Here is a 53,522-nt window from a genome sequence, read left to right on the forward strand (position 1 = left end):
CCAGGGTGCGATCCTCATCGTTCATGTGCAGGCTGTCCTTGCGCAGGATCGGGATCACGTCGAACTGGAAGGCCACGCCGAGCTGGCTGAGGATGTCGCCGATCTGGGGCGAGCCGATCTTGTAGTCCGACTTGTCGTCGAAGTAGATCTTGTCGATGGTGCCGCCGGTGGTGACGATGGTCAGATGCTGCATGGTCGGGAGTCGCCAGGGTGGGGAGGCAAGCATTTTAGCCGTTACCGGCCCCGGGGGCATCCCGAGGATGGCCCCTATCGAGGATTTAATGCGGCCCCAGCAGCAGCGCCGTATCGGTGGCATCGGCGGCCGACAGGCGCGATAGGCCGTGCGACACGAAGCGTCGCAGCGCCGCACCAGTGCGGGCATGGCCGTGCGGTGCCGACCAAGTGTCGTGCCGCGCCAGAAGGGCTGCGGCCGTGGTGCGGGCGAGGGTGAGAGCCAGCCCTCGGGCACCGGCCTCCATGGTATCGCGCTGACTGGCGTGGGCTTGCAGAAAGGCGACAGCATCGTGCAGGGCACGATGGATGGCCTGACGTGCCTGCGCATCGATACTGTCGGCCAGCCAGCCCTCGATGGCGATGCACAGGGCGCCGATGTTGTCGCCGGCCAGTGCGCGCAGGCTGTCGAGTGAGAGCACATTGGTCGTGCCTTCCCAGATCGCATAGACCTGCGCATCGCGCAGCAACTGAGGCAGGCCGGTGTCCTCGATGTAGCCGGCGCCACCGAAACATTCCAGCGCCTCCGAGCACAGCTTCACGGCCATCTTGCCGGTCCACAGCTTCGCCAGCGGCGTCAGCAGGCGCAGCAAGGCGGCTTCGTGCGGTTGTGCGGCGCCGTGCTCCACGCGCCCGAGCAGGTGCGCCACTTCGAAGGTGAGGGCGAGGGCGCCTTCGAACTCCGCCTGCATGTCGGCCAGCGTCTGTGCGTGCAGCGGCTGGTCGATCAGGCGCTTGCCAAAGGCCTGGCGGCGGCTAGCGTAGTCGCGAGCCAGCGACAGCGCGCGCGCCATGCTGGCGGTGGCGCCGACGGCGTTCCACGTGCGCGTGACGTTGAGCATCGGCGCGACTTGGCGCACGCCGTTCGACAACTCGCCGAGCGGCCACGCCGGCAAGCCGTCCAGATGGATTTCCGCCGTGGGCAGTTCGTGCGTGCCGAGCTTGTCCTTCAGCCGGTCGATGATCAGCTCAGGCTTACGGTGCTCGCCATCCATCGTCTCTACGTAGAACAGCGCTAGCGCGCTGGGGCCGGGCCCAGCGCCCTCCGGGCGCGCAAGCCCGAGCGCCATTTCGCCGACCACGGCCGAGCTGAACCACTTGCGGCCGTAGAGGCGCCACTGGCCGGAGGCGTCCTGTCGTGCCACGGTTTCCGTGTTGCCGACATCCGAGCCGCCAGCGTTCTCAGTCATCCATTGGCCGCTCAGCCAGAACGTGGACGCATCGCGACTCAGCAGATGTGGCAGCGCGCGTTCGATCAGCGCTTTATTGCCTGATGCTTTGAGCGCCGTCGCGGCGCCGTCTGTCATGGCGAGCGGGCAGCTGTAGAACTCGCTGGCCACGTGATAGAGATAAACGCGTGCGAATTCTTCCAGTCGCGCGTGCTCGTGCACCTCATGGCCGGCCGCGAGCACGGCGTGTTGCGTGGTGATGTGCGGGCCTTCCAGCCATGCGTCGGTGAGTTCGATGCGGTCGACGCGGTTGCCCCATGCGTCCCATTGCGTGAGCACAGGCTTACGGCGCGCGCTTCGGCTCGCGCGCAGCCATTCCATGACGGCGTAATCGCCCAAGGCCCGCAGATCAGGCTCGATGGTGGCGAGTCGCGCCGGCGGCAGCGCGCGGCGAAGCATGGCGCGCAGCAGGGGATCTTCACGATACGGATGAGCGAGCTGCGGCGGATCTTGCAGAAATCCCATGATCGGCTCTCGACGGATCGGTGTCGTCGAGTATAGGCCGCGCATGTGGCAGGCGTGTCATGGCCGCATCGACGGTAATCGATGCGGCCATGGGGCCATCAATGGGCGTGCGTGCGCTCGCTGTCCAGGTGCGCCATCTGTGCGGCCGCGTAGCGCGCGCCAGCGGCGGCGTTCTTCGGCACGGCGGCTTCGATGGTGGCGAGGTCATCGGCGGTCAGCGCTACGTCGAGCGAACCCAGCGCTTCATGCAGGCGGTCGCGGCGGCGTGCGCCAACTAGCGGCACGATGTCCTTGCCCTGGGCCGCGACCCAGGCGATGGCGAGCTGAGCGACGGACACGTTCTTCTCCGCGGCGATCTGGCGTAGTGCTTCGACCAGCGTGAGGTTGTGATCGATGTTGTCGCCTTGGAAGCGCGGGCTGTGCGTGCGGAAATCACCGGCGCCCGTTTTGCTCTTGTCCCAGTGGCCGCTGATCAGCCCGCGCGACAGCACGCCGTACGCGGTGATGCCTATGCCCAGTTCGCGGCAGGTCTGCAGGATGCTGTCCTCGATGCCGCGCGAGATCAGCGAGTACTCGATCTGCAGGTCGGAGATGGGATGCACGGCTGCAGCGCGTCGGATGGTTTCCGAACCCACTTCGGACAAGCCGATATGCCGCACGTAACCGGCTTTCACCAGATCGGCGATCGCGCCGATGGTGTCTTCGATCGGGACATTGGGGTCGAGACGGGCAGGGCGATAGACGTCGATGTATTCCACACCGAGGCGTTGCAGCGTGTACGAGAGGAAGTTCTTCACTGCGGCGGGGCGGGCGTCGTAGCCCACCCAGTCGCCGGCCGGGCCGCGCAGCGCGCCGAACTTCACACTGATGAGCGTCTTGTCGCGCGGCACCTGTTTCAGCGCCTCGCCGATGAGCATCTCGTTGTGGCCCATGCCGTAGAAGTCACCGGTGTCGAGCAGGTCGATGCCAGCATCGAGCGCGGCATGGATGGTGGCGATGCTTTCGGCGCGATCCGACGGGCCGTACATGCCCGACATGCCCATGCAGCCGAGGCCGAGAGCGGAAACGCGGGGGCCGGTGGCGCCAAGCTGACGGTATTGCATGGTGCGATTCTCCGAAGATGGTAGGGATCGGTATGGCGCGCAGTATGGCGCCAGGGCCGGTGTACGATAATCCGGCCCTATCATTACAGCCCGTGCCGGAATCAGCACAATGGAAGAGTCTGGCCTCTCCGATATCGAAGCGTTCCTGGCGGTGGCGCGTGCCCGCGGTTTTCGCGGCGCTGCGTTGCAGGGGAGTGTTTCGGCTTCCGCACTGAGTGCGGCCTTGCGGCGGCTCGAAGCGCGCCTGGGTGTACGCCTGCTCAACCGCACCACCCGTAGCGTCACGCCGACGGAGGCCGGCCAGCGGCTGCTCGATCGGCTTGCACCGCTGGTCGGTGAGATAGGCAGTGCGCTGGACAGCATCAATGCTTACCGCGACAGCCCGACAGGCACGTTGCGCCTCAACGTGCCTTCCATCATGGCGCGCGACATCCTTCCGTCCATCGCAGCGCGTTTTCTCTTGGCGCATCCGGGCATCACGCTGGATGTGGTCACCGATGATGCCTTCGTCGACATGCTTGCGGCGGGCTGCGATGCCGGCATCCGTTACGAAGAGCGCGTGGAACGAGACATGATCGCCATGCCCATCGGGCCGCGCGTGCAGCGTTTTGTGGCAGCCGCATCGCCCGCGTACCTCGAGCGCCGCGGACGTCCCGAGCGGCCGCAGGATCTGGTGAATCACGCGTGCATCCGGCATCGCTTCCCCAGCGGCGGTGTTGCGGTGTGGGAGTTCGAACGCAGAGGCAAAACGGTGCGCATCCGACCGGATGGTCCGCTGCTGGCCTCCACTGTCGAGATGGAATTGGAGGCCGCCATGGCGGGCCTCGGCATCATCCATACCTTCGAGGAATTCCTGCAGCCGGCACTGGCGACCGGTGCGCTGGTGCCGGTGCTGGAAGACTGGTGCCAAAGCTTCAGTGGACCGTTGCTCTACTACCCAAGCCGAACCCATATGCCGGCGCCGCTGCGCGCCTTCGTCGATTTCATTAAGGACGAAGGCGCGCAGCGAGGGGACGGTGAAGTGCGCCGGACAAAGTGATCAGGGCTTGTGGAACTTGTAGATGAAGCGATCGGTGTGTCCCTTGAGGGATGCGTCGAAAATCGGCTTGGTATGGTCGTCGGCAGGATTGAGCAGTGCGTCGCTCTCGCCGTCGAACTGAAAGCCTGCGGCGGTGAGTTCGCTCTTTACCGCCGCGGGGTCGATGCGATGCAGGTCATCCGTTTTCGAAATGCCCGTGCCTGCCGCTGCGGCGTGGTCGAGCACGATGAGCGTGCCGCCGGGCTTCAGTGCGTCGAACAATTGCTTATCGAGCGTGGCCATGTCCGGCTTGCCCATAAAGGGATCGTGCAAGTCGTGGTAGTTCTGCGAGGTCCAGATGACGTCCACCGGTTCGGGCAGTTTCAGTGCACTGTCCGGCTCGACGAGCACGGTGACGTTGGGATACGCCTCTGTTCCCGCAAAACTGCGCACGCTTTCCAATCCTTTTGGCGCCTTCTTGTCCATCTCGGAGGGCTGCAACGCATAGACCTTGCCCTTGGGGCCGACCATGCGACTGAACAGGCGTGTGTAATAGCCCTTGCCCGGCATCAGATCGACCACGACGTCGCCGGGCTTGATACCGGTGAAGCCGAGCACGGCGGCGGGATGGCGCTGGTCATCGAGTGCGCGATCGTCTGCGGGACGGTTCTTGTCGGCAATGGCGAGCCCGACGAAGCTGGGTAGTGGGTGCGTGGGTGGGGCGGCCGTTGCGGCGGTGACGGTAAGCAGGGTAGAGAGCACGAGCAGACAGACGCGTTTCATAGCATTCCTCAGTGCACGTAGTTGAGGGCAATGGCTGGTGTGATGGACGAAGACGTGCGATTGCCCGAGGGAATGATGCGCACGCCCAGCAGCAGGCCGATGTTTGGCGTCCAACTGTATTCCACGGCGGGCGCGAAGCCGATGTAACGATTCGACTTGGCGCCTGGAGTCACATCCGGCGGGAAGGGATCGCTATTCGCATATTCCTGCCCGTTCACACGCGTGCTGTTGTTGTGGTTGTAGAGCAGGTCCAGCGCCAATACCCAGCGGCGCGTGAGGCTGTATTCCAGTGATGCGTCAGCGGAAACGTTGTCACCTGGGCGGGCGTTACCGCGAAAGTTTGCGTCAGTGCCGTAGACGCTTACGCCTTGCACGTCCGTGCTCGATGAAAACGACGCCGACACGTTGAAGCGGATACGCAGGATGCGGCCGTTCGGCATCCACAGGTAAGTCTGCGTGTTGAGGCCGATGGTCGTTGTGTAGACGCCGCTACCCAGGCCATTGGCGGGTCGGTTGCCAAGGCGATCGTATGCACCGGTCGGGAAGGTTTCCTGGATCTGGATGGCGACGGTTGGCAGCCAGCTGCCTTCGTGAAATTGCCGCAGGCGATATTGCGCCTGCACGGTGATGTCGCCCACTTGCACGCCGCTGCTGTTCGAGGCGTTGCTGACACGGTTGTAGCCGAACACCGGAATCACACCCATGGTGAAGCGATCGGCGACGCCGTAGTTGAGGTAGGTGCGTGAGCCGAAGCTGTCGGAACCACGGCTGGCGACGTCGTAGAGGTAGGGCTCGGCGAGCAAGTGGCCCGGCGGCAGCGTCTCGGCCGAGTTGGCCATCATGGGGCCGGTCCACCAGGCGTTGTCGCGGGTCTGCGGCAGTTCGGCCGAGGATTCGTCCTGGGCGTACGCCCGTTGGCAAGCACCCAGCAGGCACAACAGCCATGCCAGGCAAAGCGCGAAAAAGCGCGGGTCGATCAGCGGTGCGGGTAGGTGTCGCTTCATGGTTGCGGGCTCGATCGGACGAGCGCAAGCTAAGCCCGCAAGTGGTTGGCGGAAATAGCCACTTTGAAGCAATTTCATATATCCACTTCGGAGCCGCGCCATGCAGCGCATTCCCGCCGGATTTCTGCCGCCCGTTGCCATGGATGTGGGCAGCGACATGCCCATGTACCAACAGCTGTCGGAGTGGTTTCGCCGATCCATCAGCAGTGGCCAATTGCGTCCGGGGCAGCGCGTGCCGTCCACGCGTAGCCTCGCGCATGAGTTGGGCATCTCCCGCATTCCGGTTCTGGGCGCGTACGAGCAATTGCAGTCCGAAGGGTTCCTGGAAACCTTCACCGGTGCGGGCACGTGCGTGGCGCGGGCGATCCCTGCCGACATGACGATGGAGCGGGCTAAGCGAGCGAGCTTTCTGTCGGCGTCGCCGCCGGGCGGTTCCCGTCGCACATCCCGGCGAGCGGTGCTGATGCGGTCGCCCGAGGCGACATGGTTGGCCAACATGGGGGCGTTTCGCGTGGGTCTTCCGGCGCTGGATGCATTCCCCTTTGCGCTGTGGTCCAAGTTGGTCAGTCGCCACGCGCGGCATCTGTCGATGGAGGCGATGGGCTATGGCGATCCCATGGGACATCTGCCGCTGCGCGAAGCCATTGCCGAATATCTGGGCGCCGCGCGCGCCGTGCGATGCGATGCCTCGCAGGTCTTGATCACCACGGGTGCGCAGCAAGCGCTGCAGATCTGCGCGCACGTGCTGCTCGATCCGGGCGAGCGTGTGTGGATGGAAGACCCAGGGTATCCCGGTGCACATCAGGCCTTGCGCACGGCTGGCGCGGAACTCGTGCCGGTGCCGGTGGACGCGGAAGGCATCGACGTGGCGCATGGTGCACGTGTCGGTGCGGATGCGCGCGCGGTGTACATCTCGCCGTCGCATCAGTTTCCGCTGGGTATGGCGATGAGCGCATCGCGGCGCATGCAACTGCTGCGCTGGGCGGCCAGCAACGATGCGTGGATTATCGAGGACGACTACGACAGCGAGTACCGCTTTGGCAGTCGCCCGTTGTCGTCGTTACAGGGCACGGATACGCACGCACGAGTGATTTACATCGGCACCTTCAGCAAGGTGATGTTTCCTGCGCTGCGGCTCGGCTACATCGTGGTGCCGCCTGACCTGGTGCCCGACTTCCATGCCGGGCGCGACGCGATCGATACGTTCTCGTCGATGCTTTATCAGTCGGCCATGACGGAGTTCATCCGCGAAGGCCATTTCGCGCGCCATATCCGCAGCATGCGCACCTTGTACATGGAACGTCGCGTGGCGGTACACGAGGCCATTCGCCGATACCTTGGCGACCGGTTGGAAGTGATCGGCACCGAAGCAGGCATGCAACTGGCGGGCTTGCTGCCGCCGGGCGTGGACGACGTGGCGGTGTCGCGCCGGGCGGCCAGCATGGGTGTGTCAGTGCGACCGCTGACACCGTGCTACATCGTGCCGCCGGAACGTGGCGGCTTGATCCTTGGTTATGGCGGCGCGAGCTTGGCGGACATCGATGATGGCGTGCGCAAGCTCAGCCTGTGTCTGTGAGTGCGGGCGCTGGGCGTCGCAGGCGACGCCCAGCATCGTCGTGCAGGCTCAGGGCGCAGCCTTGTTCTTCGTTGCCGACTCGGTCTTCGGCGTTGCGTTCTTTACGTAGCGGTCGAACCAGGTGAGCATTTCGTACACCTCTTGCTCGTTCGACTCCATCGCGGTGTACCAGTGCGGCTCATGCGGCAGCATCACCAATCGCGTGGTGCCGCCCAGGCCGCGAATGGCCTGGAACAGCTTCTGCGACTGAATCGGCTCGGTGCCCGGGTTGGCGTCGTCCATGCCGTGCATGATGAGCAGGGGCGTCTTGATTTTGTCGGCCTGGAAGAAGGTGGATGCCTTCTCGTACACGGTCGGTGCCTGCCACAGTGATCGGCGTTCGCTCTGGAAGCCGAAGGGCGTCAGCGTCTTGTTGTAGGCGCCGCTGGTGGCTGCTCCGGCGCGGAACAGGTCGGTATACGCCAGCAGGTTGGCCGTCATCAGTGCACCATGGCTGTGGCCAGTGACGCCGACGCGATTGCGGTCAACCACACCGAGCTCAACGGCTTTGTCCACCGCCGCCTGCGCATCCATCACCAACTGCTCCACATACGTGTCGTAGGCCGTGCGCGGATCGCCAACGATGGGGAATGACGCGTTGTCGATCACCGCGTAGCCCGACAACAGCAGCAGGCGATATCCACGCAGCACGTCGAATTTCTGCTGGGAGCCGCTGATCTGGCCAGCCTGGCTGGGATCGGCAAAGTCCTGGGGGTAGGCGTACAAGATCGCCGGCAGACGCGTGCCTTCCTTGTAGCCCGGCGGCGTGTACAGCGTGAACGAGAGCTCCACGTCGTCCTTGCGCTTGTAGGTCACCAGCCGCTTGCCGATACCGCGCACTTGCGGTGTCGGATCGGGGATGTGCGTGATGGCTTCCGCATGAGAGGCGAACGCTGCCTCGCCTGCCTGCGGGTTGCCCGCCGAAGCACCCAGCGTGTACATGAACAGATTGGGCGGCTCGGTCGGCGACTGCCGGGCGGTGATAAAGCGGTCGCCACCGGTGAGCACGGTCAGCGGACGCTCGTAAGTGTCCGTGCCGCTGCGGAACAGGCGCTCGGTCTGCCCGCTGGACAGGTTGTAACGATCGAGGAAGGGGCGATCTCCCTTGGGCGTGCCGCCGGGACCGGAGAGGTACACCGCGTCGCCATCCTGACGCACCACGTTCGCGCCGTTGGGCAAGGTCTGGCCCAGCAACGTACCGGGATTCTTGTAGATCTCGTTGGCCGAGTAATCCCAGATAGTGCGTGCCGGCGTGGATGGATGGGCCACATCGATACGGCTGATGTGGATCCACTGGCGGTTGGCGTCTTGCTCGTACACGAATGGCTCGTTGCCCTGGGCGAGCCAGCGCATACCGCTGAAGCGCTGGTCAGTACGGGCCACTTCCTGTGGCTTGCCACTGAAGGGCGCGCTCCACATCAGCACCTTGTCACGCTTGGGTACGTTGACCTTCCAGTCGCCCTGATCGAGCGCTTCTGGCCAGATCAGCGTGGCTGGTGCGTTCGCACGCCATTCGAATTCACGCGGACCAACAGGCACGCCGCGTACCGGCACGCGGTCGGCCACGGGCAACGAGGCAATGGACGAGGATTGCCCCGTTTGCACGTCGAGCACCGTGACATCGCGTGCAAAGCGCTCATAGGTGGTGACGTAGGAGTACGGCCGCTTCAATGTCTCGACCAGTACGTGCTCGCCATCGGGCGCGCCCGCGACACCGGCGATCACGCCCGGCTTTCCGACCGGATGCACCTTGCCGCTGGCGGCGTCGACGACAGCGAGCTGGGCCATCGCGTAGTAATCGAACAGCGCTTCGTCGTCCGTGCTGGAGAGTGTGTCGCGCGCCTCGTAGGTGCTGCTCTCACCCTTGCCCTCGATCGACTGCTTGATCTCCGGCCCGGCGTCAGCACCTGCCTTGGGGGCCGGCCCGAGGTTGGCTGGCACCTGTTTCACCAGCAACGAGTCGCTGCCGTGCAGCCACTGCACGCTGTCGTCCATCATCGGATTGAGCGAAACACCGTCCACGCGACGGGTCTGGCCAGTGAGTGCGTCGCCCAGCCATAGTTCAGTGCCCTGGTCGGTGGTGTTGGTGAAGGCGAAACGATGCCCATCGGGCGACCACAGCGGCGCGCCGGGGCACGCGTTGGCTGGCAATGCCACCGGCGTTTGTTGGTGGCTGGCCACGTCTTCCAGCGTGAAATTCTTCAGGCAGGCGCGTATGCCGTAACCGCTCGAGGCGTCATGCCGACTATGGTTGCGTGGTTCGATGCGAAGGCCGGCGAGCTTCACGTAAGGCTCGGCGACGCGGTCGATCGAGGGATACTGCGACTGCTCGACCAGCAGCATGCGTTCGCGCGTGGGGTCGAGCATGGGAATCGCCGGCAAAGGCGCGTGCATCACGCCAAGCAGCGGCTCGGGCGGCTTGTCATAGCGAGCCAGCGTGATGGAAGGGAGCAGGGCCAACAGGCCGGCAACCAGGGGCAACCTCTTGCCGAGGGTGGCAGTACGCATCGAACGGTCTCCTTGTGTGAGAGCCTGTTCCATGTCTCCCCGGCCCAGGCTCTTTGCCGCCTGACCTTACCGTCCCGCCCTGTTCTGGCATCCCTGCTGAAAGTCACGCTTCCGAAAAAACTTTCGGTGGCGGGTGGCTCGCTCTCAGGTGCGCGACGCCATGCGCTTGCGGCGCACGCCCAATCCGAGCGTGCCGATGAGCGTCAGTGTGAGAAGGATCTCGATCCACGCCAGCCAGCGCTCACCCGGCGCGCTCCAGGCTTCGCTTACGCCGTGGCAGAAGTAGAACAGGCTGAGAATGCCCACCCACAGCAGTGCGCGTCGCACGTCGCGGATCGCGAGCAGCGGCAACAGCAGTGGCACCACGGTGATGCCGAGTAGCAGCGCCGTCGACATGATCTGCGAGGGAAACAGCCAGCCATGCCACAGCAGTTGCAGCACGGTGAGCGCGGCCCACGCCACCAGCCCCACGCGATAGTTCGTGGCGACGGAAGCCGTCATGCGCTGGTGCCCAGCCGTTTGGCGACGTCTGCGAGGCGGCGTCCCAGCGCACGAGCCAATTCGCGTTCGTGCTCGCTGATGGCGTTGTCGCCCTTGGCGCCTGCGACATGGCTGGCACCATAAGGTGTGCCGCCGCTTTGCGTGGCGGTAAGCGCAGGCTCGGTGTAGGGCAGACCCACCAGTAGCATGCCGTGATGGAGCAGGGGCAGGGCCATGGTGAGCAGGGTGGATTCCTGGCCGCCATGCATGGTGCTGGTGGCGGTGAATACGGCGGCAGGCTTGCCGGCGAGTACACCGCTGGCCCATTCCGCGCCGGTGGAATCGAGGAAGTACTTGAGCGGCGCAGCCATGTTGCCGAATCGGGTCGGACTGCCCATGGCCAGCCCAGCGCATTCGGCGAGATCCTCGCGCGTCACGTAGGGCGCGCCTTCCTCCGGTTCGGGCGGTTGCGCAAGCTCGGTGACGGGTGCCACGGGCGGCACTTGGCGAAGGCGGGCGCGCATGCCTGGGACTTCCTCCACGCCGCGCGCGATCAGTCGCGCGAGCTGGGCGGTGTGGCCGGTGCGGCTGTAGTAGAGGACCAGGATGTCGTGGCTCATGGTTTGGGTATAGGTGTCTGATCGGCTAGTGTAGCGGGCGATCAAGCCCGAGTTGCCGCCATGTTCACGCATCCAGTATGCGGTGCGGCGTCACCATAGGGCGTTTGACGTGGAAAGGAGTCACCATGGCCATGGCCTTGCGTTTCGATCGCGACCGCTTTCACAGCTTCCGCCGGTTTGTCTGGCAGCGGTTCATCGATGACAAGTGCTTCGAGACGGCTGGCGCGTTGTCCTACACCACGCTGGTATCGCTGGTGCCGCTCATCGTGGCCTCGCTGGCGATTTTTGCGGCGTTTCCGGCCTTTGCCGATGCACGCGGCATGCTGATCGATTTCGTGTTCAAGAGCTTTGTGCCCGCGGCCGGTGTGCGCGTGCAGGAGTACCTGGACGGCTTCGCCGACAATGCCAGCAAGCTCACCGGCATCAGCGTGCTGGTGATGTTCTTCAGCGCGCTATCGATGATGGTGAGCATTGAGGACCGCATGAATCGCATCTGGCGCGTGCAGCGCCAGCGCGGTTGGATCTCGCGTCTGTTGCTGTACTGGGCAGCGCTTACGTTGGGGCCGGTGCTGGTCGTGGGTGGCATCGCGCTGGCCTCGTTTGCGACCGCGCTGCCGCTGCTCAACGATGCCGCGAGCACGCTCAACCTGAAAGAGCGGCTGGTGGGCGTGCTGCCGTTCGTCGTGACCTTTCTCACCCTCATGCTGATCTACATGGTGGTGCCCAATCGCCGGGTGTATTGGCGCAATGCCGCCATCGGTGCGTTCATGGGGGCCATCCTGTTTGAAATTGCACGCTGGGGATTCGCGCGCTTCATCCATCATGCGCACACCTACCAGCAGATCTACGGCGCCATCGCGGCGCTGCCGATCTTCCTGTTGTGGATCTACATGTCCTGGGTGATCGTGATTCTCTGCGCGTCGGTGGCGGCATCCCTCTCCGCTTTCGATTACCTGCCGCCGGCCGATTACCTGCCGGAAGATGCCTCACTGCTCGGCCTGCTCGTGGTGCTGGGGCACTTCATCAACGCCCAGCGAGAAGGGGGCAAGGTCACTCCGGACAGCGTGCGCGCGGAAGAGCCGCGGTTGCATCGCGCGGCGATCGTCGACTACTTCGGCGATCTTCAACGCGCCGAGCTGATCCAGGGCGAAGTAGGCAGCGGGTGGATGCTGGCGCGCAGCCTCGACAGCACCGACCTGATGCGCGTATACGCCCATTGCTCTTACAGGGTGCCGTTGCATCCAGCGGAGGAGGCGCGCGTGCACGACCTGCGCCTGCCGACAGCGTTGCTGTCGCTGCTCGATGAAGCCGCAAAATCACTCTGCCACAATCTTCACAAGACGCTGGACGTTGCCTATCCGCTGGGCGCGCCGGCATCGACACTGTCCAAGGAAATAACGCAATGAAGTTGCTGAAGCCGCTGGCCGTCGTGGGTTTTGCGCTCGCTTTTGCCGGCGCGGCGCACGCCGCTATGCCCGAGCAGCCGTCGATCAAGCTGACCACGCTCGACGGAAAGCCGTACGACCTGGCGTCGCAGCGTGGCAAGTGGGTGATCGTCAATTACTGGGCCACGTGGTGCGTACCATGCATCAAGGAGATGCCGGACATCTCGACGTTCGTCACTGCGCACAAGGACAAGGTGAGCGCCATCGGTCTGGCCTACGACGACAGCGATGTCGCCGACATCAAGGCCTTCCTGGTCAAACACCCGGTGAGCTATCCCGTGGCGCAGGTGACACTCGACAAACCCCTGAAGGATTTCGATGAACCCCGTGGTCTGCCGACGACCTGGCTGATCAACCCAGACGGCAAGGTCGCCAAGCGTTTCGTCGGCACCGTCAACGAGGCCTCGCTGGGCGAGGCCATCGGCTTGGGTAAGTAACCATGGCGGCCGCTCGCTTCTTCGTCAGCGGCAGGGTGCAGGGCGTGTTCTATCGCGCCAGCGCCCGCGAGCAGGCGTTGATGCTGGGCCTGTCCGGTTACGCGACAAACCTGCAGGACGGTCGTGTCGAGGTGCTGGCCGTCGGCACACCATCGTCCATCGATGCGTTGGAGCGCTGGTTGTGGAAAGGCCCGTCGGTAGCTCGCGTCGATCAGGTGCTGCGCGAGGACTGCGATGCGCCCGAGGTCGACGGCTTCCGCACTCGCTGAGTTATTCCGTGCTCGATGGCGCCGGCTCACGGACTGGGGTGGAAGCCTCGTGTTCCTGAAGGAACGGGTGCGGTATCGACAAGACAAAGCCTTGCGCGAAGTCGATACCCAGCCGGTGTACCGCTGCCAGCAGTTCCGGCGTGCCCACGCATTCGGCGATGGTGCGCTTGCCAGTGACGTGGCCGATGTTGTTGATCGCCTCGACCATGGCGAAATCGATGGGATCGTCGATCATGTCCGTGACGAAGCTGCCTTCGATCTTTACGAAGTCGACGGGCAGATGCTTCAGATACGTGAAGGACGACATGCCGGCACCGAAGTCGTCCAATGAAAAGCTGCAGCCCAGCGCGCGCATGTCGTGGATAAAGGCGGTCGCGCGCGAAAGACTGGAAATGGCCGCGGTCTCGGTGATCTCGAAGCAGATCGACGAGGGTGCGATGGCAAACTCGGCGAACTGCTGGCGCAGGAACACGGCCAGGCCGTCCTCGCTGAGTGAGGTGCCGGACAGGTTGATCGTGCATAGAGACGGCACGTCGGCTGCGTTACGGTCAAGCGCATTGCGCAGCGCGGAAAAGGCCGATTGCACTACCCAGCGATCGATCGACGGCATGAGGCCGTAGCGCTCGGCCGCTGGGATGAAGGCGCGCGGTGGCACTATCTGGCCATCCTCGCCCACCATGCGCACCAACAGCTCCACATGATGATGTTGCATCGGTTGGCGCAAGTCGACGATGTCTTGTGCGTAGATGCGCAACCGGTTGTTCGCTAGCGCCGCCTGGATGCGGCTCACCCAACACATCTCGGTTTGACGCACGAGGACTTCGTCGTCGTCGAGATGGTAGGTCTGTACGCGATTGCGGCCTTTTTCCTTGGCCAGGTGGCAGGCGGCATCCGCCGCGCCGAGGATGTCCTCGCGAGCGAGCCGCTGATCTGTGTTCAGGCTGACCAACCCAATGCTGGCGCTAGTGGCGAAGCCGCGCTCGCCGAACGCGAAGTGCAGATCACCAATGGCGGCACGCAGATCTTCCGCGACGGTCAAGGCGTCGTCCTGCGCGCAGTCCTCCAGTAGCACCACAAATTCGTCGCCACCCAGGCGCGCCACCGCATCCGTGGCTCGCACTCGACGCAGAAACAGGGCACTGATCTGGCGGAGAAGTTCATCGCCAGCCGCATGGCTGCAAGTGTCGTTGACGACCTTGAACTGATCCAGGTCGAGGTAGAGCACGGTGAAGGGGCGGGCATTGTTCTCGGCCGAGGTCATGGCCCGGGCCAGTCGTCGCTCGAACTCGCGTCGGTTGATCAAGCCAGTGAGCACGTCGTGGCTGGCTTGGTAGCTCAACTGCGCGGCGTGTTCGCGATCGCTGCTGACGTCGCGCATGACCAGCACCACGCCATCCATGTTGCCGGCGCGGTCGCGGATGGGTGTAGCGGTCAGGTCGATGGCCGTCGAAGGCCCTTCGGTGGACGCCAACACCAGCTTGTCGTCGTGGTTCCAGTCCGCATGTCCCGCTAGTACCTGCATGACCGGATCGTCGATGGACCGACCACTGCTCTCGGCTACGAACTGGCAGACGGCGCTGACCGGCAGGCCACGCGCCCGTTCTGTAGTCCAGTGAGTGAGGCGTTCAGCGCTAGGATTGAGATAGTCGATGCGTCCTCGCGCGTCGGTCGTGATCACGGCGTCGCCAATGGATTGCAGCGTAACCTCGGCGCGCTCCTTGGCCGCGAACAGCATGGCGTCGGCCCGTCGCCGTTCGGTGATCTCGGTGACGGAACCTGCCATGCGCCGGGATGTGCCGGCTGCATCGCGGGAAGATGCGCCGCGCGCATGGAACCAGCGCGCGTTGCCGTCCTGGTGGGGGATGCGGAACTCTACGTCCAACGGCGCATGGCGCCACACATGCGCGGTCACTGCGCGCATCACTTGGCGCCGGTCCTGCGGGTGAAGGCATAGGAAGATCGAGGCGCCCGCGCCGTTGCTCGCGAGCCCCAGCATCTGCCGCAGGCGGGGCGAAAGATAAACATGTCCGGTCATGCGGTCCCAGTCCCACAGGCCGTCGTTACTGCCGGCCACGGCAAGCTGGAAACGGTCTTCGCTGGCGCGGAGCTCGTTAACGGCTCGGGCGCGGTCGTCGAGCAGGCGGCGTGCGCGCTGGGCGGCGATCAGCACCATGGTTGCGGCGACCAGGCAGAACCACGCGCGCAGCAGGTTCGCGGTTTCGCGCGAGGCGTTGCCGAGCGCATCGGAGAAAGCGTACTCCAGCGGCGTCAGGCGTTCGTCGATGGTGCGCAAGTGCAGGCTCGTCGCATCGATCCATGTCGGGGTGTGGTCGCCCTGGTGGATGCGCGCGTGCACATCGGCACCCAGTGCAACCAGTTCGTCGATGGAGTGGTCGGCCTCGACCCATACCGCGACGGCGTTGCGGATGCTGCCGACGTTGTGGAAGTAGCGATACAGGCGCGCCATGCCGGGGATGTCCGCCTTGTCGATGCCGCCACGACGGAATCCGGCGGTCACGATCGCCATGTCGGGATGGACGCGGTCGAGTTCGACGCGCGCGCGGTGATCACCCAGCGGCACGGCGATGGCGTCGAGGAATTGCTGGTAATCCGACTCTTTGCTGCTCGTCACGTAGTGCTGCAGGCTGGAGACGGCGATCTTTTGCGCTTTCGACCAACGGCTTTCGCCACCCACAAAGGCACGCGCCGCCGAGAGGATGTCCAGGCTGGCGGCGCACAGCCCGATCATCACCACGACGACCAGCACGAACGGCACCACGATCTCGGCTGCTCGTTCCCTTTTGACCAGCTCGGCCCCCCGGCCTTGCACTGGCATAAACGCACCCCCGCGCGTACCTGGAATTCAGGCCATCGTCTTATCGGCCTATTCCGCTGAAGCTTGAACATGACGGGGCCGGCTGCCCAGTTGTTCACATGGCATAGACCTTTGCCGCATGCATGGGGGAGTAAACGCCGTGTCGAATCCGGCGGCGGATATTCGTCGTCAGAACAAGGGGGCTGTGCCCCATCACAGGAAGGAGGCATGACGCATGAGCACGCGATTCCAGCGCATCACCCCGTTTCTCTGGTTCGATCATCAGGCCGAGGAAGCCGCGCAGTTCTATGTGTCGATCTTCCCGGACTCGCGGATTCTTGCGGTGACGCATTACACCGCGTCGAGCGCCAACGCATCCGGGCGCACAGAAGGATCAGTGATGACGGTTGATTTCGAACTCGATGGCCAGTCGATGACGGCGTTGAACGGCGGCCCGGTGTTTCGGTTTAGCGAGGCGGTGTCGCTGGTGGTGCATTGCCGCTCGCAGGACGAGATCGACCACTACTGGGAGCGCCTGCTGGAAGGCGCTGCGGACGAGAGTGGTCAGTGCGGCTGGCTCAAGGATCGCTTCGGCCTGTCGTGGCAGGTCGTGCCAGACGCGATGATCCAGTGGCTCACCAGCGGCGATGCGGCCAGCGTGGAGCGTGTCCACGCGGCCATCATGCGCATGAAGAAGCTGGACCTGGGCGAGCTGAAGCGGGCAGCGGCAGGTTGATCGTTACGCTCAGTCGTCCATGGTGTCAGGCACCCATTCTGCCTTGCGGGTGACATGCTCTGTTCGGGCTTTGACCTTGAGCTTGGGCAGCTTGGGCTCGGGGATGCTTTCGTCGTGACGCGGCACTTGTTCGAGCAGGTGTCGGATCAGATTCACGCGTCCGCGCTTCTGGTCGTTGTAGTCGACTACGAACCATGGCGCGCTGGGGCGATGCGTGCGTTCGATCATCAGGTCGCGCAGGTGCCCGATCTCTTCGTACTTGTCGCGTGAGGCGAGGTCGGTGGGAGAGAGCTTCCAGCGTTTGAGCGGATCCTTCGCGCGGTCTTCGAAACGGTCTTCCTGTTCCTCCTGGTCCACAGCAAGCCAGTACTTGAGCAGGATGATGCCGTCGTCGGTCAGCAATTTCTCGAAGGCGGGTACGGCCGACATGAAGGCCTTGTACTGCACTTTGCTGCAGAAGCCCATGGCGGGTTCGATCACGGCGCGGTTGTACCAGCTGCGATCGAACAGCACGATCTCGCCAGCGTTCGGGAGATGCTCAACGTAACGTTGGAAGTACCACTGCGAGGATTCGGCTTCGCTGGGTTTGCCCAACGCCGCGATGCGGTAACCACGCGTGTCCATCGATTCGGTGATGGCTTTGATCGTGCCGCCTTTGCCAGCCGCATCGCGACCTTCAAAGATCACCACCAGCCGGTGCCCGCTGCGTCGCAGCCAGCGATGCAGACCAGCCAACTCCAACTGGAGTTCGGCCATGGCATGGCGGTAGGTCTTTTTCCGCTTGGTGGTGTTTTTCTTGCCCATGACGCGCCTCCTTGTTTACAGATCGACATCCGCCGGCCTGCGGCCGATGCGATGGCGCGCACTCATGGCCTGCACAGCCCGGCGGAAATCTGCGGCGAAACCCTGCATGTCGAACAGCGAGCTTTGCGTACGCTGCTGCGACAGGTGCTGGCGCAGCGTGCGCAAGGCTTCACGGTCGTTGCCCAATTGCGTCGCCATGGCAATGAACGCTTCCTCGTCCTCGCAGACTAGCTCCGGCAGACCGAGCTGCAGCAGCAGGCTGGTGGCGACGCGCCCTGCGAACGTGCGGCCGGCGCAGGTGAGTACGGGGCAGCCTGCCCACAGCGCATCCGATGCCGTGGTGTGCGCGTTGTAGGGCAGGGTGTCGAGGAACAGGTCGGCATGGACGTAGCGCGACAGGTAGTCGGCGTGGGGCAGGCGAGGCAGGAATACCAGGCGCTCCGGTTCGATGCCTGCCGCACCTGCGGCGGCGCGCAGGCGGTCGTCGGTGCCGTCAGGTCCGCTCAGCAGCCACAGCACACTGTCGGGGACCTGCTGCAGGACAAACATCAGGCGCGCGAAAGCCGCCGGATTGATCTTGTAGCTGTTGTTGAAGCAGGCGAACACCGTGCCTTCTTCGGGCAGCCCGCATTCGGTTCGTGACGGGGGCGTGGCCACTGCGCGCGTGTTGTCGTTGGGCTGGTAACAGCGCGGCAGGCGCACCAGCTTCTCGCTCACCTGCGAACGCTGGTCGTCTGGAATGATCACCTTGTCGGCCAGCAGGTAATCCAGCCACGGCGCCCCCATGCTGCCTGGGAAGGCGAGCCAGTTGACCTGCACGGGAGCGGGACGCAGCGCGAAGAGCTCCGCGTTGTCGCGGCCGGAATAGCCGTTGAGGTCGAACAGGATCTCCACACCGGTCGCGTGGATACGCTGGGCCGCCTGGGTGTGGTTGAGCGCGGAGACGTCGTGCATGGTGCTCGCGGTGGCCAGTCGGGAGCGGATCGAACCGCCGTCATCGGGCGTGGTGGCGAACAGGTGTACATCGAGATCATTGTCGTTGGCGAGTGCCTCGAACATCGCCACCACCAGCAAGCCGGTGGCGTGATCGTTGAAGCCATCCGCCACGAAACCGATGCGGATCGGGTCGTCCGGGGCGGGTTTGGCATGACTGAGGGCCAGCTGTTTGCGTAGCGGCGCCACACGTTGCTCGACAGCTGCGGCGTAGTCCTGTGCGCAACGCAACTGCAGCGCGGCGTCGACGTCCTCGGCGAGCATGATGAAGGGACTGATCGTGCCGGCCCCGGCGACGACGGCGTCTTGCACATGCTGGCTCAGCTCGTCCAGGTCGTGCCAATCGCACAGACGGCGGCGCAGGAACAGCAGCTGGCTCAGCACCCGGCCGTCGTTCGGATTCAGTCGCAGGGCGCGCTCATAGGCCGTTGCCGCGGTGGCGAGCTGCCCGTCGTGCTCCAGCGCTTGGCCCACGGCAAACGGATACTGCGGGTTTTGCGGCGACACGCGTTCGGCGAGTAGCCAGGATTCGGTAGCTTCGGCGCCTTTGCCTAGGCTCTGCAGGATGCGCCCGCGCAGGGCGTAAGCGGCATCGAAGCGCGGGTGCAGTTGTAGGGCTTCGTCTGTGTGCAACTGGGCCTGGTCGACGTTGCCCAGCTCCAGCTCGGCCGCTGCCAGGTTCAGGCGCAGGCCGGGATGCGTGGGCGCGCCGTGCGTCGCCATCGCGTAGGACTCGCGCGCGTGTTGATAGCGAGCGGCGGCCATCAGGGCGTTGCCCAGCGTCAGCAGGATGGCAGGGTGGCCGGGCGACTGGCGCAGGGCGGCGCGCAGGTACTCGATGGCCCCATCGGCATCGCCGCTTGCCAGCCGGGCGGCGCCGAGGTTGCATTGCACTTCGACGCTTTGCGGGGCCAGCCGGGCGGCGTGCTCCAGCACTTCCAGCGCATCGGCGGGGCGCTGCAGTTGCATCAGGGTGATGCCGTGCAGGCGCGCCAGCTCGGCATCGTCGGGGTGGTGCCCGCGTGCCTCGATGGCGGCCCGTTCGGCGTCGTCGTATGCACCGCGCTCGATCGTTTCGACGATCTGCTGCGCCAGCACCTGGGAAGAGGGGGTAAAGAGGTCAGTCATCCCGCCAAACTAGCGCAGGGCGGCGTGGCTGCCAATCCGCCGGTGCCGTCCCGGGTGTCTGCGCGCACTCAGCCGGCGGTGAGGGCCTTCAGTTCGTCGGCCTGGTTTTCGCGGGTCAAGGTGTCGACCAGTTCGTCGAGATCGCCCTGCAACACCTCGGGAAGGCGGTAGAGCGTCAGGTTCACGCGATGGTCGGTAATGCGCCCCTGCGGGAAGTTGTAGGTGCGGATGCGCTGGCTGCGATCGCCCGAGCCCACCTGCAGGCGACGCGACTCTGCCTGGACAGCGGCCTGTCTGCTGCGCTCGTCGTCCAGCAATCGTGCCTTCAGGAGGCTCATGGCGCGGGCGCGGTTCTTGTGCTGGCTGCGCTCATCCTGGCACTCGACCACGATACCGCTGGGGAGATGGGTGATGCGGATGGCCGAATCGGTCTTGTTGACGTGCTGGCCGCCCGCGCCGGACGCACGGAACGTATCGGTTTTGATGTCTGCAGGATTGATTTCGATCTCATCGATCTCGTCCATCTCCGGCAGGATTGCCACGGTCGCGGCCGAGGTATGGATGCGGCCCTGCGATTCGGTTGCCGGGACGCGCTGCACGCGGTGCGTCCCGGATTCGAACTTCAACCGTGAGTACGCGCCTTTGCCTTCGATGCGCGCCACGATTTCCTTGTAACCGCCGTGTTCGCCAGTGTTCTCGCTCAACACTTCCACGTGCCAGCGACGGCGTTCGGCGTAGCGCGCATACATGCGGAACAGGTCGCCGGCGAAGATGGCGGCTTCGTCACCGCCGGTGCCGGCGCGCACTTCGAGGAACAGGTTGGCCTCGTCGCGCGGGTCCTTCGGTAGCAGCAGGATCTGCAGTTCGTCGTCGAGCTCGGCGAGGCGGTGCTCGAGACGACCGATGTCGTCCTGCGCCATGTCGCGCAGCTCGGGGTCGTCCAGCATGGCGCGTGTCTCGCCCAGTTCGCGTTCGGCCTGGTCGTGCTCGCGCAACGAGTTCGTCACGGGTTCGAGTTGTGCATATTCGCGCGACAACTCGCGGAAACGGTTGGTATCGGTCAGCACGTCGGGCTGCGCGAGTAGCAGTCCAATTTCTTCGTGGCGTTCGGCGAGGGATTCGAGCTTGCGGCGAATGGAAGGCGTCATGGCGAGTGTGCGAAGTGAGGGGAGGGAGAGGTTGCGCGTTGGGCGCAAGGGGACGTCTCGTTCTCCCGCTACTCTTCGCTCACTTCCGGTTTCTCCGTAATGCCATACAGGCGACCCGCCGCGTGTAGCAGATCCATGTCGCCGCTCATCGCCGCTTCGCGCAGGCGCGCGCTCGGGTGATGCAGCAGCTTGTTGGTGAGGGTGTTGGCGAGGAAGGCCAGGGCCTCCTCCGGCGACTTGCCTCGCGCAAGCATGGCGCGGGCCTTATCCAGCACTTCGTCGCGATAGGCTTCCGCGTGCTGGCGCAGGTCCACCGCTGGGTTGTGCAGCGAAAGCGCGCGGCGCCAGGCCATGTAACGCTCGACCTGCAGGTCGATGATGGCATCGGCTTCGTGTGCTGCAGCCTCGCGGGAGCGGCGGTTGTCGTCGATCACCTGGCGCAGGTCGTCGATGCCGTAGAGGAACACGTCATCCAACTCGCCGATGGATGGCTCGATGTCGCGAGGCACGGCGATGTCCACCATGAACATCGGCTTGCGTCGGCGAGCCGAGACGGCTTTCTCGACCATGCTGCGCGTCACGATGGGCTGGCGCGCGGCGGTGGAGCTTATGACGATGTCCGCGTCGGCCAGATGCTGCGGCAGATCGTGGAGCGAAATGGCATAGCCGCCATAGCGGCTGGCAAGCTCCTGCGCGTTCTCCAGCGTGCGGTTCGCCACGATCAATCGGCGCACCTGCTTGTCCATCAGATGCCGTGCGGCCAACTCGATGGTGTCGCCGGCGCCGATCAGCAGCACGCAAGCCTGGCGCAAATCCGCGAACACCTGCTCGGCCAGCCGTACGGCGGTAAAGGCGACGGATACCGTGTGTGCGCCGATGCGGGTGTCAGTGCGCACGCGCTTGGCCACGGCAAAGGTGTGCTGGAGCAAACGCTCCATCGGCGCGCGCAGTGCCTGGGCATCGCGCGCCTGCTGGTAGGCGTCCTTCACCTGGCCGAGGATCTGCGGTTCGCCCAGCACCATAGAGTCCAGGCCCGTCGCGACGCGGAACATGTGACGCACGGCCGCATCTTCGTCATGCCGGTAGAGGAACTCGTCCAGCTTGCCCGGAGTCAATTGATGATGACGGCTGAGCCACGCCTGCGGAACGTCTTCGGCCCCTGCCGAGACGCTCACATATAGTTCGGTACGGTTGCACGTGGAGAGGATCATGGCCTCTTCCACGCCGGGCTCGCGGGCGAGCGCCTGCAGGGCCAGTCCGGCGGACTCCGCATCGAATGCCACTTGTTCGCGCAAATTGACTGGCGCGGTGAGGTGGTTGAGCCCTAGGGCGATCAGCTTCATGGTTCGATTCGGAGCGAGAGGCATCCGGCGGCGTAAACTAGAAATGAGCAGCGACCGTTCTACAGTGTGGATACGGCCGTGTCACGGACGGATGAGCGGAGAATAGTGTGCTGAGCAGGTGGTCCAAGTTCAAGCAACTGCGGCATTTTGCGGCTGGCGGCATGGTGGCCCTGGTATTGGCCGGATGCGCCACCGTCTCGGGCACCGGGGGGCGCACGTTGCCCAACGACAAACAGCCGCTGGGCCGGCTGGTGGTGGCGGTTCCCGATCAGGATCACGACCTGATGGCCCAACTGCTTGCTGGCGAGATGGCGCTCACCCGCACCGATCTCAAGACGGCGTCCCAGGCCTATGGCCGCGCGGCACAGCTTTCCCCCGATCCGAAGGTGGCCGAGCAGGCCGCTGCCCTGGCCATTGCGATACGGGATACCGACGCCGCCCAGGCGGCGATCGCCCGGTGGCAGGCGCTGGGGGCGAAACCGGCACCGCTCGCGCAGGCCCGTGCGCAATTGGCGCTCAGCCAAGGCAACACCGAGGAGGCGCGCCGCCAACTCGAGATCCTCGTAGGCACCGGTGACCCGGATGCCTGGCGCCAGTTTGGCCGCGTGCTGGTCAGCAGCAGGGATGCCGCTCAGGCGACCCAGTTGCTGGAAGCCATCGCCACGCCGCAGCGCTTGCCCAACGATCCGCAGGCCTGGCTCGCCATGAGCGAACTGGGTGACAAGCTCGGCCGCCATGCGTATGCGTTGCAGATCGCGGACGCCGCTGCGAAGCGTTTCGGCACGGCGGAGACCTACGCTTGGCTGGGTCAGATGAAGTATCACGATGGCGACCGGGTTGGCGCCAAAGCCTTGTTCGACAAGGCCATGGCCAAGGATCCGAAGAACACCCAGATGCGCCTGGCCTATGCGACCTTGCTGGGGCAGGGCGGCGATTACACCGCGGCCGCCAAACTGCTCGATAACGGCCCGCAAGACTCGGACACCTATGCCATGCGGGCTGCGCTGGCTGCCCGAGCCAAAGACACCAAGACCATCAGCCGCCTCTACAACCAGTTGCAGCATTCGCCCGAAGACGTGCGCCAGAGCAGTGCCTATCTGCTGGGTCAGATGGCGGAGATGCTGGACAAGAAGGAAGAAGCCCTGAAGTGGTACGACCAGGTCGCCGACGATGACGACCACGCCTTCGACGCCGATCTGCGCAGCGCGATCTTGCTGCAGGATCTTGGCCGTAGTGCTGAGGCTCACGAGCAACTGGCGCAGATGCAGACGGACTATCTCGACCAGCCCGCCATGCTCCGTCGCGCCTATGAAGTGGATGCCGAGCTCTACATGGACGAGCAGCAGTACGCCCAGGCTGAGCGCGCGTTCAGCCGTGCCCTGCAGGTCACGCCCGACGATCCGGCCCTGCTATATGGGCGGGGCTTGGCTTATGCGGAAGCGGGTCAGACCGATCAGGCCGTCAACGATTTCCGTCACTTGCTTCAGCTCAAGCCCGACGACACCGATGCCTCCAATGCGCTGGGCTACACGCTGGCCGACGCCAATCGGGATCTCCCTGAGGCGCAGCGGCTGATCGAGCAGGCACGCTCGGAACGCCCGGATGATCCGGCCATCCAGGATTCCTGGGGCTGGCTGCAGTACCGCCTGGGGCACTTGGATCAGGCCGAGAAGTCCCTTCGTGGTGCCTGGACGGCGCACAAGGATGCGGACGTCGGCGTGCACCTGGGCGAAGTGCTGTGGAAGCAAGGGCGCCAGGAAGACGCTCGCCGTGTGTTCGACGAAGTCCGTAAGATGGACCCGCAAAGCGTCAACCTCCACAACACCCTCAAGCGTCTCAATCCATGAAGCTTCCTATTCGTCTCCTCGCGGCAGCCTTGCCGCTGCTGTTAGCCGCCTGCGCCCATAAGGAAGCCGTCCGTCCGCAACCCAGGGCCGATTACTCGACATTGCTCAACGAGCAGCGCGCCCGCGAACACCTGCTGGTCAAGACCGATCATTGGGTGCTGCAGGGCAAGATCGGCGTGGTGGGTGAGGTCAACGGCAAGAAAGACGGCGGCAGCGGCACGCTCACCTGGACCCAGAACGGCACCAGTTACGACTTCGTCGTGCGTGGGCCGGTGGGCGCCAAGAGCTTCAAGCTCAGCGTGACACCGGAATGGGCGGTGCTCGAAGGCCTGGATGGCGGTCCGCAGCGCAGCACGGATCCGGAGACGGTCGTGCAGAACGCGCTGGGCTGGCACGTCCCTCTGCGTGACTTGCGCGCTTGGGTGCTGGGCGTCCGCGCCGATAGCGGTCCTGCCGACATCACGTTCGGCGACGATGGGCTGCCCGCGACGCTGACGCAGGATGGCTGGACCATCTCGTACCCCGCCTGGGACACCACCCGGGAGCCGGCAGTACCGACCAAGATCTTCGCCAGCAACCCGCCGTATTCGGTGCGCTTGTCGGTGGAGTCCTGGAATATCCAGTAAAAGGCCGCTTTTTAAGACGAGGGGCCCATTTCGCGGCAACGCCACTTGAAGCGGCGTCCTCCCGCGAGCATCCGCCCTTGATCCTTTTTTGAGGCTCACCTCAATCCCCTCTCCGGAGGGGAGAGGAAGTTGAGAGCATTTCCATGACCTTCCACATCGAACGCGCCCGCCCCGATCAGGTCGACGCCCTGTGCGCCATTGAGCGCGCAGCGGTCGAACTGTTTCGTGGCCATCCCGCGTGGCGGTCCTATCGCGAGGTATCGGTACCGCCCGAAGTGATGCGTGAAGCCATCGCCCGCGGTCTCGTCTGGGTGGCTGTCATTGGCTCGGGCGAGCCTGTTGGTTTCGTCTGGCTGGATGCGGAGGAGGGCGGCGACGCCATCGGGGTTGCTGAGATGGACGTGCTGCCCTCGCATGGACAGCGCGGCATCGGCGCTGCCCTGCTCGAACACGCGTGTGGCTGGGCGCGCATGGCCGGCTATCACCGTGTCGATCTCGGTACCCTGGCCGACGTGCCGTGGAATGCCCCGTTCTATGCGAAGCATGGCTTCCAGGTCGTGGACAAGAATCGTCCGGAATTTGCCTTCGCCCGCGAGCGTGACCGCGAAAACGGCTTCCCGGACGACCTGCGCGTCTTTATGAGCCGGCCGTTGCCGCCGCCTGATCTCACCGACTGGACCGTCTGCGGCCGGCGCCGCCAAGGTGAACCTATTCCTGCGCATCGTCGGTCGCCGGCCGGACGGTTACCACGAGCTGCAGACGGTGTTCCGCCTGCTGGATTGGGGTGACGAGATCCGCCTGCGTATCCGGTATGACGGGGAAATTCATCGTCTGACCGACGTTCCTGAGGTACCCGCCGAGAGCGACCTGGTGGTGCGGGCGGCCCGTCTACTGCAGCCCCTCGCGCTGGCGGGCTCGGGCGTCGATATTGAGGTGGAGAAGCGCGTCCCTATGGGCGGCGGCTTGGGCGGCGGGAGCTCGGACGCCGCGACCGTGCTGGTGGCGTTGAATCGCCTCTGGGACGCCGGGCTGGACGAGGATGCCCTGGCTGAACTGGGGCGCCAACTGGGCGCGGATGTACCGGTCTTTGTGCGCGGACGGTCGGCCTGGGCCGAGGGAATTGGTGAAAAACTCACGCCTTTGAGCCTGCCAGAGCGTTGGTACGTGGTGTTGGACCCCCACGAACACGTGCCGACCGGAGCACTTTTTCAAGCTTCTGAATTGACACGAAATGCCCCGCCCGCCACAATTTCATCCTTTGCTTCGGGCGAAACGGTCGAGAACGCGTTCGCGCCCGTGGTCCGCGCGCGACATCCGCGTGTGGCTGCGGCGCTGGACTGGCTCGACGGCTTCGGCCGGGCAAGGCTTTCCGGCAGCGGTGCGTGCGTTTTCCTGGAAACGGACTCCGTGGAACGTGCCGAAGCCATTGCGGAGCGGTGTCCCACCGGTTTCACGGCCCATGTGGCCAAGGGTGAGGATGTTTCTCCGTTGCATGTCGCCCTGGCGCGCTTTCGCGGCATCGACAGGAACGGCAAGTAAGTAAGACCAGTTATTACTGGGGCGTCGCCAAGCTGGTTAAGGCACAGGATTTTGATTCCTGCATGCGAAGGTTCGAATCCTTCCGCCCCAGCCATTTCCACATGGCTCAAACAGGCTCTAAAGATGACCGTCGACCTTTCCGGCCCGATGCTCTTCACCGGTAACGCCCATCGCGCACTTGCCGAAGACGTGGCTCAGCGTCTTGGTGTGCCGCTTGGCAAAGCCCTCGTCAGCACGTTCAGCGACGGCGAAGCGCAGGTGGAGATCGAGGAAAACGTCCGCCGCCAGGAAGTGTTCGTGCTGCAGCCCACGGGTGCGCCGAGCGCGGAGAACCTGTTCGAGCTGCTGGTGCTGGTGGACGCGCTCAAGCGCGCCTCGGCGGCCAGCGTGACGGCGGTCATCCCGTACTTTGGCTACGCCCGCCAGGATCGTCGCCCGCGTTCGGCGCGCGTGCCGATCACGGCGAAGATGGTGGCCAAGATGATCGGCACCTCGGGCGTGGATCGTGTGCTCACGGTTGATCTGCACGCGGATCAGATCCAGGGCTTCTTCGACATCCCGGTAGACAACGTCTATGCCTCGCCGGTGCTGCTGGCAGACATCTGGCGTAACTACAGCATGGACGACCTGATCGTGGTCAGTCCGGACGTTGGCGGTGTAGTTCGTGCGCGTGCCATGGCCAAGCGCTTGGACGACGCCGATCTCGCCATCATCGACAAGCGTCGTCCGAAGGCGAACGTCGCCACCGTGATGAATATCATCGGTGAAGTCGACGGCAAGACCTGCGTGCTGGTCGACGACATCGTCGACACCGCTGGCACCCTGTGTGCAGCGGCTGCGGCTCTGAAGGAGCGCGGCGCCCGCAAGGTAGTGGCGTATTGCGTGCATCCGGTGCTGTCCGGTGCGGCGTTGAAGAACATCGAGGGCTCCCAGCTCGACCAGCTGGTGGTCACCAACACCTTGCCGCTGCGCGCCGATATCGCCGCATGCAGCAAGATCCGCCAGCTTTCGGTTGCCGAGCTGCTGGCGGAAACGATCCGCCGCATCGCCTTCGGCGAGTCGGTGAGCTCGTTGTACATCGACTGAGTTTTCCCGCGACAGGCATAAGCCTGTCGCGGCTTTACGGCTCCTCTGGTCGCGGGGGAGTCGCCTGACTGCCGCAAGGCAGCTCACTTTTGATAGGCAATACCAACATGGCTACGACTCACGAAATCAAGGCTACGATCCGTAATGACGAGGGGAAGGGTGCGAGCCGCCGCCTGCGTCACACCGGCGTCGTGCCTGCTGTTGTCTACGGCGCCGGCCAGGCCCCGCAGAGCATCCAGATCGAACACAACACCATCCTGCTCGCTGCCAAGCACGAGTGGTTCTTCTCCTCGGTGCTCGACCTGAACGTCGACGGCAAGGTGCAGAAGGTGCTGGTGCGTGACTGGCAGAAGCATCCGTACAAGCTGCAGATGCTGCACATGGACTTCCTGCGCGTTGACGAAAACGCCGCCCTGCGCGTGAAGGTGCCGGTGCACTTCCTGAACCAGGACAAGTCGCCCGCTGCCAAGACCTCGGGCGTGGTGATCTCGCACAACCTGACGGAAGTGGAAGTGTCCTGCTTGCCGAAGGATCTGCCGGAGTTCATCGAACTCGACCTGACCGACCTCAAGCCGGGCGACATCGTCCACCTGTCGCAGCTCAAGCTGCCGAAGGGCGTGGAAATCGTCGCTCTGCACCTGGGTGCGGATCACGACACGGCCGTCGTCACCGCCAACACGGTGAAGGAAGAAGTCGACGCGGCTCCGGCCGAGGGCGAAGCCGCCCCGGCTCCGGAAGCGCCGAAGAAGTAAGTCGCTGCGGCCCATGTCCCCTCGGGGCGTGGGCCGTTCGATCTTATGGCGGGTCTTCGACTCATCGTCGGACTGGGCAATCCCGGTGCCGAATATCTCCGAACCCGGCACAACGCCGGGTTCTGGTTTGTTGATGCCCTGGCGTCAGGGCAGGGCGAGCGCTTCGGTTTCGACGGCAAGCTGCATGGTGAGACCTGCAAGGTACGCATCGGCGGCCAGTCGGTGTGGCTGCTCAAGCCCGCCACCTTCATGAATAAAAGCGGCATCGCCGTGGCTTCGGCGTTGCGCTACTACAAGATCGAGCCGGACGAGTGCCTGGTGGCGCACGACGAACTCGATCTCGATGCCGGCACCGTGCGGATGAAATTCGATGGCGGTCACGGTGGCCAGAACGGTCTGCGCGACATCGTCGCGCATCTTGGGCACGCCAAATTTCATCGCCTGCGCATTGGCATCGGCCATCCCGGCCACAAAGATAGAGTTACGCCGTGGGTGCTTGGTCGCCCATCGGCGCAGGACGAAGACGCCATCGTCGACGGCATGGCGCGCGCGCTCGACGTGCTGCCGCTGGCAGTCGATGGCCAGTTCGACAAGGCCATGCAACAACTACATACCCCGGCGGCGGATAAGAAGACGGACTGATTGTCCGGGCTTTTGTTCGTCGCCAGATCACAGCTTCGCGGAGTTCCCATGGGCATCAAATGCGGCATTGTCGGCCTGCCTAACGTCGGCAAATCCACCCTGTTCAACGCGCTGACCAAGGCGGGTATCGCCGCGGCCAACTTCCCGTTCTGCACCATCGAGCCGAACGTAGGTGTGGTGCCCGTGCCCGATCCGCGCCTGAATGCGTTGTCGGACATCGTCAATCCGCAGAAGGTCATTCCGACCGCGGTCGAGTTCGTCGACATCGCGGGCCTCGTTGCCGGCGCATCGAAGGGTGAAGGCCTGGGCAACAAGTTCCTCGCCCACATCCGCGAAGTGGATGCCATCACGCATGTCGTGCGTTGCTTCGAGCACACGGACATCATCCATGTCGCCGGTAAGGTCGATCCGATCGCCGATATCGAGACCATCGACACCGAACTGGCGTTGGCCGACCTGGACTCCGTCGAGAAGGCGCTGAACCGCGCCGAGCGCGCCGCCAAGGCCAACGACAAAGAGGCTGTGGCGAAAAAGCCGGTGCTCCAGAAGCTGGCCGCCGGCCTCAACGAAGGCAAATCTGCGCGCAGCCTCGGCTTGGACGACGATGAAAAGGCGCTCGTGCGCGACTTGTTCCTGCTCACGCTGAAGCCGCTGATGTATATCGCCAACGTGCGCGAAGACGGCTTCGAGAATAATCCGCACCTGGACGCCGTGCGCGCCCGTGCCGTCACCGAAGGCGCCGAAGTGGTGCCGGTGTGCGCCGCCATTGAAGAAGAGCTCTCTCAGCTCGACGACGCCGACCGCGACGAATTTCTCAAGGACCTGGGTCTTGACGAGCCGGGCCTCAACCGCGTGATCCGCGCGGGCTACAAATTGCTCAATCTGCAGACCTACTTCACCGCTGGCGTGAAGGAAGTGCGCGCCTGGACGATCAAGCGTGGTTTCACCGCGCCGCAGGCGGCGGGCGTGATCCACACCGACTTCGAGCGCGGCTTTATCCGCGCCGAAACAGTGAGCTACGACGATTTCATCCAGTACAAGGGCGAGGCTGGCGCTGCCTCGGCGGGCCGCCTGCGCAAGGAAGGTAAGGATTACATCGTGAAGGACGGTGACGTGCTGCACTTCCTGTTCAACGTCTAAACGGACAGTTCGGGAAAAAAGGCCGCGCACTGCGCGGCCTTTTTTTGTGTCCGTCTTCTTCTGCGTGAGTGGGGGGCGATCTGCAGCGTGGTGCAGGAATTCTCAACGGCGTGATCCTCCTTGGATTGATCGTGTTCGTTTGGAGTACCAGGCCACCATTCGGGGGCTGGCTGGATCGGATGCTCACTGAGTTTCTTGTACGGCGCGCGGCGCGCGTGCTGTGATGCGGCCATGAGTAATTTCCGCATACGACGGGCTTGCGTTGACGATGCGCCGGCCGTGTCACGACTGGTGCGTCGCGTTGCACGCCGTTGGATCATGCCTGGCCAGCCTCCCGAGGCTGTAGAGGCACTGGAGCGGTCACTGAAGGTCCCGGTCGTCCGACAACGCATGGAGGACGATCTGCGCTTCCATCTCGCCTTCTTGGCTGGCGGGCTGGTTGGCGTCGCTGCGGTGCGCAACGACAGTCACGTGGTCTATCTGTTCGTCAGTACGCGATACCAAGGCCAGGGCATCGCTAGAAAACTGTGGGATCGACTGCGCAACGATTGTGAGCGCCGTGCAGGCACGCGTGTGTTCACGCTCAATGCGGCTGAGGGGGCCGTCCCGGTCTACCAGCGCTTCGGTTTCGTGGTCGATCGCGACCCGGCGCGCCTGCGTGGCAAGGTGGTGGCAGTGCCGATGATCTATTACGGCGCGGGTTCGCCGCAGCGTAAGGGGCGGCCCGACAAGGCATCGCGAACCGACGTAAGCGTGGCGGGGGAGTCCGCCAGAACCGTATCTAGACCGAGGCAAGCGGCAGCGCGATAGTCCTGAGCATTGTTGACGCCAATCGGACCGCTTCGAGGGTGTTTTCCGGGGCGTCGGCCTTCCCGGCGCGATGGGCGATGATTATGGGCAACCGCGGCTCCGTCGCGTTAGGGCGCGTGGCCTGGCAGGACGTCAGTGCGGCGCAGGCGAGCAGTGCGACGGCCTGTCGGCGGCTTGAAGGCTTCATGGTGGCGGTATCGGAGCGGGTCGCCGCATGATGTGTCTTGTTCGCCCATGCGTCATGTCCTGCCATGGCTCGCTGGGTTGCGCGCGGTGAGAGCCCGTCCAGGAACACTGGCGGTGTGCGTGGCGAGGGCGAGGGCGCATAATCCCGCTACTGTTCCCCTCGAGTCTCTCCTCCATGCCCGGCAAGCAACATGAAGTGAATTTCCGTTTCCTGGCCCAGCCGACTGATGTCAATTTCGGCGGCAAGGTGCACGGCGGCATGGTGATGAAGTGGATCGATCAGGCGGGTTACGCCTGCGCTGTCGCATGGAGCGGGGCCTACTGCGTTACCGCGTCGGTCAGTGGTATCCAGTTCGTGAAGCCCATTCTCATCGGTGACATGGTCACTGTGCGGGCGCGTCTGATCCATACGGGGCGCTCCAGCATGCACATGGCCGTGGATGTGCTGGCGCGCGATCTGCGCAGCGACGAGCATCGCTTGGCGACCAGTTGCGTGATGGTGTTTGTGGCGCTGGATGCACCTGAGGGCAAGCCTACGCCGGTGCCGACCTGGCAGCCTCGCGATGACCATGAGCGCCTGCTGCAGGAGCAGGCCATGAAGCTCATGAATCTTTCCAAGGAGATGGAGCAGCTTGTTGACGCGCACGTCGCGGAAGGTGTCTGAGAGACACCTCTGAGTTGGTGAAAAAAAAACGCGGGAAAACGTCAATTTTTTCGCAGAAGGTGTTGACAGCCCCCGGGCTGATCCACACAATAGCCGTTCTTTGTTGGAGGGATACCCAAGCGGCCAACGGGGGCAGACTGTAAATCTGCTGGCTTACGCCTTCGGTGGTTCGAATCCACCTCCCTCCACCAGACGAGTTCCGCGCAGGGCGGGAGTAGTTCAATGGTAGAACATCAGTTTTCCAAACTGATTACGCGGGTTCGATTCCCGCCTTCCGCTCCATTGGCTCTCGCTGGTTTTGCAGTGCTCATGTAGCTCAGTCGGTAGAGCACTTCCTTGGTAAGGAAGAGGTCGCTGGTTCGATTCCAGTCATGAGCACCATCTCACCGCGGTCCGCGGGTATTGATTCCACTCCTCATTATTTTTGACTCCATCGGGGTTTTAGGCGTATGGCAAAGGGTAAATTCGAACGCACCAAGCCGCACGTCAACGTCGGCACGATTGGTCACGTGGACCACGGCAAGACGACGCTGACGGCCGCACTGACCAAGGTCGGCGCAGAGCGCTTCGGTGGCGAATTCAAGGCGTATGACGCGATTGACGCGGCGCCGGAAGAAAAGGCACGTGGTATCACGATTTCGACGGCTCACGTCGAATACGAATCGCCGAACCGCCACTACGCCCACGTGGACTGCCCGGGCCACGCCGACTACGTGAAGAACATGATCACGGGTGCCGCGCAGATGGACGGTGCGATCCTGGTGTGCTCGGCCGCTGACGGCCCGATGCCGCAGACCCGCGAACACATTCTGCTGTCCCGTCAGGTGGGCGTGCCCTACATCGTCGTGTTCCTGAACAAGGCCGACATGGTGGACGACGCCGAGCTGCTCGAGCTGGTCGAGATGGAAGTGCGTGAACTGCTGTCGAAGTACGAGTTCCCGGGCGACGACACCCCGATCATCAAGGGTTCGGCCAAGCTGGCGCTGGAAGGCGACCAGTCGGAAATCGGCGTGCCGGCGATCATCGCCCTCGTGGAAGCGCTGGATACCTATATTCCGGAGCCGCAGCGTGCGATCGACCAGCCGTTCCTGATGCCGGTGGAGGACGTGTTCTCGATCTCCGGCCGCGGCACCGTGGTGACCGGTCGTATCGAGCGCGGCATCATCAAGGTCGGTGACGAAGTCGAAGTGGTGGGCATCCGTCCGACCCAGAAGACCACCGTCACGGGCGTGGAAATGTTCCGCAAGCTGCTGGACCAGGGTCAGGCAGGCGACAACGCCGGTCTGCTGCTCCGCGGCCTGAAGCGTGACGACGTCGAGCGCGGTCAGGTGCTGGCCAAGCCGGGCACGATCACCCCGCATACCGACTTCGAGGCTGAGGTGTATGTGCTGTCGAAGGACGAAGGTGGTCGTCACACCCCGTTCTTCAAGGGTTACCGTCCGCAGTTCTACTTCCGCACGACCGACGTGACCGGCGCGATTGAGCTGCCGGAAGGCGTGGAAATGGTCATGCCGGGCGACAACATCAAGGTGGTTGTCAGCCTGATCCACCCGATCGCCATGGACCAGGGTCTGCGCTTCGCCATTCGCGAAGGCGGCCGTACCGTCGGCGCCGGCGTGGTGGCCAAGGTCATCAAGTAAGACTCTCGGATTGCCACCCTCGGGTGGTAGCCTAGAAAAAACCGGCCTTATGGCCGGTTTTTTTTATGGTGTTCAGCAAAAAGAAGTATTTAGGGCTTTTCTTTGGCTGAATTTAACGCTATAGTCGCGGTCTTGCCTGTCATCCGATCTCTGATTTGGGTGACCTTACAGCGAAATGAGGCACAGGAAGTGCTTCGAGTTCGCTGGCCTGGATGGCCACTACGCAGGAAAGGGCTTAGACAACGAAGCGTGACGCTTTGTTGACCTAGCTATTTCGCGCGTTTTATACTTTTCTGTCTGGGTGGGCCCGTTTTGGGCCTGCCCAGTCTTTTAAGGTCGATTTCGCGGCATTGAAGTCGCTTGCCGTATCGACTGGCAGTAACTAGCGACAACGGGTTGTGCGGATGGGCGAGAAGCTCATCCGATTCACAGAATTTGTTCTTTCGAAAACAGGACACGGTTTATGGCGAACCAAAAAATTCGCATTCGGCTCAAGGCGTACGATCACCGTCTGATCGACCGCTCGGCCAGCGAAATCGTCGAGACGGCCAAGCGCACTGGCGCAACGGTCCTCGGCCCGATTCCGCTCCCGACCAAGATTGAGCGTTACACCATTCTGGTGTCGCCGCACGTCGACAAAGATGCCCGCGACCAGTACGAGACCCGTACCCACAAGCGCGTGCTTGACATCGTCGACCCCAACGACAAAACCGTGGACGCGCTCATGAAGCTGGACCTCGCCGCTGGCGTGGACGTTCAGATCAAGCTTGGTTGAGCGAGAGACAGGATACGAAGATGAGTATCGGACTAGTTGGCCGCAAATGCGGCATGAGCCGACTCTTCACTGAAGATGGCCGTTCGATTCCGGTGACCCTCATTGAGGCCACCCCGAATCGCGTCACGCAGCTGAAGACGGAAGAAAACGATGGTTACAGCGCTGTGCAGGTCGCAGCCGGCGTCAAGCGCGCCAGCCTGCTGACGCAGCCGCTGAAGGGCCATTACGCGAAGGCGAAGGTTGAGCCGGGTCGTGGTCTTTGGGAGTTCCGCGTATCTGCCGACGATCTCGGCAAGTACAGCGTGGGCGCCGAGATCAAGGCCGACGACGTGTTCCAGGCGGGTCAGATCGTCGACGTCGCTGGCGTGTCGAAGGGCAAGGGCTTCCAGGGCACCATCAAGCGTTGGAACTTCACCATGGGTGACGCGACCCACGGTAACTCGCTGTCGCATCGTGCGCCGGGTTCTATCGGTCAGCGTCAAACCCCGGGTCGCGTGTTCCCGGGCAAGAAGATGTCGGGCCACATGGGTGCGGTGAACCGCACGCAGCAGGGCCTCGAAGTGGTCAAGGTCGACGCCGAGCGTCATCTGATCGCGGTGAAGGGCGCGGTGCCGGGTGCTACCGGCGGCGACGTCATCATCCGTCCGACGACCAAGGGCTGAGGAGAGACGCCATGGAACTCAATGTTATTGGCGCCAAGCCGCTCAACGTGTCGGACGAAGTGTTCGGCGGTGAGCTTAAGCAGGCCCTGATCCACCAGGTGGTCGTTGCCTATCAGGCAGGCGGTCGCGCTGGCACGCAGTCGCAGCTTTCGCGCGGCGAAATGTCCGGCACCACCAAGAAGTTCAAGAAGCAGAAGGGCGGCGGCGCCCGTCACGGTGACTACCGTGCACCGATCTTTGTCGGTGGTGGCCGCACGTTCGCTGCCAAGCCGCGCAGCTACGAGCAGAAGGTCAACCGCAAGTCGTATCGCGTTGCCATCCGTTCGATCCTGGCCGAGCTGGTTCGTCAGGACCGTCTAAAGGTGGTCGAGAGCTTCGGCATCGAATCGCCCAAGACCAAGGCGATGGTTGCCAAGCTGGCTGAACTGCAGGTCTCGGGTCGCGTGCTGCTGGTGTCGGAAGACGCCAACGAAGCTACCTTCCTGGCTGCGCGCAACATCCCGTACATCCACGTAGTGGACGTGTTGGCGCTGAATCCGGTCAGTCTGGTCGGTTCGGACCACATCGTCATGACCGTCGATGCGGTGAAGAAGATCGAGGAGTGGCTGGCATGAGCAACGAACGCATTCTGAATACGCTGCGTGCGCCGCACATCTCGGAAAAGGCCGCGCGTCTCGCCGAGAAGAACCAGTACGTATTCGTGGTTGCTCCCGAAGCAACCAAGGCCGATGTCCGCGCAGCGGTGGAGCAGATGTTCGACGTCAAGGTCGAGCAGGTGAACCTCGTCAATGCCAAGGGCAAGGTCAAGTCCTTCCGTTTCCGCACTGGCAATCGCCAGGGCAAGCGTAAGGCCTATGTCCGCCTCGCCGATGGCCAGACCATCGACGTGTCGGCCAAAGCCTGAGCCAGGAGTTGAATTGAGATGGCACTGATCACTCACAAGCCGACCTCCCCCGGTCGTCGCGACGCAGTCAGCGTTCGCACCGAGGGCCTTCACAAGGGCGCGCCGTACGCGGCGTTGACCGAAGCGAAGACCAAGAACGGCGGTCGCAATAACTACGGTCGTATCACTGTTCGCCACCAGGGTGGTGGTCACAAGCAGCGTTATCGCATCATCGATTTCAAGCGCGACAAGGAAGGCATCGCTGCCACGGTCGAGCGTATTGAATACGATCCGAACCGTACCGCGCATATCGCTTTGCTGTGCTATGCCGACGGCGAGCGTCGTTACATCATTGCTCCGAAGGGCGTGCAGGCGGGCGACCGTCTCGTGTCGGGTAGCGATGCACCGATCAAGGTTGGCAACAGCCTGCCGCTGCGCGCGATCCCGGTGGGCTCGACCATTCACTGCATCGAGATGCGTCCGGGCAAGGGTGCGCAGATCGCGCGCTCGGCCGGTGCTTCGGTCCAACTGGTGGCTCGTGAATCCGGTTACGCCACGCTGCGTCTTCGCTCCGGCGAGATGCGCCGCGTGCCGGTCGATTGCCGCGCCACCATCGGTGAAGTGGGCAACGGCGAACACAGCCTGAAGAAGCTCGGTAAGGCCGGCGCGAAGCGCTGGTTGGGTATTCGTCCCACCGTTCGCGGTGTGGTCATGAACCCGGTCGACCATCCGCACGGCGGTGGTGAGGGCAAGACCTCTGGCGGTCGTCACCCGGTTTCTCCGTGGGGTACGCCGGCCAAGGGCTACAAGACGCGCTCGAACAAGCGCACCCAGCAGTTCATCGTGCGTCGTCGCAAGTAATAGGAAACGATCATGCCGCGCTCTCTAAAGAAAGGTCCGTTTGTCGACCTGCACCTCGTAAAGAAGGTGGAAGCCGCCGTTTCCGCCAATAACAAGCGCCCGATCAAGACCTGGTCGCGTCGCTCGATGATCCTGCCGGAGATGGTCGGCTTGACCATCGCCATCCACAATGGCCGTCAGCATGTCCCAGTGCTGGTCAACGAGAACATGGTCGGGCACAAGCTCGGCGAGTTCGCGACGACCCGCACCTTCAAGGGCCATGGCGGCGACAAGAAGGGCAAGTGATGAGCACTGAAGCCAAAGCGATCCTGCGCAGCGCCCGCATTTCGGCGCAGAAGGCACGCCTGGTAGCTGACCTGGTCCGCGGTTTGCCCGTGGGCCGTGCCAGCGACGTGCTCCAGTTCACCAACAAGAAGGCCGCAGCCATTGTTCGCAAGGTGCTGCTGTCGGCCGTCGCCAACGCCGAGAACAACCTCGGCGCTGACGTCGATGAGCTGAAGGTCTCGCGTATCTTCGTGGACGAAGGTCCTGCGATGAAGCGTATGTACGCCCGCGCCAAGGGTCGCGGTTCCCGCATCCTGAAGCGCACGAGCCACATCACTGTGGTCGTTGGCAACTAAAGAGGACGTAGACGATGGGTCATAAAGTTCATCCCACCGGTATCCGCCTCGGCATTGCCAAGGACTGGAACTCGAAGTGGTACGCCAATAAGGGCGAATACGCCCAGTACCTCGCAGCCGATCTGAAGGTTCGCGAGATGCTGCGCAAGAAGCTGGCTCAGGCCGGCATCTCCAAGATTCTCATCGAGCGCCCGGCCAAGACCGCGCGCGTGACGATCCACACCGCCCGTCCGGGCGTGGTGATCGGCAAGAAGGGTGAGGATATCGAGAAGCTGCGCAAGGAAGTCAGTCAGCTGATGGGCGTTCCGGCGCACATCAACGTCAGCGAGGTGCGCAAGCCCGAGATTGACGCGCAGCTGGTTGCCGAATCCATTGCACAGCAGCTTGAGCGTCGCATCATGTTCCGCCGCGCCATGAAGCGTGCGGTCGGTAATGCGATGCGCTTGGGCGCCCTGGGTATCAAGATCAATGTCTCTGGCCGTCTGAACGGCGCTGAGATTGCTCGTTCCGAATGGAGCCGCGAAGGTCGCGTGCCGCTGCATACGCTGCGCGCCGACATCGACTACGGCACCGCCGAGGCTCATACGACCTACGGCGTCATCGGCATCAAGGTGTGGATCTACAAGGGCGAGATCTTCGATCTGTCCCAGATCAACCAGGAGTCGAAGGAAGAGCAGTCCCAGCCGCGCCGCGAGGGTGGTGAGGGTCGTCGTGAATCGCGTCGCGAGGGCGGTGAAGGCCGTCGCGAGCGGACGGCGAAGTAAGGAGAGTTGCCATGCTGCAACCCAAGCGAACCAAATTCCGTAAGCAGTTTAAGGGCCGCAACGATGGTCTGGCTTTCTCCTCGAATCTCGTCAGCTTTGGCGAGTTCGGTCTGAAGGCCACCACGTTCGGCGCGCTGACCGCTCGTCAAATCGAAGCCGGTCGTCGTTGCATCACCCGCTTCGTCAAGCGTGGTGGCAAGCTGTGGATCCGTGTGTACCCGGACAAGCCGATTACCAAGAAGCCCATCGAAGTTCGAATGGGTGCCGGTAAGGGTGGCGTCGAATACTGGGTCGCTCCGATCCAGCCGGGCCGCATGCTCTATGAAATCGAGGGTATCGACGAGGCCACAGCACGCGAGGCGTTCCGCCTGGCCGCTGCCAAGCTCTCGGTCCAGACCCAATTCGTGACCCGGGCGGTGATGTGATATGGCCATCAAAGATCTGACTAACAAGACGGCCGAAGAGCTGAATAAGCACCTGCTGGACCTGCGCAAGGAGCAGTTCAACCTGCGCATGCAGAAGGGCACCGGCCAGCTCAACCAGCCGCACCAGCTGCGCCGCGTTCGGCGCGACATCGCCCGCACGAAGTTCGTGCTCGGCGGCAAGAAGTAAGGGACGGCCGATATGAGCGACAACAAAAAGCAGACGCGCACCCTCGAGGGCCGCGTCATCAGTAACAAGATGGACAAGACCGTGACGGTCCTGATCGAGCGCCAGGAACAGCATCCGCTGATCGGCAAGATCATCCGTCGTTCGACCAAGCTTCACGCCCAGGACGACCTGGGTGCGAACGAGGGCGACCTGGTCCGCATTGCAGAATGCCGTCCCTTGTCCAAGACCAAGCATCACCGCGTGGTCGAAATCGTCACTCGCGCTAACGTCTAAGGGAGGGTGCAGACATGATTCAGATGCAAAGCACGCTTTCCGCGGCCGATAACAGCGGTGCCAAGGAACTGATGTGCATCAAGGTGCTCGGTGGCTCTAAGCGCCGTTACGCCGCGATCGGTGACGTGATCAAAGTCACCGTGAAGGATGCCATTCCCCGCGGCAAGGTGAAGAAGGGCGAGGTGTACAACGCCGTGGTGGTTCGTACCGCCAAGGGTGTGCGTCGTCCCGATGGCTCGCTGATCCGTTTCGACGGTAATGCAGCGGTCCTCCTCAACAACAAGCTCGAGCCGATCGGTACCCGTATTTTCGGGCCGGTTACCCGCGAGCTGCGCAGCGAGAAGTTCATGAAGATCGTCTCGCTCGCGCCCGAAGTGCTCTGAGCGGAGGCCAGACATGAACCGTATCCGCAAGGGTGATCAGGTCCTCGTGATCACCGGCAAAAACAAGGGTCAGCGCGGTGACGTGCTGCGCGTCGATGGCGAGCGTGTGTTCGTCTCCAACGTGAACTTGGTCAAGCGTCACACCAAGCCGAACCCGCAGGCCAACCAGGCTGGCGGCATCGTCGAGCGTGAGGCTTCGATCCACATCTCCAACGTCCAGCTGTTCAACTCCGCCACGGGCAAGGGTGAACGCGTTGGCGCCAAGACGCTCTCTGATGGGCGTAAGGTGCGCGTGTTCCGTTCCTCCGGCGAAGTTGTGGACGCGTAAGGAATCAACGTTATGACGACGCGTCTCGAAACGTTTTACAAAGACCAGGTCATCCAGAAGCTCACCGAGCGTTTTGGTTACCAGAACGTGATGCAGGTTCCCCGCATCACCAAGATCACGCTCAACATGGGCGTGGGCGAAGCTGCGGGCAACAAGAAAGTGCTCGAGAACGCCGTGGCCGACATGGCCAAGATCTCCGGCCAGAAACCGATCCAGACCAAGGCCCGCGTGTCGGTCGCCTCGTTCAAGATCCGTGACGGTTGGCCGATCGGCTGCAAAGTTACGCTGCGCCGTGCCCAGATGTGGGAATTCCTTGATCGCCTGATCAACATCTCGTTGCCGCGTACGCGCGACTTCCGTGGTGTGTCGGGTCGCGCTTTTGACGGCCGCGGTAACTACAACTTCGGCATCAAAGAGCAGATCATCTTCCCGGAAATCGACTTCGACGCCGTCGATGCCATGCGCGGTATGGATATTTCCATCACCACCACGGCAAAGTCCGATGACGAAGCCAAGGCGCTGCTGGAAGCGTTTAGCTTCCCGTTCCGCAACTAAGAGAGCCGCGAGAGACACATGGCCAAGACCTCAATGGTTAACCGCGACCTCAAGCGGACCAAGCTCGTCAAGAAGTACGCCGCCAAGCGCGCCGAACTGAAGGCGATTGTGCTGAGCCCCACCGCCTCCTATGAGGAAAAGATGGAAGCTCAGACGAAGCTGCAGAAGCTGCCGCGCGACGCAAGTCCTGCTCGTCAGCGTACCCGCTGTGCTCTGACCGGCCGCCCGCGCGCCGTGTATCAGAAGTTCGGTCTGGGTCGCAACAAGCTGCGCGAAGCCACCATGCGTGGTGACGTGCCTGGTCTCCGTAAGGCCAGCTGGTAATACCCCAAACTGGGCGGGGTAGGGCGTGAGCCTTACCTCGTTCCGATGCGGCGGCAAGCCTTTGGCTCGCCGCCGTTGGCGTGATTTCGCGCCGTTATTCGCAAAGCCGGAAAAATGCTGCTATAGTCGTCGGTCTGCGTTCCTGCAGGCTGGCTCTATGCCGGTATACAACTCAAAACAGATTTCCGGTTTTTCGGATATCGGTGCACTCTGAAGGATGTTTTCATGAGCATGACTGATCCCATCGCCGATCTGTTTACGCGCATCCGCAATGCCCAGCTCACGGGCAAGCAGGCCGTAAACATGCCGTCGTCGAAGCTGAAGGTGGCTATCGCCAACCTTCTCAAGAATGAGGGCTATATCCTCGACGCCAAGGCCTCCAGCGTGGAAGGCAAGCCGGTACTCGAGATCAAGCTCAAGTATTTCGAAGGCCGTCCGGCTATCGAATCCATTGCCCGTGTCAGCCGCTCTGGTCTCCGCGTCTACCGCGGCAAAGACGAGCTGCCGAAGGTCCTCGGTGGCCTGGGTATCTCGATCATCTCGACTTCCGCCGGTCTGCTGACCGACGCGCAGGCCCGTTCCAAGGGTCTGGGCGGCGAAGTCATCGGCCAGGTCGCATAAGGAGCCGACGATGTCCCGCGTTGCCAAACAGCCGATTACCCTGCCGAAGGGCGTTGAGATCACCTCGAACGCCAATGGCATCACCGTCAAGGGCCCGAAGGGCACCCTGGCGACCCACACCCTGCCAGGCGCATCCGTCTCCATCGAAAACGGCGTGGCGAATGTCGCCGTGGCCGAAGGTGCAGACGACAAGTTCGGTGGCACCCTGCGCGCACTGCTGGCCAATATGGTCAAGGGCGTTTCCGACGGTTACGAGCGCAAGCTCGAGCTGGTCGGCGTGGGCTACCGTGCCTCGATGGCCGGCAAGTCGCTGAATATCGCCCTGGGCTTCTCGCATCCAGTCGTGTTCGATGCGCCGGAAGGCATCACCATCGAAACCCCGACGCAGACTGAAATCCTCATCAAGGGTTCGGACAAGCAGCGCGTGGGTGAAGTGGCCGCCAAGATCCGTGGCTTCCGTCCGCCGGAACCCTATAAGGGCAAGGGCGTGCGCTACTCCGGCGAGAAGATCACCCTGAAGGAAGCCAAGAAGGCCTAATCGCCTATCCGCTTCCTGGAGAGAACACGATGAACAAGAACGATTCCCGCCTGCGTCGCGCCAAGGCCACTCGCGCCCACATTCGCAAGCTCGCCGTTGCTCGTCTGTCGGTGCATCGCACCGGTCAGCACTTGTACGCGCAGGTGTTCGCGGCCGATGGTCTGAGTGTGGTGGCTGCCGCCTCCACCCTGCAGAAATCGGTTGCCGAGAGCCTGAAGGGCACGAAGAACCTGACCGCTGCTGCTGCTGTCGGCAAGGCCGTAGCTGAGCGTGCACTGGCCGCTGGTATCCAGTCCGTGGCGTTCGATCGCTCGGGCTTCCGCTTCCACGGTCGCATCAAGGCTCTAGCCGATGCGGCTCGTGAGGCCGGCCTGAAGTTCTAAGCCGGTCCGATCAGGTGCCGGTTTCGGCCGGCACTTGATCGCCTCAGAAGTACCTACAACTCCAAGCGGTATAGCCGCAAGCAAAAGTCCCGGTTCGCTGGGCATACGGAAAAAGAACATGTCTTCTACCGATCGCGAAAATTCGGACGGCCTGCTCGAGAAGTTGATTGCCGTCAACCGCGTGGCCAAGACCGTCAAGGGTGGCCGCCAGATGAGCTTCACTGCGCTGACCGTGGTTGGCGACGGCGAAGGCCGCGTGGGTTTTGGTTATGGCAAGGCGCGTGAAGTGCCGGTCGCCATCTCCAAGGCCATGGAGCGCGCCCGTCGCCAGATGGTGAGCATCGACCTGAACAATGGCACCCTGTGGTACGCCATCAAGGCCAACCACGGCGCAGCCCGCGTGTTCATGCAGCCGGCTTCTGAAGGTACCGGTGTCATCGCCGGCGGCGCCATGCGCGCTGTACTGGAAGTGGTGGGCGTGAAGAACGTGCTCGCCAAGGCCGTCGGTTCGCGTAACCCGATCAATCTAGTCCGCGCGACCATCAAGGGCCTGCAGGCCGTTGCCTCGCCGAAGCAGATCGCTGCTAAGCGCGGCAAGACCCTGGAAGAGGTGCTGGGCAATGGCTAAGAACAACGAAACCGCCGCCACCGTGCGCGTGCGCTTGGTCAGGGGCCTGCGCGGTGTGCAGAGCCGCCATCGCCTGAGCGTTCAGGCGCTGGGTCTGAGCAAGCTCAACGACGTCCGTGAATTGAAAGACAGTCCGCAGGTTCGCGGTCTGATCAACACGGTCTATTACCTCGTGCGGGTTGAGGAGTAATCACCATGCGTCTTAACGACATCAAGCCGGCCGCCGGTTCCCGCAAGACCCGCCTTCGCGTGGGTCGCGGTATCGGTTCGGGCCTGGGCAAGACCGCCGGTCGCGGTCACAAGGGTCAGCACGCCCGCGCGGGCGGCACCCATAAGTACGGTTTCGAAGGCGGTCAGATGCCGCTGCAGCGCCGCCTGCCGAAGGTCGGCTTCCGTTCGCTCAAGAAGAAAGAGAGCCAGGAAGTGTTCCTTTACCAGCTGGCTACCCTGAAGGCGGACGTGATCGACACGATCGCACTGCACCAGGCTGGCTTGATCGACAGCCATGCCAAGAAGGTCAAGGTTGTTCTCAAGGGCGAGATCGGCCGCGCAGTGAAGCTGTCGGGCGTGCTCGCCACGGCCGGCGCCAAGGCAGCGATCGAAGCTGCCGGCGGCAGCGTGGAGTAATCACGTGGCGTCAGCCCAGGGCACATCGCTCGGATCGCTCGGCAAGCTGACGGAATTGCGTCAGCGCATCTTCTTCGTGATTGGTGCGCTGATCGTTTACCGTCTTGGTTCCTTCATCCCGGTTCCCGGTGTTAACCCGGAAGCCATGACGAACCTGATCGAGCAGGGCGGCGGCCTGATGAACATGTTCAACATGTTCTCGGGTGGCTCGCTGGCACGTTTTTCAGTGTTCGCGCTCGGCGTTGTGCCCTACATCTCTGCATCCATTGTGGTGCAGATGATGGGTTCGGTGATCCCGAGCCTGCAGGCACTGCGTAAGGAAGGTGAGGCTGGTCGTCGCAAGATGACTACCTACACCCGTTTTGGCACGGTCGGTCTGGCGGCATTCCAGGCGTTCGGCATCGCGGTGGCCCTGCAGAAGCAGGTGGCATCAGGTGGCGCGCCGGTGGTGTACACGCCGGGCATGGGCTTCATCCTGGCATCGATCGTTGGTCTCACCGCCGGCACGATGTTCTTGATGTGGCTGGGTGAGCAGATCACCGAGCGCGGTATCGGCAACGGTATCTCGCTGCTGATTTTCGCCGGTATCGTGGCGGGTTTGCCGGGTGCGGTCGCGCACACGCTTACCATGGCCAGCAACGGCGAGCTGTCGGTGATCAAGATGATCCTGGTGGTGGGCTTGATCCTCGCGGTGACGGCGTTCGTGGTGTTCATGGAGCGCGCTCAACGGCGCATTACCGTGAACTACGCACGTCGTTCGGGTGGTCAGCGAGCCTATATGAACCAGACGTCGCACTTGCCGTTGAAGATCAACATGTCGGGTGTGATCCCGCCGATCTTTGCGTCGAGTCTGCTGATGTTCCCGGCCACGGCCGCCACCTGGTTCGGCCAGGGTCACCAGTCACGTTGGTTGACCGAGTTGACCCAGGCGCTGACCCCGGGTGAGCCGCTGTACGACATCGTCTTTGCGGTGCTGGTGATCACTTTCGCCTTCTTCTATACGGCGATCGTGTTCAACTCCCAAGAGACGGCGGACAACCTGAAGCGCTCCGGCGCATTGATTCCGGGTATCCGCCCCGGCCGTTCGACGGCCGATTACATTGATAACGTGATGACCCGTCTGACCGGTGTTGGTGCCCTTTATCTGGTGCTGGTCTGTCTGGTTCCCTCGTTTATGCAAAAGGCGTGGCACGTCCCCTTCTACTTCGGTGGCACCTCTCTGCTCATCGTGGTCGTCGTGGTGATGGATTTCACTGCTCAGGTGCAAGCGCATTTGGTCAGTCACCAGTACGAAAGCCTGCTCAAGAAGGCCAACCTCCGCCGCAACTGATGGCTGCTGGGGTGGTGGGAAGTTGGTCTGGATTGGAGGGCGGCGGCACCCCTGGTGCCGCAGGGCTTTCCTGTTGGGTTATTTACAGTTAGAATTGCGCGTTTACCGCGCACGAAACGCATCGGAGAAAGTACATCATGGCGCGCATCGCGGGTGTCAATTTGCCGGTCCAGAAGCATGTCTGGGTTGGCCTGCAGAGCATTTACGGGATCGGCCGCAGCCGGGCCAAGAAGGTCTGCGCGGACGCAGGCGTGGTTCCTACCACGCAGATCAAGTCCCTGAGTGAAGGCGAAGTGGAAAAGCTTCGTCACGAAATCGGTAAGTACGTCGTCGAAGGCGATCTTCGTCGCGAGGTGGGTATCGCCATCAAGCGTCTGATGGATCTGGGTTGCTACCGCGGTCTGCGTCACCGCCGTGGTCTGCCGGTGCGCGGCCAGCGCACGCGTACCAATGCGCGCACCCGTAAGGGCCCGCGTCGCGCCATCAAGAAGTAACGGATCCCGAACATGGCTAAGCCTGTCAAGACCAAGAAGAAGATCAAGCGCGTTGTCACGGATGCCGTGGCCCACGTGCAAGCCTCCTTCAACAACACCATCGTCACGATCACCGATCGCCAGGGCAATGCTCTGTCGTGGGCGACTGCCGGCGGCGCGGGTTTCCGCGGTTCGCGCAAGTCGACCCCGTTTGCAGCTCAGGTTGCCGCCGAAAAGGCCGGTCGCGCTGCTGGTGACTACGGTGTAAAGACCGTGGAAGTGCGCATCAAGGGCCCGGGTCCGGGTCGTGAGTCCGCCGTGCGTTCGCTGAATGCGCTGGGCTACAAGGTGCTCAACATCATTGACGTCACGCCGATTCCGCATAACGGCTGCCGTCCCCCCAAGAAGCGTCGAGTCTAAAGGAGCATACCCATGGCACGTTATCGTGGAGCTACCTGCAAGCTCGCCCGCCGCGAGGGTGCAGATCTCAGTTTGAAGAGTCCGGCTCGCGCCATCGACTCTAAGTGCAAGCTGGAAAACAAGCCCGGCCAGCATGGCGCCAACAAGCGCATGCGTATGTCGGACTATGCCAACCAGCTGCGTGAAAAGCAGAAGGTCAAGCGCATCTATGGTGTGCTTGAGCGTCAGTTCAGCAACTACTACTCCAAGGCGTCCACCCTCAAGGGCAACACGGGTGAGAACCTGTTGCGTCTCCTCGAGAGCCGTCTGGACAATGTCGTTTATCGCATGGGTTTTGCGGTCACCCGCGCCCAGGCCCGTCAGCTGGTCAGCCACAAGGCTGTGCTGGTCAATGGCAAGAAGGTGAACATTCCTTCGTACCAGGTTCGTCCGGGCGATGCGATTGCCCTGACCGAGCGCGCCCGCACTCAGCTCCGCGTGCAGGAAGCGGCGACTGTGTTCGATACCATGGACCTGCGTCCGCAGTGGGTCGAAGTCGACAGCAAGAAGTTCGAAGGTACGTTCAAGGCGATGCCGGACCGCGGCGATCTGCCGTCCGATATCAACGAGAGCTTGATCGTCGAGCTTTACTCGAAGTAATCAACCGGAGCCCTGCATGGCAGTTTCGTCAACTAGCGTGCTGCGGCCTCGCGGCCTCAGCGTCGAGCAGCTCGGAGCCAACCGCGCCAAGGTGGTGGTGGAGCCGCTCGAGCGTGGCTTCGGCCACACCCTGGGCAACGCGCTGCGCCGCGTGCTGCTCTCCTCGATCCCTGGCTCTGCCATCGTCGAGGTGGAAATTGATGGCGTGCTGCACGAGTACACCACGCTTGAAGGTCTGCAGGAGGACGTCATTGAAGTCCTGCTTAACCTCAAGGATGTGGCGATTCGCCAGCATTCGGGTGATGAAGTCACCCTGACCTTGTCCAAGAAGGGCAAGGGCGTGGTCACCGCCGGCGATATCGCCGTCGACCACTCGGTGGAAATCATCAACCCCGAGCATGTGATCTGCCACCTGACCAAGGACATTGCCCTCAACATGCGCCTGAAGGTGCGTCGCGGCGTCGGCTACCAGCCGGCCAGCGCGCGCCAGCATCCGGATGATGAGGCTCGTCCGATTGGCCGCCTGCAGCTCGACGCGTCGTTCGCGCCGGTCCTGCGTGTTGCCTACGAAGTTGATGCCGCTCGCGTTGAGCAGCGCACCAACCTCGACAAGCTCGTGCTCGACATTGAGACCAACGGCACCATCGGTGCGGAAGACGCAGTTCGCAAGGCTGCCGAAATCCTCAACGACCAGCTGTCGGTGTTCGGTGACTTCTCGCGTCGCGAGAGCGCTACCGATAAGGCTGAGAAGGGCGGTTTCGATCCGCTGCTGCTGCGCCCGATCGACGATCTGGAGCTCACCGTGCGTTCGGCTAACTGCCTGAAGGCCGAGAGCATCTACTACATCGGCGATCTGGTTCAGAAGACCGAAGTGGAGCTGCTCAAGACCCCGAACCTCGGCAAGAAGTCCCTGACCGAAATCAAGGACGTGTTGGGTGGTCGTGGTCTCGCGCTCGGTATGAAGCTTGAAAACTGGCCGCCGCCGGGTCTGTCCCACGGTATGCAGCTGGGTTAATGATTTGGCGGTCGCTCGCGACCGCCTGCTGTACCGGCAAACCGGCGAGCGTGCTTTGGTACGCTCGCCGGCTGCTTAAGCGGTATCAAAACCGCACGATGTTTTGGGTGACCACCTTTGGTCGCCGGTATTGGTGCTCTGACGAGTGTTCATCCCTCGGATTTTGCAGACGCCTTCAACGGTCACATGAGACCGTTTGCTCAATAAGAGCCCGTTTCAAGAAGGGCTTCATCAGCGGGAAACCGCGGGAAGTCGGACATAACCGCCGACTTTTCATAACAACAGACATAGAGAGTAATAGCCATGCGCCACCAGAAATCCGGTCGCAAGCTCAACCGCACGAGCAGCCACCGCGAAGCCATGTTCAAGAACATGGCCGCGTCGCTGATCAAGCATGAGCTGATCCGTACCACCCTTCCCAAGGCGAAGGAACTCCGTCGCGTCGCCGAGCCGCTCATCACGCTCGCCAAGACGGATGGCGTCGCCAATCGTCGTCTGGCTTTCGCCCGTTTGCGCGATAAGGAAGCCGTCGGCAAGCTGTTCATCGAGCTTGGCCCGCGCTACCGCGAGCGTCCCGGCGGTTACCTGCGTATCTTGAAGGCAGGCTTCCGCGTCGGTGACAACGCTCCGATGGCGTACGTCGAGCTGGTTGATCGCCCGCGCGCCGAACCGTCTGCTGAGTAATCGGTAGCGACACGTGTTTTGCGAAACCCCGGCAGGGCAACCTGCCGGGGTTTTTGTTTGTCCTATGCTTGCCATATGTCCCCGAATCCTGGGCAGGCAAGGTTTGCCGTGAAACTGATCGTTCATCGCCGCATTGCGGTTCGTCCGGATGAGTTGTTTGCCTTGTCTCAGGACTATGGGCGTCGGCTCGAATGGGACAGCTTTCTGCAGGAAGCCTATTTGCTCCACGGCGCCGGGCAGGCGGCTGTAGGCGTTGAGTCCTACTGCAAGAGCAAGGGCGGAAGCGTCATGGTGTCGCAGTACGTTTCATACCGGCCACCTCACGTGGCGGCGGTCACCATGACGCGTGGGCCAGCCTTGCTGCACTCCTTCAGCGGTACCTGGGAGTTTCGCGCGGCGCCTGATGGTGGCACGGACGTGCGCTTCGTCTACAACTTCCGGCTTCGCCCGGCCTGGCTACGGCCTCTGCTGGAGCCGCTGGTGGCTCGCATTTATGGCTCCCAAATGCGACGACGCCTGGCGGCCTTCCAGCGATGGTCGGAAGGAGGCGCTATGCCCGTCAGAGGTCAGGGCTGACAGGGGCCAGGCAAGCGGGTAATGTCCCGTTCTCGCAACGCACCAAAGTCACGCCATGAATCCTTTCCGCTGGTCATATCGCGCCACCTATCTCGCTGGTTTCGCCGTTTGCGTGGCGCTCCTGGGCTATGCGCTTTATGCGGAGCACGTGCTCAACATGATTCCGTGTCCGCTGTGCATCTTCCAGCGCATTGCGTTCATGGTAATGGGCGTGTTCTTTCTGCTGGGTGGCCTGCACGCGCCGCGTGGCGGTGCTCGCTGGATCTACACGGGTGGCGTGGTGCTGGGTGCGTTAGGCGGCATCGTCACGGCCGGTCGCCACTTGTGGCTGCAGACCTTGCCGGCGGATCAGATTCCCGCCTGCGGTCCGAACCTTGGCTATATGATGGATGCGTTCCCGTTCGCCAAAGTGCTAAAGATGGTATTCACCGGGTCGGGCGAGTGCGCCAAGATCGAGCCGGTGTTCGGGTTGCCGATGCCTGCGTGGACGCTGCTCTGGTATCTGCTGCTGGTCTTCCTGGCTGTTTATGCCGCCAAGCGCAAGCGCGCCTGAGCGAGACGAAAGCCCATGTCACACGCCACGACTCTGACGTCTCCACCATCGCACGGCAGCGAAGATTGGTCGCCGTGCAGCTGGCAGGCCCATCAAGCGCTGCAACAGCCGTTGTATGAAGATGCAGTCGAGCTTGCCCGAGCCACCGACCAGTTGGCCACGCTACCGCCGCTGGTGACCTCCTGGGAGGTATTGGCGTTGAAGCAGGCGCTGGGCGAGGCGCAGGAGGGCAAGCGCTTCCTGTTGCAGGGCGGTGATTGCGCCGAGAGTTTTGCCGACTGCACCAGCCCGATCATCTCCAATCGCCTTAAAGTGTTGCTGCAGATGAGCCTGGTGCTAGTGCACGGGCTCAAGAAGCCGGTGTTGCGGGTGGGCCGCTTTGCCGGGCAGTACGCCAAACCACGTTCGACCGATACCGAAACGCGTGATGGCCTGACCTTGCCGAGCTTCCGCGGGGATCTGGTCAACAGTCCCGAGTTCACGCCTGAGGCGCGCCGTGCGGATCCACAGCGACTGATTCAGGCGCACGCCCATTCGGCGCTCACCATGAACTTTGTGCGCGCGTTGATCGATGGTGGGTTCGCCGATCTGCATCACCCCGAGTACTGGGATCTTGCCTGGGTCGAACATTCGCCGCTGGCTGCCGAGTACCGTCGCATGGTGACGGCCATCGGCGATTCGTTGCGCTTTATGGAGACACTGGCGGGCCCGATCGCGGGGTTCTCACGGGTGGACTTCTTCACCTCCCACGAGGCGTTGCTGCTGCACTACGAGCAAGCGCTGACCCGGCAGGTGCCTCGCCACCATGGCTGGTTTAACTTGTCCACGCATTTCCCTTGGATTGGCATGCGTACCGCCGCTCTGGATGGCGCCCATGTTGAATATTTCCGGGGCATCCGCAACCCGATCGCGGTGAAAGTGGGGCCGTCGGTGACGGCGGAGCAACTGCTGCCGCTTATCGACGCATTGAATCCCGAAGAAGAGCCTGGCCGCCTGACGCTGATCCACCGCATGGGCAACGCGTCGATCAGTCGGGCTCTACCGCCCTTGCTCGATGCGGTGAAGCGTGAGGGGCGGCGGGTGCTGTGGGTAGCCGACCCTATGCACGGCAATACCGAAGCGACCTCCAACGGTTACAAGACGCGCCGTTTCGACAACATCCGGGGTGAACTGGACCAGGCCTTCGACATCCATGCGGCCGCCGGTACGCGCCTTGGCGGTGTGCACCTGGAGTTGACGGGTGAGGACGTCACCGAGTGCCTCGGCGGCGCCCGTGACTTGAGCGAGACGGATCTCGACCGTGCCTACAAGTCGATGGTGGATCCGCGGCTCAATTACGAGCAGTCGCTCGAGCTGGCCATGCTAATCGTGCGCAAGTCCGCCGGCTCCCGAGATCGTTAAGCGCCAGAGCATCCCCGTACCGCGAGGCACGGGTCTTGTCGGCCTTCTTTTTGCATGACGTGGCAGCAAGGCGCGCCGGCTGACGCGTTGCAGCAAATTGCTTAGGCAAATTCCTGCGACAATCATCGGCCACTGCTAGTCGGTGCTGCGGCTTCGCCGGGCGGACCCGATTTTCGGTTTTTCTCGAAAGGGGCTTGGCGTTACTCGATGGTCACAGCAGCGAACGGGAGCGGTTTCGCGAGGAGACTCGAAAGAGTTCCCGCGCTCATTCGACAACTGGGTGTCGTGGTCGCCTACGCCGCGGGTTACGCCCTATTGAGGGAAGTTTCCGTCTCGCACTGGAATCTCGTGGCAGGGTTGCGCGTGTTGTGCCTGTTGCTGGTGCCATACCGCTACTGGTTTGCGATGGGCATAGGAGAAAGCATTCCGCTTGCCTGCCTTGGTTGGTCCTACCACGAACGTTTTGGGATGCTTTGGGCAGAGTTGGTCACTGTGCCCCCGATTCTCTTGAGTGCCCCTGTGCTTGCCTGGTTCCGCCGGCGCTCGCCAGTGTTCAAGGATGGCGCGGTGAACGTGACCACTCTCATGGGCAGCATCATGGCGGCCGGCGTTGTCAGTGCCTTGGCCAATACCGGCACGTATGCGGTGATGATTTTGCCGACGGGTCCAACGATCAGCGCTCACCTCGTGCTCGAGTATTTTCTTGGCAGCTACCTTGGTGCACTGACCTTGGTACCGGCGGTGTTCGCTGTGTTGAGCTGGGTCGGTAGGACGCAGGCAGGCGCATGGCCGGTCATAAAGCGCGTGGTCATCGATTGCGCTATGGGCGTGGTGCCACCGCTGGCGGTGTTAGTGTGGTTGGCTTCTGCCTCGCACGCCGACGAAGTCGTTGAAGTAGCGCGCATGGCCATGTTCCTTCCGGTCGCCTGGATCACCTTGCGCCGTGGCTGGCAGGGCGCCGCGATAGGTGGTCTGCTGGCGAGTGTGGCCATCGAACTGACCATGACCGTGGTGCGCGATCCGGCCGTGATCCAGGCGCAGGCTCTCATCGCCTTTGCGGTATCCAGCCTGATCATGCTCGGCGCCCGGCTCTCGCCGAAGAGTGAGTTGGCCGCGCCGGAGGAAATCCGTGGCGAGGACGAACTGCGCGGCTTCCTGTTGGCGCAGCAAGGTCTTTATCAGGAAGAACTGCGCTTGCGCCATGTGGCCGAATCGCTGGATCGCCTAGGCCAGTCCATGCGCGATGGCCAACGTCGCATGATGGATCGCCTGCGCCCTGTACTGCCGGCGAACATGGAGCAGAGTTACGCCCGTCACATCGACCTGACTCAATTGGAAATGCAGCGTTTGGCCGACACGCTTCATCCTCGCGCGTGGCGCGAACACGGTCTGGTGGCTACCTTCCGGAACGGTCCGTTGTTGCAGGCGTCGTCGCTGGTTGGCGCCAGCTATCAATGCACATTGACGGGCGATGGGCTCAATCAGCTCGCGCCGGATGTCCACATGATGCTTTACCGCCAAGCGTGCGAAGTGCTGGTCTATATGCTGGCGCGCGAGCCGATGAGGCGCATTCGCGTGCATATCCGTGGTGGCAGCACGCACGGTCGGCGTTGGGTGGTACTGCGCATGACCGCCGTGCGAGCGGCCTCAGTCATGAGGGGCAAACCCGTGCCCGAATGGCGGCAATTGGTTTCCCTGTTGGGCACCAACGGTCAGGGTATGGCGACGGTGCGCGAGCGTGTACTCATCTATGGCGGTGTAGTGCACGAGCGAGAGAGCGAACAGCATTTGGGCGTCACGCTGCTGCTGCATGATGCGTTGCGTGCGGAGGCGCATCCGCCGATCGATGCTTCGTCGGCCAATCCGGTGTCTGCCTGATCCCACGACATCGGCGATAGGGATGCGCCCTATCGTGCGACAAGATGTCGCCGCGTCCTGCGCCCTCGATTTGACGCCGTAGCCGCAGAGCGCGTGCCTATAATCGACATATCGTTGCGGTGCGCCTAGAACCCTTGGCAGCGCCATCACGCGTAGATTGGGGAATCATGAAAAGTCTCTCAGCGAAGTGGTCGCGGGCCGGGCACGCGTTGGGTGCATGGGTGTTGTTGGTCGGGATGCTGCTGGCCGGCAAAGCGAATGCGCAGGACGCCGCGCATCCTGATATTCCCGACACCTTGCAGCAACGCATCGCCGCATGCACGACCTGCCATGGCGTACATGGCGAGGGCACGCCTGAAAGCGGCTTCTTTCCCCGCCTTGCCGGTAAACCCGCCGGTTATCTGGCCCGGCAGCTCAAGGACTTTCAGGACGGTCTGCGCAAATACGCGCCGATGGAATACACGGTCAAGCAGCTCAGTCCGGCCTACATGCACGAGATCGCCGAGTACTTCGCAGCACAGGAAGTGCCTTACGCACGTTCGCCCGTACCCAATGTTTCGGCGCAGCTGCGCCAGCGGGGTGAAACGCTGGTGGCGCATGGCGACCCCTCGCGACAGATTCCGCCATGCGCTGCCTGTCACGGTAGTCAGCTCACGGGCGTGCAGCCGGACATTCCCGGCCTTGTCGGTTTGCCGTATGACTACATCAGTTCGCAGTTGGGCTCGTGGCGTACGAAAACACGCAGCACCGTCGCACCGGATTGCATGTCAGAGATCGCCAATCGTCTGAGCGATTCCGACATCACCGCCGTCTCGGCATGGCTCGCGAGTCGTGAGTTGCCGGCCGACATGCATGCGCAGGCGCCGGGCACGGTGACGCCACCGTTGCATTGCGGTGTGTTGAGCGACAAGGGAGACGGCGCATGAAGCGCATTGTCATCATCGTCGTTGCTCTGCTCCTAATCGCCGGCGGCTGGTGGTTGTTTCGTAGCGAAACGCGGCAACCGGTGCCGCCGTCCTCCAGCAAGGTGGGTGCCGCCACGCTGAAGGATCCCGTGCTCATCGCCAAGGGCCACTATCTCGCCATCGCCGGCGACTGCGCGTCATGCCACACGGCGCAGGGCGGCGAGCGCTTCGCGGGTGGTCGCGTGTTGCCCACGCCGTTCGGGAATATTCCGTCGCCCAACATCACGCCCGACGGTGATACCGGCCTCGGGGAATGGAGTTTCGAGGATTTCTGGCAAGCCTTGCACAGCGGCAAGGGACGCCATGGTGAATTCCTCTATCCGGTGTTCTCGTATACGTCCTTCACCAAGGTGACGCGCGACGACGCGCTGGCCATCTTCGCCTACCTGCAATCGCTCGCTCCGGTGCACGCGCCTGCGCAGGCGCCGACGTTGGAGTTCCCCTACAGCGTGCGCAATAGTTTGAAGGCGTGGCGCGCTCTTTATTTTCATGAGGGCGAATTCCAGCGCGACGCGTCGAAGTCCGATGCATGGAATCGCGGCGCCTATCTTGTACAGGGATTGGGCCACTGCAATGAGTGTCATGCGCCCCGCGATTCACTGGGCGGGCAGCAGGGCAGCGCATCCCTGGCGGGTGGACAGATTC

At 63.0% G+C, this 53,522-nt stretch carries 62 protein-coding genes, 4 tRNA genes and 1 pseudogene (2 of these 67 running past the window's edge); 54 read left to right on the forward strand and 13 right to left on the reverse strand.

Features of this window, described 5'->3' with window-relative positions; all coding sequences use genetic code 11:
* The 3 genes from DyAD56_RS16405 to DyAD56_RS16415 all read right to left on the reverse strand — a co-directional run.
* Positions 1-193, reverse strand: partial view of an asparaginase domain-containing protein gene (locus DyAD56_RS16405; protein WP_102303849.1) — the 5' end (the start) only. 299 nt of this gene lie to the left of the window's left edge; only the first 193 of its 492 coding nucleotides appear in the window; the start codon lies at positions 191-193; its stop codon lies beyond the left edge, outside the window.
* 85 nt (positions 194-278) lie between these two features.
* Positions 279-1,925, reverse strand: coding sequence for an acyl-CoA dehydrogenase family protein (locus DyAD56_RS16410; RefSeq protein ID WP_102303850.1), 1,647 nt, complete (start codon positions 1,923-1,925; stop codon positions 279-281).
* 98 nt (positions 1,926-2,023) lie between these two features.
* Positions 2,024-3,028 (reverse strand): aldo/keto reductase, encoded by a 1,005-nt coding sequence (locus DyAD56_RS16415; RefSeq protein ID WP_102303851.1) that lies wholly within the window; start codon positions 3,026-3,028, stop codon positions 2,024-2,026.
* Positions 3,029-3,161: 133 nt separating this feature from the next.
* On the opposite strand from DyAD56_RS16415, the gene DyAD56_RS16420 reads away from it, so the two are divergent.
* Positions 3,162-4,067 (forward strand): LysR family transcriptional regulator, encoded by a 906-nt coding sequence (locus tag DyAD56_RS16420; RefSeq protein WP_199179019.1) that lies wholly within the window; start codon positions 3,162-3,164, stop codon positions 4,065-4,067.
* Here the strand turns inward: DyAD56_RS16420 and DyAD56_RS16425 are convergent, their stop codons facing one another.
* The gene (locus DyAD56_RS16425; protein WP_102303853.1) at positions 4,068-4,829 is read right to left on the reverse strand and encodes a class I SAM-dependent methyltransferase; all 762 of its coding nucleotides are present in this window, start codon (positions 4,827-4,829) and stop codon (positions 4,068-4,070) included.
* An 8-nt stretch (positions 4,830-4,837) separates the two neighbouring features.
* Positions 4,838-5,833, reverse strand: a complete 996-nt coding sequence (locus tag DyAD56_RS16430; RefSeq protein ID WP_102303854.1) for a transporter — start codon at positions 5,831-5,833, stop codon at positions 4,838-4,840.
* Positions 5,834-5,933: 100 nt separating this feature from the next.
* Between DyAD56_RS16430 and DyAD56_RS16435 the strand changes: the two genes are divergently transcribed.
* A complete protein-coding gene (locus DyAD56_RS16435) occupies positions 5,934-7,409 on the forward strand; it encodes a PLP-dependent aminotransferase family protein (RefSeq protein WP_102303855.1) in 1,476 nt (491 codons plus the stop codon).
* 48 nt (positions 7,410-7,457) lie between these two features.
* On the opposite strand, the gene DyAD56_RS16440 is transcribed toward DyAD56_RS16435, so the two are convergent.
* The 3 genes from DyAD56_RS16440 to wrbA form a co-directional block, all read right to left on the reverse strand.
* The gene (locus DyAD56_RS16440; RefSeq protein WP_102303856.1) at positions 7,458-9,956 is read right to left on the reverse strand and encodes a prolyl oligopeptidase family serine peptidase; all 2,499 of its coding nucleotides are present in this window, start codon (positions 9,954-9,956) and stop codon (positions 7,458-7,460) included.
* Between the two features lie 144 nt (positions 9,957-10,100).
* Complete coding sequence (locus DyAD56_RS16445; protein ID WP_102303857.1) at positions 10,101-10,457, reverse strand: DUF2069 domain-containing protein; 357 nt, start codon at positions 10,455-10,457, stop codon at positions 10,101-10,103.
* Positions 10,454-11,056: an NAD(P)H:quinone oxidoreductase gene (gene wrbA, locus DyAD56_RS16450; protein WP_102304011.1), complete on the reverse strand. Its 603-nt coding sequence runs from the start codon at positions 11,054-11,056 to the stop codon at positions 10,454-10,456. The genes DyAD56_RS16445 and wrbA overlap by 4 nt, the downstream gene beginning before the upstream one ends.
* Before the next feature lie 131 nt (positions 11,057-11,187).
* Here wrbA and DyAD56_RS16455 point away from each other — a divergent pair, with 131 nt between their 5' ends.
* Genes DyAD56_RS16455 through DyAD56_RS16465 form a run of 3 tightly spaced genes read left to right on the forward strand, consistent with a single transcriptional unit; the run spans position 11,188 to position 13,207 of the window.
* A complete protein-coding gene (locus DyAD56_RS16455; RefSeq protein ID WP_102304012.1) occupies positions 11,188-12,462 on the forward strand; it encodes a YihY family inner membrane protein in 1,275 nt (424 codons plus the stop codon).
* Positions 12,459-12,938: a TlpA disulfide reductase family protein gene (locus DyAD56_RS16460; RefSeq protein ID WP_102303858.1), complete on the forward strand. Its 480-nt coding sequence runs from the start codon at positions 12,459-12,461 to the stop codon at positions 12,936-12,938. Before DyAD56_RS16455 ends, DyAD56_RS16460 begins: the two co-directional genes overlap by 4 nt.
* A gap of 2 nt (positions 12,939-12,940) precedes the next feature.
* Entirely contained in the window at positions 12,941-13,207 is a 267-nt protein-coding gene (locus tag DyAD56_RS16465) for an acylphosphatase (protein WP_102303859.1), read from the forward strand.
* 1 nt (position 13,208) lies between these two features.
* On the opposite strand, the gene DyAD56_RS16470 is transcribed toward DyAD56_RS16465, so the two are convergent.
* Positions 13,209-16,043 (reverse strand): EAL domain-containing protein, encoded by a 2,835-nt coding sequence (locus tag DyAD56_RS16470; protein ID WP_102303860.1) that lies wholly within the window; start codon positions 16,041-16,043, stop codon positions 13,209-13,211.
* Between the two features lie 214 nt (positions 16,044-16,257).
* Here DyAD56_RS16470 and DyAD56_RS16475 point away from each other — a divergent pair, with 214 nt between their 5' ends.
* On the forward strand, positions 16,258-16,758 hold the full coding sequence (locus tag DyAD56_RS16475) for a VOC family protein (RefSeq protein WP_102303861.1): 501 nt from the start codon (positions 16,258-16,260) through the stop codon (positions 16,756-16,758).
* A 9-nt stretch (positions 16,759-16,767) separates the two neighbouring features.
* Here DyAD56_RS16475 and ppk2 read toward each other — a convergent pair whose 3' ends face one another.
* The 4 genes from ppk2 to hemA all read right to left on the reverse strand — a co-directional run bounded on the left by ppk2 (position 16,768) and on the right by hemA (position 22,174).
* The gene (gene ppk2 / locus DyAD56_RS16480) at positions 16,768-17,562 is read right to left on the reverse strand and encodes a polyphosphate kinase 2 (RefSeq protein ID WP_102303862.1); all 795 of its coding nucleotides are present in this window, start codon (positions 17,560-17,562) and stop codon (positions 16,768-16,770) included.
* Between the two features lie 15 nt (positions 17,563-17,577).
* Positions 17,578-19,683: a glycosyltransferase family 41 protein gene (locus tag DyAD56_RS16485; protein ID WP_102303863.1), complete on the reverse strand. Its 2,106-nt coding sequence runs from the start codon at positions 19,681-19,683 to the stop codon at positions 17,578-17,580.
* Positions 19,684-19,751: 68 nt separating this feature from the next.
* Positions 19,752-20,831 carry a peptide chain release factor 1 gene (gene prfA, locus DyAD56_RS16490; RefSeq protein WP_102303864.1) on the reverse strand — a complete coding sequence of 360 codons (1,080 nt, stop codon included), beginning with the start codon at positions 20,829-20,831 and terminating at the stop codon, positions 19,752-19,754.
* Between the two features lie 68 nt (positions 20,832-20,899).
* Positions 20,900-22,174: a glutamyl-tRNA reductase gene (gene hemA / locus DyAD56_RS16495; protein ID WP_102303865.1), complete on the reverse strand. Its 1,275-nt coding sequence runs from the start codon at positions 22,172-22,174 to the stop codon at positions 20,900-20,902.
* A gap of 107 nt (positions 22,175-22,281) precedes the next feature.
* Between hemA and DyAD56_RS16500 the strand changes: the two genes are divergently transcribed.
* From DyAD56_RS16500 to DyAD56_RS16730, 48 genes and pseudogenes are all read left to right on the forward strand, one after another.
* Positions 22,282-24,021 carry a tetratricopeptide repeat protein gene (locus DyAD56_RS16500; RefSeq protein ID WP_102303866.1) on the forward strand — a complete coding sequence of 580 codons (1,740 nt, stop codon included), beginning with the start codon at positions 22,282-22,284 and terminating at the stop codon, positions 24,019-24,021.
* The gene (gene lolB / locus DyAD56_RS16505; protein WP_102303867.1) at positions 24,018-24,647 is read left to right on the forward strand and encodes a lipoprotein insertase outer membrane protein LolB; all 630 of its coding nucleotides are present in this window, start codon (positions 24,018-24,020) and stop codon (positions 24,645-24,647) included. The genes DyAD56_RS16500 and lolB overlap by 4 nt, the downstream gene beginning before the upstream one ends.
* Positions 24,648-24,790: 143 nt before the next feature.
* A pseudogene (gene ispE, locus DyAD56_RS24520) lies at positions 24,791-26,186 on the forward strand (4-(cytidine 5'-diphospho)-2-C-methyl-D-erythritol kinase).
* Positions 26,187-26,203: 17 nt separating this feature from the next.
* Positions 26,204-26,280 (forward strand) — tRNA-Gln (locus DyAD56_RS16515).
* Positions 26,281-26,333: 53 nt separating this feature from the next.
* Complete coding sequence (locus tag DyAD56_RS16520; RefSeq protein WP_102304013.1) at positions 26,334-27,272, forward strand: ribose-phosphate diphosphokinase; 939 nt, start codon at positions 26,334-26,336, stop codon at positions 27,270-27,272.
* Positions 27,273-27,379: 107 nt separating this feature from the next.
* Positions 27,380-28,024 (forward strand): 50S ribosomal protein L25/general stress protein Ctc, encoded by a 645-nt coding sequence (locus DyAD56_RS16525; RefSeq protein ID WP_102303868.1) that lies wholly within the window; start codon positions 27,380-27,382, stop codon positions 28,022-28,024.
* Positions 28,025-28,069: 45 nt separating this feature from the next.
* A complete protein-coding gene (gene pth, locus DyAD56_RS16530) occupies positions 28,070-28,666 on the forward strand; it encodes an aminoacyl-tRNA hydrolase (protein WP_102303869.1) in 597 nt (198 codons plus the stop codon).
* 48 nt (positions 28,667-28,714) lie between these two features.
* Positions 28,715-29,806, forward strand: a complete 1,092-nt coding sequence (gene ychF, locus DyAD56_RS16535; RefSeq protein WP_102303870.1) for a redox-regulated ATPase YchF — start codon at positions 28,715-28,717, stop codon at positions 29,804-29,806.
* Positions 29,807-30,037: 231 nt separating this feature from the next.
* Positions 30,038-30,616, forward strand: coding sequence for a GNAT family N-acetyltransferase (locus tag DyAD56_RS16540; protein WP_102303871.1), 579 nt, complete (start codon positions 30,038-30,040; stop codon positions 30,614-30,616).
* A gap of 77 nt (positions 30,617-30,693) precedes the next feature.
* Positions 30,694-30,834 carry a hypothetical protein gene (locus tag DyAD56_RS23960; RefSeq protein ID WP_158241371.1) on the forward strand — a complete coding sequence of 47 codons (141 nt, stop codon included), beginning with the start codon at positions 30,694-30,696 and terminating at the stop codon, positions 30,832-30,834.
* Positions 30,835-30,977: 143 nt separating this feature from the next.
* A complete protein-coding gene (locus DyAD56_RS16545; RefSeq protein ID WP_102303872.1) occupies positions 30,978-31,466 on the forward strand; it encodes an acyl-CoA thioesterase in 489 nt (162 codons plus the stop codon).
* 105 nt (positions 31,467-31,571) lie between these two features.
* Positions 31,572-31,657: transfer RNA gene (locus DyAD56_RS16550), tRNA-Tyr, on the forward strand.
* Positions 31,658-31,674: 17 nt separating this feature from the next.
* Positions 31,675-31,748 (forward strand) — tRNA-Gly (locus DyAD56_RS16555).
* A gap of 23 nt (positions 31,749-31,771) precedes the next feature.
* Positions 31,772-31,847: transfer RNA gene (locus DyAD56_RS16560), tRNA-Thr, on the forward strand.
* Between the two features lie 68 nt (positions 31,848-31,915).
* On the forward strand, positions 31,916-33,106 hold the full coding sequence (tuf, locus tag DyAD56_RS16565; protein WP_102303873.1) for an elongation factor Tu: 1,191 nt from the start codon (positions 31,916-31,918) through the stop codon (positions 33,104-33,106).
* Between the two features lie 463 nt (positions 33,107-33,569).
* Positions 33,570-33,881, forward strand: coding sequence for a 30S ribosomal protein S10 (gene rpsJ, locus DyAD56_RS16570; protein ID WP_017461875.1), 312 nt, complete (start codon positions 33,570-33,572; stop codon positions 33,879-33,881).
* Between the two features lie 20 nt (positions 33,882-33,901).
* A complete protein-coding gene (gene rplC, locus DyAD56_RS16575; RefSeq protein WP_102303874.1) occupies positions 33,902-34,543 on the forward strand; it encodes a 50S ribosomal protein L3 in 642 nt (213 codons plus the stop codon).
* Positions 34,544-34,554: 11 nt separating this feature from the next.
* Entirely contained in the window at positions 34,555-35,157 is a 603-nt protein-coding gene (gene rplD / locus DyAD56_RS16580; protein ID WP_102303875.1) for a 50S ribosomal protein L4, read from the forward strand.
* Positions 35,154-35,447 carry a 50S ribosomal protein L23 gene (rplW, locus tag DyAD56_RS16585; protein ID WP_046972911.1) on the forward strand — a complete coding sequence of 98 codons (294 nt, stop codon included), beginning with the start codon at positions 35,154-35,156 and terminating at the stop codon, positions 35,445-35,447. Before rplD ends, rplW begins: the two co-directional genes overlap by 4 nt.
* A gap of 18 nt (positions 35,448-35,465) precedes the next feature.
* Positions 35,466-36,287 (forward strand): 50S ribosomal protein L2, encoded by an 822-nt coding sequence (gene rplB, locus DyAD56_RS16590; RefSeq protein WP_102303876.1) that lies wholly within the window; start codon positions 35,466-35,468, stop codon positions 36,285-36,287.
* Positions 36,288-36,299: 12 nt separating this feature from the next.
* Entirely contained in the window at positions 36,300-36,572 is a 273-nt protein-coding gene (gene rpsS / locus DyAD56_RS16595) for a 30S ribosomal protein S19 (RefSeq protein WP_046972909.1), read from the forward strand.
* Positions 36,572-36,907, forward strand: coding sequence for a 50S ribosomal protein L22 (rplV, locus tag DyAD56_RS16600; protein ID WP_102303877.1), 336 nt, complete (start codon positions 36,572-36,574; stop codon positions 36,905-36,907). The genes rpsS and rplV overlap by 1 nt, the downstream gene beginning before the upstream one ends.
* A gap of 14 nt (positions 36,908-36,921) precedes the next feature.
* Positions 36,922-37,671: a 30S ribosomal protein S3 gene (gene rpsC / locus DyAD56_RS16605; protein WP_102303878.1), complete on the forward strand. Its 750-nt coding sequence runs from the start codon at positions 36,922-36,924 to the stop codon at positions 37,669-37,671.
* Positions 37,672-37,682: 11 nt separating this feature from the next.
* The gene (rplP, locus tag DyAD56_RS16610) at positions 37,683-38,096 is read left to right on the forward strand and encodes a 50S ribosomal protein L16 (protein ID WP_038620428.1); all 414 of its coding nucleotides are present in this window, start codon (positions 37,683-37,685) and stop codon (positions 38,094-38,096) included.
* A gap of 1 nt (position 38,097) precedes the next feature.
* Positions 38,098-38,283: a 50S ribosomal protein L29 gene (gene rpmC / locus DyAD56_RS16615; RefSeq protein ID WP_019464891.1), complete on the forward strand. Its 186-nt coding sequence runs from the start codon at positions 38,098-38,100 to the stop codon at positions 38,281-38,283.
* 12 nt (positions 38,284-38,295) lie between these two features.
* Complete coding sequence (gene rpsQ, locus DyAD56_RS16620; protein ID WP_102303879.1) at positions 38,296-38,556, forward strand: 30S ribosomal protein S17; 261 nt, start codon at positions 38,296-38,298, stop codon at positions 38,554-38,556.
* A gap of 14 nt (positions 38,557-38,570) precedes the next feature.
* Complete coding sequence (gene rplN, locus DyAD56_RS16625) at positions 38,571-38,939, forward strand: 50S ribosomal protein L14 (protein WP_007513359.1); 369 nt, start codon at positions 38,571-38,573, stop codon at positions 38,937-38,939.
* A 13-nt stretch (positions 38,940-38,952) separates the two neighbouring features.
* Entirely contained in the window at positions 38,953-39,267 is a 315-nt protein-coding gene (gene rplX, locus DyAD56_RS16630) for a 50S ribosomal protein L24 (RefSeq protein WP_102303880.1), read from the forward strand.
* A gap of 12 nt (positions 39,268-39,279) precedes the next feature.
* Positions 39,280-39,822: a 50S ribosomal protein L5 gene (gene rplE / locus DyAD56_RS16635; protein WP_046972904.1), complete on the forward strand. Its 543-nt coding sequence runs from the start codon at positions 39,280-39,282 to the stop codon at positions 39,820-39,822.
* Between the two features lie 18 nt (positions 39,823-39,840).
* Positions 39,841-40,146: a 30S ribosomal protein S14 gene (rpsN, locus tag DyAD56_RS16640; protein WP_102303881.1), complete on the forward strand. Its 306-nt coding sequence runs from the start codon at positions 39,841-39,843 to the stop codon at positions 40,144-40,146.
* A gap of 225 nt (positions 40,147-40,371) precedes the next feature.
* Positions 40,372-40,767, forward strand: coding sequence for a 30S ribosomal protein S8 (gene rpsH, locus DyAD56_RS16645; protein WP_102303882.1), 396 nt, complete (start codon positions 40,372-40,374; stop codon positions 40,765-40,767).
* A 10-nt stretch (positions 40,768-40,777) separates the two neighbouring features.
* On the forward strand, positions 40,778-41,305 hold the full coding sequence (rplF, locus tag DyAD56_RS16650; protein ID WP_102303883.1) for a 50S ribosomal protein L6: 528 nt from the start codon (positions 40,778-40,780) through the stop codon (positions 41,303-41,305).
* Positions 41,306-41,334: 29 nt separating this feature from the next.
* On the forward strand, positions 41,335-41,688 hold the full coding sequence (gene rplR / locus DyAD56_RS16655) for a 50S ribosomal protein L18 (protein WP_102303884.1): 354 nt from the start codon (positions 41,335-41,337) through the stop codon (positions 41,686-41,688).
* A gap of 118 nt (positions 41,689-41,806) precedes the next feature.
* The gene (rpsE, locus tag DyAD56_RS16660) at positions 41,807-42,316 is read left to right on the forward strand and encodes a 30S ribosomal protein S5 (protein ID WP_046972899.1); all 510 of its coding nucleotides are present in this window, start codon (positions 41,807-41,809) and stop codon (positions 42,314-42,316) included.
* Positions 42,309-42,506 (forward strand): 50S ribosomal protein L30, encoded by a 198-nt coding sequence (gene rpmD, locus DyAD56_RS16665; protein ID WP_102303885.1) that lies wholly within the window; start codon positions 42,309-42,311, stop codon positions 42,504-42,506. Before rpsE ends, rpmD begins: the two co-directional genes overlap by 8 nt.
* The gene (rplO, locus tag DyAD56_RS16670; protein WP_199045596.1) at positions 42,506-42,943 is read left to right on the forward strand and encodes a 50S ribosomal protein L15; all 438 of its coding nucleotides are present in this window, start codon (positions 42,506-42,508) and stop codon (positions 42,941-42,943) included. The genes rpmD and rplO overlap by 1 nt, the downstream gene beginning before the upstream one ends.
* 4 nt (positions 42,944-42,947) lie before the next feature.
* Entirely contained in the window at positions 42,948-44,273 is a 1,326-nt protein-coding gene (gene secY, locus DyAD56_RS16675; RefSeq protein WP_102303886.1) for a preprotein translocase subunit SecY, read from the forward strand.
* A 137-nt stretch (positions 44,274-44,410) separates the two neighbouring features.
* Positions 44,411-44,767 (forward strand): 30S ribosomal protein S13, encoded by a 357-nt coding sequence (rpsM, locus tag DyAD56_RS16680; RefSeq protein WP_019464879.1) that lies wholly within the window; start codon positions 44,411-44,413, stop codon positions 44,765-44,767.
* Between the two features lie 12 nt (positions 44,768-44,779).
* Positions 44,780-45,166 (forward strand): 30S ribosomal protein S11, encoded by a 387-nt coding sequence (gene rpsK / locus DyAD56_RS16685; protein WP_007513384.1) that lies wholly within the window; start codon positions 44,780-44,782, stop codon positions 45,164-45,166.
* A 12-nt stretch (positions 45,167-45,178) separates the two neighbouring features.
* On the forward strand, positions 45,179-45,805 hold the full coding sequence (rpsD, locus tag DyAD56_RS16690) for a 30S ribosomal protein S4 (protein WP_102303887.1): 627 nt from the start codon (positions 45,179-45,181) through the stop codon (positions 45,803-45,805).
* Between the two features lie 16 nt (positions 45,806-45,821).
* On the forward strand, positions 45,822-46,820 hold the full coding sequence (gene rpoA / locus DyAD56_RS16695; RefSeq protein ID WP_026033857.1) for a DNA-directed RNA polymerase subunit alpha: 999 nt from the start codon (positions 45,822-45,824) through the stop codon (positions 46,818-46,820).
* Positions 46,821-47,123: 303 nt separating this feature from the next.
* A complete protein-coding gene (rplQ, locus tag DyAD56_RS16700; RefSeq protein ID WP_102303888.1) occupies positions 47,124-47,504 on the forward strand; it encodes a 50S ribosomal protein L17 in 381 nt (126 codons plus the stop codon).
* Between the two features lie 108 nt (positions 47,505-47,612).
* Positions 47,613-48,080, forward strand: coding sequence for an SRPBCC family protein (locus DyAD56_RS16705; RefSeq protein ID WP_199179009.1), 468 nt, complete (start codon positions 47,613-47,615; stop codon positions 48,078-48,080).
* A 55-nt stretch (positions 48,081-48,135) separates the two neighbouring features.
* Positions 48,136-48,633, forward strand: coding sequence for a disulfide bond formation protein B (locus tag DyAD56_RS16710; RefSeq protein WP_102303890.1), 498 nt, complete (start codon positions 48,136-48,138; stop codon positions 48,631-48,633).
* Between the two features lie 15 nt (positions 48,634-48,648).
* Entirely contained in the window at positions 48,649-50,034 is a 1,386-nt protein-coding gene (locus DyAD56_RS16715) for a 3-deoxy-7-phosphoheptulonate synthase class II (protein WP_102303891.1), read from the forward strand.
* Between the two features lie 207 nt (positions 50,035-50,241).
* On the forward strand, positions 50,242-51,912 hold the full coding sequence (locus tag DyAD56_RS16720; RefSeq protein ID WP_343125310.1) for an MASE1 domain-containing protein: 1,671 nt from the start codon (positions 50,242-50,244) through the stop codon (positions 51,910-51,912).
* A 167-nt stretch (positions 51,913-52,079) separates the two neighbouring features.
* The gene (locus DyAD56_RS16725; protein WP_102303893.1) at positions 52,080-52,838 is read left to right on the forward strand and encodes a c-type cytochrome; all 759 of its coding nucleotides are present in this window, start codon (positions 52,080-52,082) and stop codon (positions 52,836-52,838) included.
* Positions 52,835-53,522 carry the 5' portion of a cytochrome c gene (locus tag DyAD56_RS16730; protein ID WP_102303894.1) on the forward strand. The gene runs 596 nt beyond the window's last position, so 688 of the gene's 1,284 nt are visible here — the first part of the coding sequence; the start codon lies at positions 52,835-52,837; its stop codon lies beyond the right edge, outside the window. Before DyAD56_RS16725 ends, DyAD56_RS16730 begins: the two co-directional genes overlap by 4 nt.

The organism is Dyella sp. AD56, from assembly GCF_002878475.1.
Taxonomy (GTDB): Bacteria; Pseudomonadota; Gammaproteobacteria; order Xanthomonadales; family Rhodanobacteraceae; genus Dyella.

What these genes read in the sequence shown, in the direction of transcription:
- DyAD56_RS16410 (WP_102303850.1), bottom strand. Translation starts at nt 1,925, where the DNA reads ATGGGATTTCTGCAAGATCCGCCGCAGCTCGCTCATCCGTATCGTGAA.
- DyAD56_RS16415 (WP_102303851.1), bottom strand. Translation starts at nt 3,028, where the DNA reads ATGCAATACCGTCAGCTTGGCGCCACCGGCCCCCGCGTTTCCGCTCTC.
- DyAD56_RS16425 (WP_102303853.1), bottom strand. Translation starts at nt 4,829, where the DNA reads ATGAAACGCGTCTGTCTGCTCGTGCTCTCTACCCTGCTTACCGTCACC.
- DyAD56_RS16430 (WP_102303854.1), bottom strand. Translation starts at nt 5,833, where the DNA reads ATGAAGCGACACCTACCCGCACCGCTGATCGACCCGCGCTTTTTCGCG.
- DyAD56_RS16435 (WP_102303855.1), top strand. Translation starts at nt 5,934, where the DNA reads ATGCAGCGCATTCCCGCCGGATTTCTGCCGCCCGTTGCCATGGATGTG.
- DyAD56_RS16440 (WP_102303856.1), bottom strand. Translation starts at nt 9,956, where the DNA reads ATGCGTACTGCCACCCTCGGCAAGAGGTTGCCCCTGGTTGCCGGCCTG.
- DyAD56_RS16445 (WP_102303857.1), bottom strand. Translation starts at nt 10,457, where the DNA reads ATGACGGCTTCCGTCGCCACGAACTATCGCGTGGGGCTGGTGGCGTGG.
- wrbA (WP_102304011.1), bottom strand. Translation starts at nt 11,056, where the DNA reads ATGAGCCACGACATCCTGGTCCTCTACTACAGCCGCACCGGCCACACC.
- DyAD56_RS16455 (WP_102304012.1), top strand. Translation starts at nt 11,188, where the DNA reads ATGGCCTTGCGTTTCGATCGCGACCGCTTTCACAGCTTCCGCCGGTTT.
- DyAD56_RS16460 (WP_102303858.1), top strand. Translation starts at nt 12,459, where the DNA reads ATGAAGTTGCTGAAGCCGCTGGCCGTCGTGGGTTTTGCGCTCGCTTTT.
- DyAD56_RS16465 (WP_102303859.1), top strand. Translation starts at nt 12,941, where the DNA reads ATGGCGGCCGCTCGCTTCTTCGTCAGCGGCAGGGTGCAGGGCGTGTTC.
- DyAD56_RS16470 (WP_102303860.1), bottom strand. Translation starts at nt 16,043, where the DNA reads ATGCCAGTGCAAGGCCGGGGGGCCGAGCTGGTCAAAAGGGAACGAGCA.
- DyAD56_RS16475 (WP_102303861.1), top strand. Translation starts at nt 16,258, where the DNA reads ATGAGCACGCGATTCCAGCGCATCACCCCGTTTCTCTGGTTCGATCAT.
- ppk2 (WP_102303862.1), bottom strand. Translation starts at nt 17,562, where the DNA reads ATGGGCAAGAAAAACACCACCAAGCGGAAAAAGACCTACCGCCATGCC.
- DyAD56_RS16485 (WP_102303863.1), bottom strand. Translation starts at nt 19,683, where the DNA reads ATGACTGACCTCTTTACCCCCTCTTCCCAGGTGCTGGCGCAGCAGATC.
- prfA (WP_102303864.1), bottom strand. Translation starts at nt 20,831, where the DNA reads ATGACGCCTTCCATTCGCCGCAAGCTCGAATCCCTCGCCGAACGCCAC.
- hemA (WP_102303865.1), bottom strand. Translation starts at nt 22,174, where the DNA reads ATGAAGCTGATCGCCCTAGGGCTCAACCACCTCACCGCGCCAGTCAAT.
- lolB (WP_102303867.1), top strand. Translation starts at nt 24,018, where the DNA reads ATGAAGCTTCCTATTCGTCTCCTCGCGGCAGCCTTGCCGCTGCTGTTA.
- DyAD56_RS16520 (WP_102304013.1), top strand. Translation starts at nt 26,334, where the DNA reads ATGCTCTTCACCGGTAACGCCCATCGCGCACTTGCCGAAGACGTGGCT.
- DyAD56_RS16525 (WP_102303868.1), top strand. Translation starts at nt 27,380, where the DNA reads ATGGCTACGACTCACGAAATCAAGGCTACGATCCGTAATGACGAGGGG.
- pth (WP_102303869.1), top strand. Translation starts at nt 28,070, where the DNA reads ATGGCGGGTCTTCGACTCATCGTCGGACTGGGCAATCCCGGTGCCGAA.
- ychF (WP_102303870.1), top strand. Translation starts at nt 28,715, where the DNA reads ATGGGCATCAAATGCGGCATTGTCGGCCTGCCTAACGTCGGCAAATCC.
- DyAD56_RS16540 (WP_102303871.1), top strand. Translation starts at nt 30,038, where the DNA reads ATGAGTAATTTCCGCATACGACGGGCTTGCGTTGACGATGCGCCGGCC.
- DyAD56_RS23960 (WP_158241371.1), top strand. Translation starts at nt 30,694, where the DNA reads ATGATTATGGGCAACCGCGGCTCCGTCGCGTTAGGGCGCGTGGCCTGG.
- DyAD56_RS16545 (WP_102303872.1), top strand. Translation starts at nt 30,978, where the DNA reads ATGCCCGGCAAGCAACATGAAGTGAATTTCCGTTTCCTGGCCCAGCCG.
- tuf (WP_102303873.1), top strand. Translation starts at nt 31,916, where the DNA reads ATGGCAAAGGGTAAATTCGAACGCACCAAGCCGCACGTCAACGTCGGC.
- rpsJ (WP_017461875.1), top strand. Translation starts at nt 33,570, where the DNA reads ATGGCGAACCAAAAAATTCGCATTCGGCTCAAGGCGTACGATCACCGT.
- rplC (WP_102303874.1), top strand. Translation starts at nt 33,902, where the DNA reads ATGAGTATCGGACTAGTTGGCCGCAAATGCGGCATGAGCCGACTCTTC.
- rplD (WP_102303875.1), top strand. Translation starts at nt 34,555, where the DNA reads ATGGAACTCAATGTTATTGGCGCCAAGCCGCTCAACGTGTCGGACGAA.
- rplW (WP_046972911.1), top strand. Translation starts at nt 35,154, where the DNA reads ATGAGCAACGAACGCATTCTGAATACGCTGCGTGCGCCGCACATCTCG.
- rplB (WP_102303876.1), top strand. Translation starts at nt 35,466, where the DNA reads ATGGCACTGATCACTCACAAGCCGACCTCCCCCGGTCGTCGCGACGCA.
- rpsS (WP_046972909.1), top strand. Translation starts at nt 36,300, where the DNA reads ATGCCGCGCTCTCTAAAGAAAGGTCCGTTTGTCGACCTGCACCTCGTA.
- rplV (WP_102303877.1), top strand. Translation starts at nt 36,572, where the DNA reads ATGAGCACTGAAGCCAAAGCGATCCTGCGCAGCGCCCGCATTTCGGCG.
- rpsC (WP_102303878.1), top strand. Translation starts at nt 36,922, where the DNA reads ATGGGTCATAAAGTTCATCCCACCGGTATCCGCCTCGGCATTGCCAAG.
- rplP (WP_038620428.1), top strand. Translation starts at nt 37,683, where the DNA reads ATGCTGCAACCCAAGCGAACCAAATTCCGTAAGCAGTTTAAGGGCCGC.
- rpmC (WP_019464891.1), top strand. Translation starts at nt 38,098, where the DNA reads ATGGCCATCAAAGATCTGACTAACAAGACGGCCGAAGAGCTGAATAAG.
- rpsQ (WP_102303879.1), top strand. Translation starts at nt 38,296, where the DNA reads ATGAGCGACAACAAAAAGCAGACGCGCACCCTCGAGGGCCGCGTCATC.
- rplN (WP_007513359.1), top strand. Translation starts at nt 38,571, where the DNA reads ATGATTCAGATGCAAAGCACGCTTTCCGCGGCCGATAACAGCGGTGCC.
- rplX (WP_102303880.1), top strand. Translation starts at nt 38,953, where the DNA reads ATGAACCGTATCCGCAAGGGTGATCAGGTCCTCGTGATCACCGGCAAA.
- rplE (WP_046972904.1), top strand. Translation starts at nt 39,280, where the DNA reads ATGACGACGCGTCTCGAAACGTTTTACAAAGACCAGGTCATCCAGAAG.
- rpsN (WP_102303881.1), top strand. Translation starts at nt 39,841, where the DNA reads ATGGCCAAGACCTCAATGGTTAACCGCGACCTCAAGCGGACCAAGCTC.
- rpsH (WP_102303882.1), top strand. Translation starts at nt 40,372, where the DNA reads ATGAGCATGACTGATCCCATCGCCGATCTGTTTACGCGCATCCGCAAT.
- rplF (WP_102303883.1), top strand. Translation starts at nt 40,778, where the DNA reads ATGTCCCGCGTTGCCAAACAGCCGATTACCCTGCCGAAGGGCGTTGAG.
- rplR (WP_102303884.1), top strand. Translation starts at nt 41,335, where the DNA reads ATGAACAAGAACGATTCCCGCCTGCGTCGCGCCAAGGCCACTCGCGCC.
- rpsE (WP_046972899.1), top strand. Translation starts at nt 41,807, where the DNA reads ATGTCTTCTACCGATCGCGAAAATTCGGACGGCCTGCTCGAGAAGTTG.
- rpmD (WP_102303885.1), top strand. Translation starts at nt 42,309, where the DNA reads ATGGCTAAGAACAACGAAACCGCCGCCACCGTGCGCGTGCGCTTGGTC.
- rpsM (WP_019464879.1), top strand. Translation starts at nt 44,411, where the DNA reads ATGGCGCGCATCGCGGGTGTCAATTTGCCGGTCCAGAAGCATGTCTGG.
- rpsK (WP_007513384.1), top strand. Translation starts at nt 44,780, where the DNA reads ATGGCTAAGCCTGTCAAGACCAAGAAGAAGATCAAGCGCGTTGTCACG.
- rpsD (WP_102303887.1), top strand. Translation starts at nt 45,179, where the DNA reads ATGGCACGTTATCGTGGAGCTACCTGCAAGCTCGCCCGCCGCGAGGGT.
- rpoA (WP_026033857.1), top strand. Translation starts at nt 45,822, where the DNA reads ATGGCAGTTTCGTCAACTAGCGTGCTGCGGCCTCGCGGCCTCAGCGTC.
- rplQ (WP_102303888.1), top strand. Translation starts at nt 47,124, where the DNA reads ATGCGCCACCAGAAATCCGGTCGCAAGCTCAACCGCACGAGCAGCCAC.
- DyAD56_RS16710 (WP_102303890.1), top strand. Translation starts at nt 48,136, where the DNA reads ATGAATCCTTTCCGCTGGTCATATCGCGCCACCTATCTCGCTGGTTTC.
- DyAD56_RS16715 (WP_102303891.1), top strand. Translation starts at nt 48,649, where the DNA reads ATGTCACACGCCACGACTCTGACGTCTCCACCATCGCACGGCAGCGAA.
- DyAD56_RS16720 (WP_343125310.1), top strand. Translation starts at nt 50,242, where the DNA reads ATGGTCACAGCAGCGAACGGGAGCGGTTTCGCGAGGAGACTCGAAAGA.
- DyAD56_RS16725 (WP_102303893.1), top strand. Translation starts at nt 52,080, where the DNA reads ATGAAAAGTCTCTCAGCGAAGTGGTCGCGGGCCGGGCACGCGTTGGGT.